At 48.5% G+C, this 57,671-nt stretch carries 39 protein-coding genes and 2 tRNA genes (2 of these 41 cut by a window edge); 22 read left to right on the top strand and 19 right to left on the bottom strand.

Annotated elements, in window-relative coordinates; genetic code table 11:
* Positions 1-233, bottom strand: partial view of a CTP synthase gene (locus AB9P05_RS03105; RefSeq protein ID WP_371907351.1) — the 5' portion only. It extends 1,402 nt beyond the left edge of the window; the window shows 233 of its 1,635 coding nt (coding positions 1-233); it begins with the start codon at positions 231-233; its stop codon lies beyond the left edge, outside the window.
* 506 nt (positions 234-739) lie between these two features.
* Here AB9P05_RS03105 and AB9P05_RS03100 point away from each other — a divergent pair.
* The 7 genes from AB9P05_RS03100 (at position 740) to AB9P05_RS03070 (ending at position 11,697) form a co-directional block, all read left to right on the top strand.
* Positions 740-6,214, top strand: coding sequence for a PKD domain-containing protein (locus AB9P05_RS03100; RefSeq protein WP_371907350.1), 5,475 nt, complete (start codon positions 740-742; stop codon positions 6,212-6,214).
* Positions 6,215-6,255: 41 nt separating this feature from the next.
* Positions 6,256-7,275 (top strand): type IX secretion system membrane protein PorP/SprF, encoded by a 1,020-nt coding sequence (locus AB9P05_RS03095; protein ID WP_371907349.1) that lies wholly within the window; start codon positions 6,256-6,258, stop codon positions 7,273-7,275.
* A gap of 134 nt (positions 7,276-7,409) precedes the next feature.
* A complete protein-coding gene (locus AB9P05_RS03090) occupies positions 7,410-7,925 on the top strand; it encodes a Sua5/YciO/YrdC/YwlC family protein (protein ID WP_371907348.1) in 516 nt (171 codons plus the stop codon).
* Positions 7,926-7,994: 69 nt separating this feature from the next.
* Entirely contained in the window at positions 7,995-9,419 is a 1,425-nt protein-coding gene (locus AB9P05_RS03085) for a CCA tRNA nucleotidyltransferase (protein WP_371907347.1), read from the top strand.
* Positions 9,420-9,516: 97 nt separating this feature from the next.
* Entirely contained in the window at positions 9,517-10,077 is a 561-nt protein-coding gene (locus AB9P05_RS03080; RefSeq protein WP_371907346.1) for an RNA polymerase sigma factor, read from the top strand.
* Positions 10,074-10,646 (top strand): hypothetical protein, encoded by a 573-nt coding sequence (locus AB9P05_RS03075; RefSeq protein WP_371907345.1) that lies wholly within the window; start codon positions 10,074-10,076, stop codon positions 10,644-10,646. Before AB9P05_RS03080 ends, AB9P05_RS03075 begins: the two co-directional genes overlap by 4 nt.
* Positions 10,621-11,697, top strand: a complete 1,077-nt coding sequence (locus tag AB9P05_RS03070) for a hypothetical protein (RefSeq protein ID WP_371907344.1) — start codon at positions 10,621-10,623, stop codon at positions 11,695-11,697. Before AB9P05_RS03075 ends, AB9P05_RS03070 begins: the two co-directional genes overlap by 26 nt.
* Before the next feature lie 57 nt (positions 11,698-11,754).
* Here AB9P05_RS03070 and AB9P05_RS03065 read toward each other — a convergent pair whose 3' ends face one another.
* Both AB9P05_RS03065 and AB9P05_RS03060 read right to left on the bottom strand, forming a co-directional pair.
* Positions 11,755-12,510: a YdcF family protein gene (locus AB9P05_RS03065; protein WP_371907343.1), complete on the bottom strand. Its 756-nt coding sequence runs from the start codon at positions 12,508-12,510 to the stop codon at positions 11,755-11,757.
* 84 nt (positions 12,511-12,594) lie between these two features.
* Positions 12,595-15,456, bottom strand: coding sequence for a prolyl oligopeptidase family serine peptidase (locus tag AB9P05_RS03060; RefSeq protein ID WP_371907342.1), 2,862 nt, complete (start codon positions 15,454-15,456; stop codon positions 12,595-12,597).
* 140 nt (positions 15,457-15,596) lie between these two features.
* Between AB9P05_RS03060 and AB9P05_RS03055 the strand changes: the two genes are divergently transcribed.
* The 7 genes from AB9P05_RS03055 to AB9P05_RS03025 all read left to right on the top strand — a co-directional run bounded on the left by AB9P05_RS03055 (position 15,597) and on the right by AB9P05_RS03025 (position 24,152).
* Positions 15,597-15,917, top strand: a complete 321-nt coding sequence (locus AB9P05_RS03055) for a hypothetical protein (protein WP_371907341.1) — start codon at positions 15,597-15,599, stop codon at positions 15,915-15,917.
* A gap of 46 nt (positions 15,918-15,963) precedes the next feature.
* The gene (locus AB9P05_RS03050) at positions 15,964-16,557 is read left to right on the top strand and encodes a CPBP family intramembrane glutamic endopeptidase (RefSeq protein WP_371907340.1); all 594 of its coding nucleotides are present in this window, start codon (positions 15,964-15,966) and stop codon (positions 16,555-16,557) included.
* Positions 16,558-16,628: 71 nt separating this feature from the next.
* A complete protein-coding gene (locus AB9P05_RS03045; protein ID WP_371907339.1) occupies positions 16,629-17,768 on the top strand; it encodes a cystathionine gamma-synthase in 1,140 nt (379 codons plus the stop codon).
* Positions 17,769-17,905: 137 nt separating this feature from the next.
* Positions 17,906-18,622: a Type 1 glutamine amidotransferase-like domain-containing protein gene (locus tag AB9P05_RS03040; RefSeq protein ID WP_371907338.1), complete on the top strand. Its 717-nt coding sequence runs from the start codon at positions 17,906-17,908 to the stop codon at positions 18,620-18,622.
* A gap of 75 nt (positions 18,623-18,697) precedes the next feature.
* Complete coding sequence (locus AB9P05_RS03035) at positions 18,698-19,720, top strand: alkaline phosphatase D family protein (protein ID WP_371907337.1); 1,023 nt, start codon at positions 18,698-18,700, stop codon at positions 19,718-19,720.
* A 287-nt stretch (positions 19,721-20,007) separates the two neighbouring features.
* Positions 20,008-23,172 carry a glycosyl hydrolase gene (locus AB9P05_RS03030; protein WP_371907336.1) on the top strand — a complete coding sequence of 1,055 codons (3,165 nt, stop codon included), beginning with the start codon at positions 20,008-20,010 and terminating at the stop codon, positions 23,170-23,172.
* A gap of 110 nt (positions 23,173-23,282) precedes the next feature.
* Positions 23,283-24,152, top strand: coding sequence for an SDR family oxidoreductase (locus AB9P05_RS03025; protein WP_371907335.1), 870 nt, complete (start codon positions 23,283-23,285; stop codon positions 24,150-24,152).
* Positions 24,153-24,225: 73 nt separating this feature from the next.
* On the opposite strand, the gene AB9P05_RS03020 is transcribed toward AB9P05_RS03025, so the two are convergent.
* The 3 genes from AB9P05_RS03020 to typA all read right to left on the bottom strand — a co-directional run bounded on the left by AB9P05_RS03020 (position 24,226) and on the right by typA (position 26,765).
* Entirely contained in the window at positions 24,226-24,432 is a 207-nt protein-coding gene (locus tag AB9P05_RS03020) for a hypothetical protein (RefSeq protein WP_371907334.1), read from the bottom strand.
* 60 nt (positions 24,433-24,492) lie between these two features.
* On the bottom strand, positions 24,493-24,690 hold the full coding sequence (locus tag AB9P05_RS03015; protein WP_371907333.1) for a hypothetical protein: 198 nt from the start codon (positions 24,688-24,690) through the stop codon (positions 24,493-24,495).
* Between the two features lie 284 nt (positions 24,691-24,974).
* Positions 24,975-26,765: a translational GTPase TypA gene (typA, locus tag AB9P05_RS03010; RefSeq protein ID WP_371907332.1), complete on the bottom strand. Its 1,791-nt coding sequence runs from the start codon at positions 26,763-26,765 to the stop codon at positions 24,975-24,977.
* Positions 26,766-26,934: 169 nt separating this feature from the next.
* Here typA and AB9P05_RS03005 point away from each other — a divergent pair, with 169 nt between their 5' ends.
* Positions 26,935-29,082, top strand: a complete 2,148-nt coding sequence (locus AB9P05_RS03005; RefSeq protein WP_371907331.1) for a tetratricopeptide repeat protein — start codon at positions 26,935-26,937, stop codon at positions 29,080-29,082.
* A 67-nt stretch (positions 29,083-29,149) separates the two neighbouring features.
* Positions 29,150-31,201: a methionine--tRNA ligase gene (gene metG, locus AB9P05_RS03000; RefSeq protein ID WP_371907330.1), complete on the top strand. Its 2,052-nt coding sequence runs from the start codon at positions 29,150-29,152 to the stop codon at positions 31,199-31,201.
* Positions 31,202-31,257: 56 nt separating this feature from the next.
* Here the strand turns inward: metG and pth are convergent, their stop codons facing one another.
* From pth to AB9P05_RS02980, 4 genes are all read right to left on the bottom strand, one after another.
* On the bottom strand, positions 31,258-31,818 hold the full coding sequence (pth, locus tag AB9P05_RS02995; protein ID WP_371907329.1) for an aminoacyl-tRNA hydrolase: 561 nt from the start codon (positions 31,816-31,818) through the stop codon (positions 31,258-31,260).
* A 72-nt stretch (positions 31,819-31,890) separates the two neighbouring features.
* Positions 31,891-32,475: a 50S ribosomal protein L25/general stress protein Ctc gene (locus AB9P05_RS02990; protein WP_371907328.1), complete on the bottom strand. Its 585-nt coding sequence runs from the start codon at positions 32,473-32,475 to the stop codon at positions 31,891-31,893.
* 21 nt (positions 32,476-32,496) lie between these two features.
* Complete coding sequence (locus AB9P05_RS02985) at positions 32,497-33,429, bottom strand: ribose-phosphate pyrophosphokinase (RefSeq protein ID WP_371907327.1); 933 nt, start codon at positions 33,427-33,429, stop codon at positions 32,497-32,499.
* 62 nt (positions 33,430-33,491) lie between these two features.
* A tRNA-Gln gene (locus AB9P05_RS02980) sits at positions 33,492-33,564 on the bottom strand.
* A 291-nt stretch (positions 33,565-33,855) separates the two neighbouring features.
* Here AB9P05_RS02980 and AB9P05_RS02975 point away from each other — a divergent pair.
* Entirely contained in the window at positions 33,856-35,478 is a 1,623-nt protein-coding gene (locus AB9P05_RS02975) for a tail fiber domain-containing protein (RefSeq protein WP_371907326.1), read from the top strand.
* Between the two features lie 165 nt (positions 35,479-35,643).
* Positions 35,644-36,999, top strand: a complete 1,356-nt coding sequence (locus AB9P05_RS02970) for a tail fiber domain-containing protein (RefSeq protein WP_371907325.1) — start codon at positions 35,644-35,646, stop codon at positions 36,997-36,999.
* Between the two features lie 331 nt (positions 37,000-37,330).
* Here AB9P05_RS02970 and AB9P05_RS02965 read toward each other — a convergent pair whose 3' ends face one another.
* Positions 37,331-38,704, bottom strand: coding sequence for a GAF domain-containing protein (locus AB9P05_RS02965; RefSeq protein WP_371907324.1), 1,374 nt, complete (start codon positions 38,702-38,704; stop codon positions 37,331-37,333).
* 146 nt (positions 38,705-38,850) lie between these two features.
* Between AB9P05_RS02965 and AB9P05_RS02960 the strand changes: the two genes are divergently transcribed.
* A tRNA-Leu gene (locus AB9P05_RS02960) sits at positions 38,851-38,932 on the top strand.
* 304 nt (positions 38,933-39,236) lie between these two features.
* Here AB9P05_RS02960 and AB9P05_RS02955 read toward each other — a convergent pair.
* From AB9P05_RS02955 to AB9P05_RS02940, 4 genes are all read right to left on the bottom strand, one after another.
* On the bottom strand, positions 39,237-40,058 hold the full coding sequence (locus AB9P05_RS02955; RefSeq protein WP_371907323.1) for a hypothetical protein: 822 nt from the start codon (positions 40,056-40,058) through the stop codon (positions 39,237-39,239).
* Between the two features lie 1,098 nt (positions 40,059-41,156).
* Positions 41,157-41,462, bottom strand: a complete 306-nt coding sequence (locus tag AB9P05_RS02950; RefSeq protein WP_371907322.1) for a hypothetical protein — start codon at positions 41,460-41,462, stop codon at positions 41,157-41,159.
* On the bottom strand, positions 41,462-42,529 hold the full coding sequence (locus tag AB9P05_RS02945) for a hypothetical protein (protein WP_371907321.1): 1,068 nt from the start codon (positions 42,527-42,529) through the stop codon (positions 41,462-41,464). The genes AB9P05_RS02950 and AB9P05_RS02945 overlap by 1 nt, the downstream gene beginning before the upstream one ends.
* Before the next feature lie 167 nt (positions 42,530-42,696).
* Entirely contained in the window at positions 42,697-43,797 is a 1,101-nt protein-coding gene (locus tag AB9P05_RS02940) for a hypothetical protein (protein WP_371907320.1), read from the bottom strand.
* A gap of 36 nt (positions 43,798-43,833) precedes the next feature.
* Between AB9P05_RS02940 and AB9P05_RS02935 the strand changes: the two genes are divergently transcribed.
* Positions 43,834-43,980 carry a transposase domain-containing protein gene (locus tag AB9P05_RS02935; RefSeq protein ID WP_371907319.1) on the top strand — a complete coding sequence of 49 codons (147 nt, stop codon included), beginning with the start codon at positions 43,834-43,836 and terminating at the stop codon, positions 43,978-43,980.
* Between the two features lie 31 nt (positions 43,981-44,011).
* Here AB9P05_RS02935 and AB9P05_RS02930 read toward each other — a convergent pair whose 3' ends face one another.
* The 4 genes from AB9P05_RS02930 to AB9P05_RS02915 all read right to left on the bottom strand — a co-directional run bounded on the left by AB9P05_RS02930 (position 44,012) and on the right by AB9P05_RS02915 (position 51,473).
* Entirely contained in the window at positions 44,012-44,776 is a 765-nt protein-coding gene (locus AB9P05_RS02930) for a PoNe immunity protein domain-containing protein (RefSeq protein WP_371907318.1), read from the bottom strand.
* 2 nt (positions 44,777-44,778) lie between these two features.
* Positions 44,779-45,153, bottom strand: coding sequence for a hypothetical protein (locus tag AB9P05_RS02925; protein ID WP_371907317.1), 375 nt, complete (start codon positions 45,151-45,153; stop codon positions 44,779-44,781).
* Positions 45,154-45,704: 551 nt separating this feature from the next.
* Entirely contained in the window at positions 45,705-46,337 is a 633-nt protein-coding gene (locus AB9P05_RS02920; protein WP_371907316.1) for a hypothetical protein, read from the bottom strand.
* 3 nt (positions 46,338-46,340) lie between these two features.
* On the bottom strand, positions 46,341-51,473 hold the full coding sequence (locus tag AB9P05_RS02915; RefSeq protein ID WP_371907315.1) for a hypothetical protein: 5,133 nt from the start codon (positions 51,471-51,473) through the stop codon (positions 46,341-46,343).
* 260 nt (positions 51,474-51,733) lie between these two features.
* On the opposite strand from AB9P05_RS02915, the gene AB9P05_RS02910 reads away from it, so the two are divergent.
* Together AB9P05_RS02910 and AB9P05_RS02905 are read left to right on the top strand one after the other, a co-directional pair.
* Positions 51,734-52,360: a helix-turn-helix domain-containing protein gene (locus AB9P05_RS02910; RefSeq protein WP_371907314.1), complete on the top strand. Its 627-nt coding sequence runs from the start codon at positions 51,734-51,736 to the stop codon at positions 52,358-52,360.
* A 1,093-nt stretch (positions 52,361-53,453) separates the two neighbouring features.
* Positions 53,454-57,671, top strand: the 5' portion of a protein-coding gene (locus AB9P05_RS02905; protein ID WP_371907313.1) for an SDR family NAD(P)-dependent oxidoreductase. It continues 2,325 nt past the right edge of the window; the window shows 4,218 of its 6,543 coding nt (coding positions 1-4,218); the start codon lies at positions 53,454-53,456; the stop codon falls past the right edge of the window.

Below are 57,671 nucleotides of genomic sequence, written 5' to 3'. Positions count from 1 at the left end.
TCATAGTGTCCGAGGTCCAGGTCAGTTTCGGCCCCGTCATCGGTTACATAACACTCGCCGTGCTCATAAGGGTTGAGCGTACCCGGGTCGATATTAATATAGGGGTCGAACTTCTGGATAGTGACTTTCAGCCCTCTGGCCTGGAGTAGCTTGCCCAGAGATGCAGAAATAATGCCTTTGCCTAATGATGATGTTACGCCGCCGGTAACAAAGATGAATTTGGTGTTGCCCATAAGGAGTTCTGAGTGTGAATCGCGCTTATGGGATACAAAGGTAAAGAAATAATAAAGAAATTCAGCCCTGTGGAGAGTGCCAATTACCTGGGACCGGTTACGCCTATATTATATAGTGTGAAGGGTGATAGGCTGCAAGTAATTTTCCCTAAAAATTACATGAACATTAAAATAATCCTATCGCCATTAGTGGATGTATGATTTACATTTAAACCTTCCACATTTATGCACAGGCAAGTATAAAGGTACTGATGAATAGGAATTAGCAACTAATTAGTTTTGATTTTCTGATAATTCTCCTGCCGTGTCCGTGCATTCGGACGACCATTTCTATTATACAATCAGATACTATCCCTGTAATAAGCATTCCACAATTCAATTTTTTAAGTAGGCCCCTTAGGCTAACATTGTATAATGATAAGTCTGGTAAATACTTGTATCTGATTATCAATCATAAAGATATGAATTTTTAAAGACTTCCTATCAACCTACAATAGAGCAGTAATATGAGGAAAGGGGTATTTTATCTGATTTATACCGTTTTTATCCTGCTTATACCGGGGGTGACAATGGCCCAGTTGGACTGTAATTCCGTCTTTAGCGTCGGTTTGCAGGGTTCTATCAACCATACAGCCACTACCTGTGCACCGGTATTAGGGGATATTGAGGTATTTTTTGGAGTGAAATCGACCGCATTGGCGGATCCTGCATTCGATCCGAATCGAATCGAGATAGAGATCCGGTGGAATGATGAGTTTAACACAGTTCAACGTTATCCTGCTGCTCCTCACCCCACACTCCCTAACTATTATGTGGTTCGGGAGCAGTTCGTTTATGCGGCCGGCTCCATGTGTACCTATACCCCTGAAGCCTATCCCGTTTATGATGGTGTCGCTTGTGACGGGGGGTCTATTCGCCAGGTGCAACCTCTGATCTCTTACGGACAGGATAATGAAATGGGCGGAGTAGTAGAACTGGCTCCGAACGTACACGAGGTGTGTGTGGGGAATCCTTTTACAGTGACATTTGCTGATGCTACCTTCATGAACTGTAACCGTTCAGTAGAGGCGGTGTCTCCTAACGAAGATACACGCTGGATACGTTTTCGTTATGGGTCTAACCTAACAGGCGATGCAAACCGTATTCCCAATATGTACGTGGATGGCGTGCAGGTGACTGATGCTACGGGTGCCCTGATCATGGGCGAGTATGCTGATCCTCGCGGTGTGATTACCATGCCTGCCCCGGTGACAGGTCCTAATGAAATTACACTGCCTATCTCTATGCCCGCCAGTGGTGCGGAAAATGTCGGCGACATATTTGTCATTACTATAGAGAACTGGAACGTATGTAACCCTTTCCCTAACGGGGAGGCTCCGGTAGAGGCCATAGGCATTGTGGAGATCGTGGATACTCCTCCTCTTGACAGAATATACGCTGCCCGCAGTAATGATGTAGAAGCCACTACCTTTTGTCCTGGTGAAGACGTACGTTTTATAGCTGCTAACCAGAGCAATCTGAGAAATCGCGGTTACTCATTCGACTGGGAAATATTTGATATGTCTTCCGGTTCAGAAGTATCCATCTGGACGCAGAACGATGATGATCCTAAGGAAACCCGTTTTGGCAGCTTCTCCACACCTGGCCCGAAAAGAATTCGCCTTACGCTGAGCAACCCCAGCATTGCGGTGGGTAGCTGCGTAATCGTAGATGAGGTGGATATCAACGTGATAGAAGCTGTACAGGCCCGGGTAGGTACGAATGATGCCGAAAATGGCTATCAGGTTAGTCCCGGCGTGCTTGAATTCTGCTATGATGGTACCACGCCTATATCTGTCGATTTCTCAGATCAATCTTCTAACCCCGGTGGAAACTCTTACACCAAGCGCTGGAGACTTACTGAGCGCAATTCCGCAGTAGACTCGCTGTCATGGACTGGTAGCGACCCTCCCACCATCCAGTTTGACAAGTATGGAAAGTACGCCATGCGTTTGCGTACTACCGATAACATTACCGGTTGCCAGACGAACGACTATGTAGATGTGTATATTTATCCTCACCCGGAAACCTCATTTACAGTACAGACCCCTGTCTGTACGGGTGATTCGGTAAAGATCATACCTGTCTCTACACTGCCGGCTAATGTAAATGGCGATGCGCTGAGCTTATTTGAATGGGACTTCAGTTACGATGGCGTTACCTTTACTCCGGATCCGGACCCTAAGTATACCACCACTTCCGAGCCGGATAGTGTGAAGTACCTCTTCCCCGGTCCGGGCAATTATGAGGTAGCCTATCGGGTAAGTAGTCAAAAGAGCTGCCCCACTGTGATTTCAAATACTGTAGTGGTAAATAAGCTGCCTACTGCGGGCATGAGCCTGATAGATAGCGCCGGGTGTCCAATAAAAAGGGTTACTTATGAAATAGATGTCACCCAGCCCAGTGGGGTTACTATCGATGAGTACTACCTGGTAACGGAAGATATTGAAAATGGGGACATAAAAGAAAGGCTTGTTGACCAGACTGCTGCCGATTTCCCCAGGTTTACATATGACTACTCTAACTTTAGCACCACTGATAAGCACTACTACCGTTCGTATCTGAAAGTAGTAAGTACAGAAGGCTGTGAGGACTACACAAGCCCTGTGGATATTATCGTCAACCCCGGTGCGTTAGGTGAGTTTACCAGTAACTATGATCTCAGCAGAGACTATTGCAGCGGGGAAACATTTGATTATCAGGCTACGTCCTCCACGCTTTCCCTAAACCCTGATCGCATTATCTGGTATGTAGAAGACGCTGCTGGTAATAACGTAACCACTCCTGTGGTTCAGACCGATCCTCTTGCCAGTGACTGGGGCCAGTTTAGCTATACCTTTCTTAATAATACAAACGTAAGGGAGAACTTTACAGTGATTATGATGCCTGAAAAGGCCGGTACCTGTATCTCGCCTGATCAGGAATTGGTAAAGATATATCCCGCTCCTCAATCCGGCTTTACTGCTACCCCAATTGTAAGTAGCTGTAACCTTGTGCGGGTGGAGTTTGAGGCAACCCAGAAGAGCATGGCTGATTATCGCTGGGACATAGATGGTATCATTTACCAGTCGGCCCTGTATCGTGAGCGGTTCTCTCTCGACTTTCCCAGGCCAACCAGTACCGACCCTGATAAAACTATTGATATCAAGCTGATCACAACGAATGCCAATGGATGCGAGAGTGTTGAAACTATTGATAACATAGTAATCAATAAGCAGTCTGCTCCTTTTACAGTAGACTACACATTTGACAACAGCACTGGCTGTGCCCCGGTCACCAGAACCATTACTAACACCACTTCCGGAGCTCCGGCAGGAACGGTATTCGAACTGGTAGTGAGCTATGGGCTGAACGTAGACCGTATCAATCTTCCAGCCGGTGACTTTGTCGATTTTGTTTTCGATGAGGAAGGCCAGCAGTACATATTCGAAATTGAGGCAATCACCCCGGAAGGGTGTGATTTTAGCTCTGCCCAGGAGAGCTTCCGCCCGGCAGTAAATGCGGTGGCAGAATTTGACCTGGCTAATGAGACCGGTTGTGCCCCGATGGAAGTGGTGGTGGAACCTAACTGGGCTAATGCAACCTCCATTCAGTGGACCTTCACGGATCTGTCTGATAACTCAGAATTCTTTACCACTACAGATGCGGGCTTCAGGAAAATCACCCTTCCTAACACCTCAACAGTGGTAAAAGCCTATGAGGTGAAACTGGAGGCCTTTACTGCCGAGGGGTGTTCCGATGTGAAGACACTACAGGTAGACGTAAGTCCTGAGCCGCGTGGCGACTTTAATATACTGACACCTATGCCGGCCTGTGACCCTTATCATATAGAGGTTGAAAACCTGGGTATCAAGAATAACCTTAACCCTCCGGGAACTGTGTACACCTGGTTCTTCGAAGGTGTGGATCAAAGTTCGGTAGCAGCCCCGGAGACCCTGGTATTTACTAATAGTTCTTACTTCTCTAATCGCGTGCGCAACCTTACTCTGCGTATAGAGACGCCTAACGGCTGTATCAAGGAAGTAACAAAGCAGGTGACTCTTGCTCCTCAGATACTGGCAAACTTTGAGCTGGTACCTGAAGAAAGCTGCTCTGATGTGAGTATTGCCATAACCGATTACACACTTGGTGCACAGACTAATGAGTGGTACATCCGTGAAGTGGGCAATCCCACTTGGCAGCCTCTTGACATCGCAGAGTTGGAGCGTGACGGGGTTTCGAATGACAGTAATGTAGATATGGAATTCCAGATACGTCTGGTTGCTTCATCGGCTAACGGTTGTACCAGTGAGGCAGTGAGAACCCTTACAGTATATCCTAAAGTGACAGCGGATTTCGATATAGAGGGAACCCCCGGCTGCTCGCCTGTGGATATGATCTTTAAAAATAGAGATATCCGCCCGAACGTAGACTATCTGTGGAAGTGGAACGATGGTACGGGAGTAGAAGAGGTAAATAATAACCCTGATGTACCACACCAGTTTGTGAATGCAGCAGCTACAGGTGAGAAAAAATATACAGTAACCCTTGAGGCTACTCACACGGTGACCGGCTGTAAAGCCATCATGAGTAAGGTGGTAACAGTATATCCTACTATTACCCTGAGAGTGGAGCCGGACGTGACCACGGGATGTGCTCCGCTGGATGTAAACTTCTTCCCCAATAACAGTACGGGGGTAAGTGGTAGCCATTTCTGGATGATTCGTAACAAGTCAGCAGGAGAAACCAACTATACCACGGTGTCTAATAATCAGACATTCTCCTACACCTTTAATAATACCACGACAGAAATGATCGTGTTTGAGGTGAGATATGAGGCGGAGAGCCAATATGGCTGCCAAAAGAGTAAGGTGTGGGATATATTCGTATACCCTGATATGAGCGCAGCCTTTGACGCCACGCCCGAAAGGCAGGTGCTGCCCGACGCTACGGTTACCGTTACTAATCAGAGCAGCGCGGGTGACTGGGATTATCTTTGGGAATGGGGAGATGGTGCAACCAGTACCGACACTGATCCGGTACCCCATACGTATGCTGGCTATGGTGTATACGAGATCAAACTTACACTGAAAAATGATGGGGGCTGTGTGTCTGAGTACTCTCGACAGGTTACTATCGAGCCTGTACTGCCAATAGTAGATTTTGTGGGGACACCCCGCAGCGGTTGTGCACCGCTTACGGTTGAGTTTACGAACCAGACCAAATTTGCCCGTGAGGATACTTACTTCTGGGAATTTGGTGATAATCTGGGTACGTCAACTGTCAAAAACCCAGTGTACACCTACACCCAACCTGGCATATACAGCGTAAGGCTTACCGCCAGCAATGATCTGGGAGTAGATGTAGAGGAAGTGAAAGAGTCCTATATAGAGGTATATGAAAATCCCCGCGCCTCATTTAATGTAAGGCCACGTACCGTATACCTGCCGGATATGCCTGTGTATACAGTAAACCTAAGCTATAAAGCAGACCAATACATTTGGGATTTTGGTGATGGCACTACTTATGAGGATTATGAACCGGTACACACCTATGCAACTCCCGGCGTGTACGATATCAAGCTGATTGCGATAGGAGCAGATGGCTGTACGGATACCTTGCTGATAGAAAAGGCTATTAATGCCGTAGAAGGCGGCGAGGTACGAATCCCCAATGCCTTTACACCTAACCTCGATGGCCCTATTGGTGGAGAGGTACCTGGTGGTGGTGCTGTAGTGAATGATGTGTTCCTGCCACTTATGGAAGGAGTGACCGAGTTTAACATGCAGATATTTAACCGCTGGGGAGAGTTGCTTTTTGAAAGTGAGGATAAGAATGTAGGCTGGGACGGCTACTACAAAGGGCAGCTCTGTGCACCGGATGTGTATGTGTATAAGTTGACCTTCAGGTATATCAACGGGGAACAGGTGACCCGTGTGGGTGATGTGACGCTGGTTCGATAGCACCGGCTTATGGATTGTAAAATGTGTGTATAGAGGTATTCATGAAAAGAGCGATTATAAGTTTTCTATTTCTGATGGTGGCAGTAGCCGGGAAGGTGGCAGCACAGGATCCGCAATTTTCCCAATACTATTCTGCTCCCCTGTACCTTAATCCGGCCTTTGCCGGTAGTACAGACCACCAACGCGCGGCGGCCATACACCGTACGCAGTGGCCGGCACTCCCCCAGGCCTTCACTACCTATGCCTTTTCATATGACTTAAACCTGAAGCCGGTAAATAGCGGCGTGGGGATACTTATTTCTACGGATAAGGCTGGTACGGCGGGCCTCCGAAGTACCCAGATCGGACTGCAATACGCTTACAAGATACAGATGCGTGACCGTTGGGTGCTTTCACCCGGCCTTAGTTTTGGTTACGGTCTTCGGGATATTAATATTGACAAACTGCTCTTTGGTGACCAGCTCGAGTTCGGGTCCAGAGATGACGTGCCTCCATCCCTTGATCCCACGGTGAAGAACATTGGGGGTACCAGCTTCTTCGACTTTGGTCTCGGCTTTTTGCTTTATAATAAAAATGTGTGGCTCGGTGCCTCTGCCTATCATGTAAATGAGCCTAACTATAGTATGCTGGGAAATACAAGTACCATACCCATGAAAGTGACCCTTCATGGTGGGTTTCGCTTTCACCTTAACCAGGGTGTGCGTAAAGCAGACCGTGTAGCCAGTCTTGCCCCTTCATTTCTCTATAAGTCGCAGGGTAAGTTCGATCAGCTGGATGTGGGCATGCAGTTCCAGTATTTCCCCATCATGGTAGGATTCTGGTATCGTGGTATTCCTATTCAGCAGAATGTGCGTGATAATGCTGATCAGGACGCTATAGCCTTTATTTTCGGGCTCATGTTTGACCAGCTTAATATCAACTACAGTTACGACATGACCGTATCCGAACTGGGCGCAGACATTGGGGGAGCGCATGAAGTATCCATCATATTCGAGTGGACCAGCCGCGATATGCGAAAAGTAAAGCGTAAGGAGAAGTTTATTCCCTGTCCTACTTTTTAACACAGTGTTGAAAAAATTAATAGCTGCCTTCTATACCAGGGCAGCTATTTTTGTTTTCCTGCCCCTTCTTTCTGTTTGCAGCAGAGCCTTTTAATAGTCATATTCGCCTTCTCAAAAAAACCAGGTGACACACGATGAGTCAACAGAACGTGACAGACGGCAGCTCCCTTAGGGCGCTTGTGCATAAAGATGAGTCGGACCCGATGGCCTGTATCGGGCTGGTGAGCGATCTCGAGGCACTGCAGAAAGCTACTGCGCTCATTGGCAGGCACGCCGAAGCTGTGATATTGATACATGATATCACACAGTTATATGATTACGTGGCGCGTATTCCTGAGATTGCCTGGGACCTGATGGAATTTGCTGAAAAACCTTTAACCCTGATAATGGGTGAGGGTAAAAACGTACCTGAGAACTTGCTGCGTGACGGGGGAGAGATCGCCATCACCCTGGTAAAAGAGCCTGTTCTGCTTAAGCATTTGAAGGGCAAGCGTCATGCCCATTTCTATCTGCCCCTTGACGATCAGGTGCAAAATGAGGAAATTTTGTCACCAATCGATAATGTTATAATTTTACAGCAGAAGTATTTAAGCTCCTCTCAGGCTAAAACCGCCCGCCTCGGTCTGGATGGGAGCATTAAATTTATATGAACGGCAGTTTTACTCTGCCGTTCAGTAAGTGTAACTTTCCCCTGCCGGGGATTTAACGGGCACATTCCTATGAATTTCAGCGAACACCTCGATCAACATCGTATTTTCAAGCTTGTGACGGAGGCTGCCGGAAACTTAGGATTAGAAACCTACTTAGTAGGGGGCTATGTTCGGGACCTTATTCTTAAGCGCTCTTCCAAAGATATAGATTTTGTATGTGTGGGAAGCGGTACTGCGCTGGCCAATGAAGTCGCCCGTCTTATCGGCCCACAGTGTAAAGTCACCTCTTTTAAAAACTTTGGCACAGCTATGCTGGTGCAGGATGGCTGGGACGTAGAGTTCGTGGGCGCCAGGCGTGAGTCATACAGGCGTGACAGCCGCAAACCTATAGTGGAAGACGGTACCCTTGAAGATGATCAGAAGCGGCGTGACTTTACTATAAACGCCCTTGCCATTAGCCTTAACAAGGCAAACTACGGTGAGCTTATAGATCCATTTGGCGGAGTGGACGACTTGAAAAAGAAGACCATCCGTACCCCCCTTGATCCCGAAACCACTTTCAGTGACGATCCCCTTCGGATGATGCGCGCTATTCGTTTTGCCTCGCAGCTTACGTTTGATATAGAGGTAGATACTTTTGACGCGATCGTAAAGAATGCCGAGCGGTTGGATATCATTTCCCAGGAGCGTATTACCGATGAGCTCAATAAGATTATTCTGTCTCCTGTCCCCAGCTACGGATTCAAGCTCCTCTTCTACAGTAAGCTGCTTCATCGGTTCTTTCCCGAGATGGTAGATCTCTACGGAGTGGACAAAATCAACGGCCGCTCACATAAGGATAATTTTTACCACACCCTTAAAGTGCTGGACAATACCGCAGAAATGTCTGATGACCTTTGGCTGCGCTGGGCGGCCATACTCCATGACATTGCTAAGCCAGCCACCAAGCGCTTTCATGAGAAAGTCGGTTGGACATTCCACGGTCATGAAGACCGTGGTGCCAAAATGACTCCTGGGATCTTTCGCCGTATGCGCTTGCCTATGAACGAAAAGATGCGCTTTGTGCGGAAGCTCGTTCGCCTTCATCTAAGGCCTATTGCCCTGGTAAAGGAAGACATCACCGACTCGGCTGTACGTAGATTACTATTTGAGGCAGGGGATGATATAGAAGCACTCATGACCCTCTGTCGTGCCGATATCACCTCCAAAAATGACGACAAGGTAAAACGGTACCTTAGGAATTTCGATAAGGTGGAGAAAAAAATGCGTGTGGTGGAGGAAAAAGATCACCTGCGTAATTTTCAACCTCCCATTACCGGAGAGCAGATCATGGAAATATTCAGCCTGAAGCCCTCCCGTACGGTAGGTGACCTTAAGGATGCTATTAAAGATGCTATTCTGGAAGGGCAGATTCCCAATAATTACGATGAAGCCTATAAGCTTCTTGTAAAGCTGGCTGCAAAGGAAGGACTACAGCCCACCCATTCCTCCTGATCCCTTTATTTTTTCAAAAAAAGTTTGTGTCAGATGCAACCCTGTTTCTGAGTCCTTGTCTTTAGTGTAGATTTAGGAATTGGCGAAAACCTGATCGTTGAACCACGCAGACATACATAAGGATCTGATCATCGCTTCCAGGGATGGAAGCAGAGCGGCACAATACGAATTGTACCGCCTGTATGCTGATGCCATGCTAAATGTGTGTCTGCGGATGGTTCCTCAGCGGGACGTGGCTGAGGATATACTGCAGGAAGCCTTTTTAAAAGCTTTTACTAAGCTTCATTCCTTCAAGTTCGAGTCCTCTTTTGGCTCATGGCTTAAACGCATCGTCATTAACGATGCCATCAATCACATGAGAAAAAAGAAAATGGATATAGACTACATGGAAGATATGCACGGTGTGGATGAAACACCCGAAGAAACCTATGAAGGAATCAGCGAAGAGGACATGTCTCTTAACGTGGAAGCAATTAAACACGCTATAGAGCAGTTGCCCGAAGGCTTTAGAGTGGTGTTTTCACTTTACGCTGTAGAAGGCTACGACCACTCGGAAATATCTGAGATACTTGGTATAACGATAAGTACAAGTAAAACACAGTATAGCCGGGCCAGGAATAAGATCAGGAAATTGCTTACAAATGAAATGTGCGGATGAAAGATAAGCTTAAAGATTTCATTAGCGAAAACAGGCAGGCTTTCGATACCGAACGTGCCTCTCCGGATCTTTGGAACCGGATCAACGCTGAACTTGACGAGCGTGATAAGCGCAAGAAGAAAATCTTTTTCCGTCCCTGGATGGGGGTAGCTGCTTCTATACTGATAGCTGTAGTGGCCTATTGGGCAGGAACATTCCATAATGATGGTACGTCAGAAAATGAACGTCTGGCGATAAACTCAGACAGGGGGGGCGCCTATGGGCAGACCGCTGATGATGAGTTTACCCAGGCCGTAAGCTACTACCGCGAGGAGATCACCGAACGTAAGCAGGTGCTCAAAAGCGCGGCTGTGTCAGATAGCATACAAAACGTAATGCTCTCCGACCTGCAGGAGCTCGACCATCAGTTTCAAGCGCTGCGTGAGCAACAAAAGAAGGTGACCTCCGAAAAGGTGACCAGCGCCATGATCCTCAATCTGCAAATGCAACTGCGTATTCTGAACCAGCAGTTGGATATTCTCAATCAACAAAAAGAGGTTAAAAATGATCCTGACATCAGACAACTATAATCCGGCGGGCCGTATTTTATTACTTACCCTCCTTCTGGCAGCTATGCCTCTCATAACCATGGCACAAATAGTAAAGGAAAAGCGTATAGCAAAATCCTATACTGTAACAAAGAATACAGAGGTGGCTTTTGACAACTCTTTTGGCTTACTGCACATAGAAACCTGGGACAGAAATCAGGTGGAAGTGGAGATAGAGATAGAGGTAGACATGAAAAACGAGAACCATGCGCAGAAGGCCATGGAGAAAATAGAGGTAAAAATAGACGATAGTAACCCTGCCAGCCGACTGGCCTTTACCACTGAGGTAAAAAGCCTGAATAATTCGAAAGGGGAGGGCTTCAGTATAGACTACCGTATTAAAATGCCTGCTAACCTGAAATTGGAAGTAGCGAATAAGTTTGGCGATTTGGTCATCGGTGACTATCAGGGAGAAATAAAGCTGAGAAGCGAATACGGAAACATGCGGGCAGGGTCTCTGAACGCGGATAGTGAGGTGATCGTGAAATTCGGTGACGGTGAAGTGACCTATATGAAGGAAGGCGAACTTACCGTAGGCTATTCTGACTTTGATGCAGATAAGGTAGGTAATATAAATGCAGACTTATCTTTCAGCGATGTGACCATCGGAGAAGCCGGAGAGGTGTCCCTTAAGATAAAATACGGTGAGTTATCTTTCGATAATATTAACGTACTAACCGGTAAAGGCAGCTTTACCTCTATTGAAATCGATGAGCTTTCCGACCGCCTCGAGATAGAAGGTAGCTATATCAGCGACTTGCGTGTGGACCTTGTCAGAAAAGGCTTCTCGCTCATAGAAGTTGACAACGCCTTTGGTGAAACGCAGTTGGGATTTGAACCTGGCGCCGGCGCGAGTATAGAGGCTGACTTCTCCTTTGGTGAACTTAAATATGATCGTGACCTGGGTATTAAGTTCTCCCACCTTGAGACAGATGATTTCAAGAAGAAAAGCTATCGCGGTACTTTTGGTGGTGGCAAGGGAAGAGTAAAGCTCAGCGGAAATTACGCTAGTGGTACGCTAAGGAGTGAGTAAGACATAAATGATGCGCAACAACAATAAACGCTGCCGTTTAATACCGGCAGCGTTTTTTTATATGTACCCTTTCACTTTGTAAGCCAGCATGCCAAGCCACTCACGGCTAAGAGTCTGCCACTTGTCAAGGCTGCTCTCTGAGGGGAAGAAATACTCAAAAGTATAGGGCTGATTAGATGCCCGGAAGTCCGTAGGAAAGATCACCGGATCCAGCCCTACTTGCCGGAAGCAGGCTTCAGCACGTCGCATATGAAAAGCCGAGGTGATGAGCATCGGCCGGCTGTCCGGGAACCGTTCAGTTATGATCCGGGCCGTATTGATAGCATTTTCATGTGTATTCCTGCTTTTATTTTCCATAACGATAACCGAGTCAGGTATTCCGGCATGTAATAACGCCTGCTTTATCAGCGGAGCCTCTTCTACCGAAATATGCAGTGTTTCATACGCACCCGATACGATGATTCGTCGTATGCGGCCTTCATGATAAAGCCGGATGGTATGCGCCAGACGATCTGCCCCCTCATTATAGTGTAGCCGGTCTGCTGGCAGACGGCTCATGTAAGTGAACCCTGTGAGTAATACCCCCGTATCACAGGGTTGCACTTCGGAAAATCTCACCGGCTCCCGCTCCCACCATAGCAGCAACTCGTTTACCACCACCCCATTGGTTAAGAAATAAAACAGCGCCAGTGTGGCCACCAGAAATCCCCTCCGCATCCGTTTAGGCCCAAACAGCGTAAGCAAAAGGAGGTAAAACAGCCACATGACGGGCATTACCAGAAGGTACAGGGTTTTAGATAGGAAGAAAAACATAATGCTTATCCAAAAAAGAACCATAGCAGCACGACCGTGATCAGGAAGGCTGCTATGGCTATGATATCCTTGTGCAGAAAGGGGTTATTCCCCTTCATTACTGATCAGTTCAAATCCCTGGTCGATGCTCTGGCGTATAGCCGGTACACCTTCCACCATCCACTCAGGAGCAGGCTCCCCTTTCAGGTAGTGGTCAAAGAACTGCTTCATTCGCTTAGAAAGGTCTTTGCGGTTTTTACGCTGCATCAGGTTATGCTCTTCGCCCTTATAGTTCAGCATCCATACCGGCTTACCTAGTCTGCGCAGTGCCATAAAGTACTCGATGCCCTGGTACCACGGCACAGCACCGTCACCATCGTTATGCATCATCAGCAGAGGCGTATTTACCTGGGGTGCGTGGAACAGCGGACTATTATCCAGGTATAGCAGCGGTTTTTCCCATAGCGTACCACCAATACGGCTTTGTGTGCGCTCGTACTGGAACATACGGCTCAGCCCTGATCCCCAGCGGATACCTCCGTAGGCACTCGTCATATTAGAAACCGGGGCACCGGCCATAGCAGCTGCATACAGGTCCGTCTGCGTGATAAGATAAGCCGTCTGGTATCCACCCCAACTCTGGCCCTGCAGCGCAATAGCGTCCTTATCCACAAAGCCCTTTTCCATCATGGCATACGTACCGCTCACTATCGCATTATACGCACTCTGTCCCGGGTAGCCATCCGTGTAGGGGATGTCCGGCATGAATACAATATAACCATTACTGGTATAGAAGCTGGCTCTGACCGTACTCGGGCTTGGAGTAGGGGCCACATGACGGTTAAGCCTGTCCGAAACCCGCTCGTAGAAGTATACGATCATAGGGTACTTTTTATTCGGGTCAAAGTTTTCAGGCTTATACAACAAGCCCTCCAGTTGCTGACCGTCAAAGCTTGTCCAGTCCACCAGTTCTACCGTACCCCACAGGTATTCACCCTGCTGAGGGTTTACCTCACTTACTCGCTCCAGGTTATCAAACGAGGTAGTGGTGTAGTATAGGTCAGGGTAGTCCTGAAAGCTCTCACGGGTGATCATGAGGTGATCATCATCTTCAGCCTTTACCCTGAAGCCGAAGCTATAGTCATCCATAAGGAGCTGCTCCAGCTTTTCATTACGCAGATTAAGACGGTAAAAGCCTTCCCCACGGGTTCTTTCATTAAATGCCGTTAGGATCACCGGCTGCTTTGGGTCAATGTATTCGTTTTCCCTGTCCAGGTCCAGATACCGTACCCTTATTTTTTCATCACGCAGATTGGTCAGGTTCTCAGGTTCATCGCCACCATCAGGATCCAGACGCCAGATATCGAAACGATCATAGATCAGCATTTCCTTATCATCCTTTGTCCATCCGGCTACACCATATGGGTACGGGTAGTCAGGTACGTCATGCAGTTCGTCAAAATAGCTTACTTTTTCGTTGTCTGTGAGCCTGCGGGTTGTGCCTTTATCATTGTTATGAGCAAACCACGCACTATCCTTTACATCATACCAATAGATATATTTGGCTGCGGGCGACAGTGAAACAGTAGCGCGTAGATTCTGGCCTATCAGCTCCCGGCGTCCCGTTTCCAGGTCTACTTTATAAATATCCTTATAGGTAGGAAAGCCTTCCCAGCTCATAAGCTGACGGTAGGCCCGGTCATCTATAGCCAGAGCGTAACGTCCCTCTCCGTCCCGGGATACGTTCAGGTCCTCCAGCTCCTCGTCGTGCAGCAGTATGGTTTCCCCATCATCTGTTTTGTACAGGCTTGTAAAGCTCTGCTTTTTTGTCCGGTCCAGATTTACCGCCTGCTGAGGCTGCAGGTAGTCATCCTGGTAGTTCCATACCTGTACATCTACAATCTCCTCTTGCAGAAGGCTGGTGTCCTGAAGCACAGGGCGGGGAGCCACACCAAAGAATAATCTCTCGCCATTTTCACTGAAATATACACGGCTATGTTCTGAAACGATCCAGTTTTCAGGCATGAAGCCAGCCGTACTATCGGCCACAAGCTTTACAGAGTCCTTGCCTGCTTCCCAGTAGTGCAGCGTATAGTTACGGATGCGGGCCTCAGTAGTGTCTGTATCTGCCATGAAAGCGCCGCGCCGGCCTGCTTTATCCAGTGTAAGGCTCTTATATTTTCCTTTACTCCGGTAAATAGGCGTAGGAGCGTCCTCTCCCATGGTCCACACATATACGCCGGGGAGCATCGTGCTGTCAGCATTACCGGTAGTAGTGAACATAAGGCGGTTGCCTTCTTCATCGAAAAGGTAATCCGTCACGAACTCAATGGTATCCCTGCTTCCATCAACGCCACTCTCCAGGCTTTGGAGCACCACATGGTAGCCGTTTTCGGTACTTACTTTTTTGCTTTTCTTTTTCTTTTCCGGCTCCTGCCGGGTAGTGTCAGATTCCTCAGCCGTTTCTGTCGTATCCTTTTCTTCTGGCAGCGCTTCTTCCAGCTGGTAAGCCAGCCATCCGCTGCCCTTTTCAGGAGTTTTATATCCACGCACGCGAGGGATTTTCACCAACTGGTCATTAGCTATGGTATAAATAGCCAGTGTGTCCTTTGGTAATTTATCATCCTTGACCTTCCGGCGCCGCATATTTTTTACCGTGTCCATGTGTGGCACGATAGAGAAAATGACAAACCGGTCATCTTCCGTGATCGTCACCTGCTTGCCGCGTGGTACCTCTTGCAGGAGGCTGTTGCTTTGCCCGGGTTTTTTGATCATCAGCGTGCCATCTCCCTCTTGAGGCTGCCGCAGATAAGTGACTACTTCACCATTATTGCTGATGAGCGGTTCTCGTACTGTATTCCAGCTATCGTATACGTCGTGTGTCAGGGGTTTTTTATCACTCTCACCCTGGGCCAGCACTTGCTGAAAAACCAGTGTGGAAAGGATAATTATAAAGTATTTCTTCATTTTATCACTTTTCAATTACAGTCTCGTAAAATGTATTAGATATGCTGCTTTTTCAAGATTTTTTATGTAAAGTAGTACATATTGTTTGTTAAAGGAGTTACATGGCTGACAGACTGACCATCCACTAACTATTAGCTTTATTGAAACGCGTGAGGAATGCCCTGGAAGACGATCACGTTATCGGACTGCTTAACCAGATAACCAAGGAAAACCGCCTTCTTACCTGGAAGATAAGGAGCATGTACGGAAACGGACTGGACGAACCAGTCAGGGAGATATCCATTTGTCATGTACCTACTAACCGTATCATCGGGCGAATTGCGTATAAAGGCTTTAGTGGCAGGGTAGTAAATTATCTCTACAGGGGTATGAAAGAATCTGTACCAGAACACATAGTCGATATGCTTCTGGATGTGATCATTACTGAAAACCAGCGTGCTGCCCTGATGCCAACTACCTGAAACCCATATTCAAAATCCCCTTTTTTTAAAGATAAAAACCTGTCGCATGACACGGACATCCGTGCGTTTGCTGGCGCTGCTCACCATTCTTGTATTTGGTGGAGGAGGGCTGGCCATTATCTGTTTTTTTGATCCCCGCCCTTTATTCCAGGTGTTCTTCAACCCCTCCGTAGAGGGAGTGCCATCCCTAAGTATACTAATGCAAGGGTTGGGCGGTGGGCTATATGGCTTTGTGAGTGCCTTTATCCTCTGGCGGATAGTCTGTATGGATTTCCTCAAGCCCACCCGCCATTTTTTCAGCCGCCTTATCGGCAGTCTGGATCTTACCACCTTCGATATAGTGTTTATTTCGGTGTGTGCCGGTGCAGGGGAGGAGCTGTTCTTCAGGGGAGCTTTGCAGCCCTGGATCGGCATCTGGCTCACCAGCCTCATTTTCGTAGCCATACACGGGTATCTTTCTCCTCGCAATAAACCACTGAGCGTATACGGTGCATGCATGGTATTCGTAATAGCCGGTATAGGATATATGATGAGGTTTTCCGGTCTTTTTTCCGCCATTGTTGCCCATACCGTAATAGATATCTATTTATTCTATAAGCTAAGTAAAGACACAAGACCCCGGCCGGATGAGAACGAATAGGCACACTAAGTACTTATAGGTGTTACGTGACTTTTAAAACCCCTAACTTGCAACTGAACAAAGCAGTTTTTATGAAATTCGGAACCAAAGCCATACATGCAGGCGTAGAGCCCGACCCCACCACCGGTGCTATTATGACGCCAATTTATCAGACCTCTACCTATGTACAGGCAAGCCCTGGTGATCATAAGGGGTATGAGTATAGCCGCACCCAGAATCCCACGCGTGCGGCCCTGGAGAGCAGCCTTGCCGCCCTGGAAAATGCTAAGTTCGGCCTTTGTTTTTCCTCCGGACTCGGCGCTATCGACGCTGTGATCAAGATGTTCAGGCCCGGTGATGAGATCATCAGTACCAACGACCTTTACGGAGGAACTTATCGCCTGTTTACTAAAATATTTGAACAGTACGGCATCAAATTCACCTTTGTGCCAATGAGCGAGGCAGCCTCTGTTGAGCAGCATATCACAGATAAAACACGCCTTATCTGGGTGGAAACACCCACCAACCCCGTGATGAACATCATCGATATAGAGGCAGTAGCCAAGATAGCCAAAAAGCATAATGTACTTCTGGGGGTGGATAACACCTTCTCTACTCCTTACCTGCAGACACCAATGGATCTTGGGGCAGACCTCGTCATGCACTCGGTAACAAAGTATCTCGGTGGGCATAGCGATGTAGTAATGGGTGCATTGGTCACAAGCAGCGAAGAACTTGCTAAGAAACTGGCCTTTATTCAGAATAGCTGTGGTGCCGTACCAGGTCCTCAGGACTGCTTTCTGGTGCTGCGTGGCTTGAAAACCCTGCACATACGTATGCAGCGCCACTGTGAAAATGGCCGTAAGGTGGCTGAATACCTGAAAACTAATCCTGCTGTAGATAAATTGTACTGGCCTGGTTTTGAAACCCACGTTAACCATGAGGTAGCGGCCCGTCAGATGAGAGATTTTGGAGGTATGATTTCATTTAATCTCAAAACTGACACCCGGGAAGCAGCCTTTAAGATACTTGAGAAAGTCAGGCTATTCTCCCTTGCCGAGTCTCTTGGTGGGGTAGAGTCACTTTGCGGACACCCCGCAAGTATGACACACGCCGCTATTCCGCTTAATGAGCGTCAGAAAACAGGTGTTTCCGATTCCCTTATTCGCCTTAGTGTAGGAATTGAGGATGTGGAAGACCTCATTGCCGATCTGAAGCAGGCCCTTTCATAAACCCCAAAACAAGACTATTACTCAGCCACCTGTTTATCTCATAAAGCAGGTGGCTTTTTCATATAACTGCTTTCCCCTGCGGGATCCCTCACTGGCATTTTCTTTCATTTCTCTTATCTTTCAAAAAATACCAGTGTATGCAACAGATCGTAGCTATGGGAGGCGGAGGGTTTTCTATGGAACCTGATAATCTCCTTTTAGACCGTTTTATCTTTTCCTTAGTACCCCATTCTCACCCGAAGGTATTGTTGCTCCCAACCGCCAGTGGTGATTCCGCCGATATGATAGACCTATTTCACGACTGTATTGGGAGGCAGTTACAGGCCCGTACCGCAGTACTACGGCTCACAAAGGAGCGGTACGACAACCTGGAGGATATAATGCTCTCTGCAGATATTATATATGTGACGGGCGGACATACCACCTATATGCTGGATGCCTGGAAATTATATGGAGTGGACAGGCTGCTCAGGCAAGCCTGGGAAAGGGGGACCATGCTGGCCGGAGTGAGTAGCGGTAGCGCCTGCTGGTTTCAGGAAGCCCTTACAGACAGCAATCCCGAGGGGCTGTCACCAGAGCCTTGTCTGTCACTTTTGGAAGGCAGCCACTGCGCCCACTACGAAAATACCGGGAGAAGGCCCGCATTCCACAGCGCCATTGATAAAGGGAAAATAATGCCGGGCTACGGGGTTGAAAATTTTGTAGGCATGTACTTTAAAGGCACAGTCCTGCAGGGAGCCTATGCCTCACGCGAAGGGTACAATGCCTATAAAGTAGGTCCCGGCGGGCACGGAATTGAGGAAAGCACCATACCCTGTACCTACCTGGGCGACCTTCTGCATAAAAATTCATGATTTCCTGATATAGCAGTTTCACCCCATAGTGAAATTTTAGTTTTATTGCGGCTGATTAATTCAAAGTAAAGCCTCATGATGCTGCGTTTAACACTCCTCACCTTATTCTTCTTTCCTTTTGTCACCTCCTGCTCACCCGATATTAGCCCCGCTTCGGATAACATCCAGCCCCTTCAGCGAATCACATTTGGTTCCTGCAGCCATCAGGAGAATGAGGAGCAAATGTGGGACGAGATCAATGCCACAAACCCCGATCTTTATATCTGGCTAGGGGATAATATCTACGGTGATACCCGCGATATGGGAGTAATGCGCGAAAAATACGAGAAGCAAAAGAGCTACCCCGGCTACCGTGAGCTTACCAGTAATACCCCCGTAGTTGGTACCTGGGACGATCATGACTATGGTATTAACAATGGAGGCAAAGGCTATTCCATGAAGGAGGAAAGCCAGCAACTGGCCTTGGATTTTCTCAACGTACCTGCTGATGCGCCTGAACGTAACCGCGAGGGATTGTATAGCTCCCATACCTTCGGGCCGGAAGGTAAAAGAGTACAGGTGATCCTGTTAGATGTCAGGTATTTCCGTGATACCGTTTATGTGAAAGATGGTATAAGCCAGCCAAACCTCGATGGTACCATACTGGGTGAAGCACAGTGGGACTGGCTCGAGGAGGAACTGGATAACAGCAAGGCAGATTTGATCCTAATCGGCAGCGGTATACAGTTTATCCCCACAGAGCATCGCTTCGAGAAGTGGGCAAACTTTCCTAACGAACGCACGCGCTTGCTGAATCTGCTGGCTGATAGTGATAATAAGAACGTAATACTACTTAGCGGCGACAGGCACATTGCCGAAGTGAGCCGCATACAGCCCGGCGATATGGATGCCCCCGTATATGAAGTGACCAGTAGTGGCCTTACACACACGTGGAGAGAAGCCTCTGAAGAAGCAAACCAATACAGGGTAGGGGACCTGATTATCGCCCGTAATTTTGGTTTAATGGAAGTGGACTGGTCAGGATCAGATCCTTCCGTTACCGTAAAGATACTGGGAAAAGAGCGTGAGGAATTAGGTAGCTACCAAATAGAATTCTAAGCCCGGGAGAGAGATTCGTTCTAAGAAGCGTAACAAAAAAGTCTTCGTCTCATTGAGGCGGAGACTTTTTTGTTACTAAAGTAGCTGTAGAGATCATTTTAGGCCGGTGCAATACCGTATAAGTTCAGTTGGCAGGCAATTAGTTTAAAAGGTACCACCCATCCCTCAAAGTATCCGTTTAAATCTTGTCAATGGCGTATTTGGAAAATGATGTGTTGATTAGTAGGGTATAGAGTGAAGCCCCGTGCCGGGGGTGATCGATTTACCCAAATAATTAGTAGACACATATGACGAAAACCATACCCCGCTTATTGTTTCTTTTGATACTGGTGGTACTGGCCTTACCGTGGGAGGCAGATGCCCAGCGACGCAGATCGAAACAGGCCACATCAGATTTTAACGAAAAGTTATATGATGCCCTTGAGTGGCGCAATATAGGACCTTACAGGGGGGGGCGATCCGCAGCCGTAACCGGCGTGCCAGGCAAGCCTAACTTGTATTACTTTGGCTCCACCGGAGGAGGCGTATGGCGTACCCGTGACGGAGGTTCATCCTGGGAGAATATTTCCGATGGCTATTTTGGTGGCTCCATTGGCGCCGTATCTGTAGCTGAAAGTGATCCTAATACAATCTACGTAGGCGGTGGAGAAGTGACTGTCCGCGGTAATGTATCCCATGGCAGTGGTATGTGGAAGTCTGTGGATGCCGGCAAGACCTGGGAGCAGATCGGCCTGGAAAAAAGCCGCCATATTCCCCGCGTAAGAATCCACCCTGACAATCCCGACCTTGTTTACGCTGCGGTACTGGGGGACCTCTATAAAAGCTCTGAGCAGCGCGGCGTCTATCGCAGTAAAGATGGCGGTGAGACATGGGAAAGAGTCCTGTTTGCCAATGCTGATGCAGGGGCAGTAGACCTTATCATGGACCCTGGTAACCCCCGCGTGCTTTATGCATCCACCTGGAATGTTCGCCGTACACCATACTCCCTTAGTAGTGGGGGCGAAGGCTCCGCTCTCTGGAAGAGTACCGATGGTGGAGATACCTGGACAAACCTTAGTGAGAAAAAAGGTATGCCCAAAGGCACCCTTGGTATAATAGGGGTGACCGTTTCCCCACTAAACAGCGAAAGAGTATGGGCCATAATTGAAGCTAACGAAGGTGGTGTATTCCGCAGCGATGACGGAGGCGAAACCTGGGCCCGTACCAATGATGACCGTGCCCTTCGCCAGCGTGCATGGTACTACAGCCGTATCTATGCAGATACCCAGGATGAAGATGTTGTCTATGTCATGAACGTCGCCTACCATCGCTCCGACGATGGCGGCCGTACGTTTAAATCGTTCTATTCGCCTCACAGTGACCATCATGACCTGTGGATAGCGCCTGAAGATAATCAGCGCATGATCATAGGTGATGATGGTGGTGCACAAACAAGCTACGACGGGGGGGCTAATTGGTCCACCTACATGAATCAGCCCACAGCCCAGTTCTACCGCGTCACTACAGACAACCATTTCCCCTACCGTATTCTCGGCGCTCAGCAGGATAATAGTACCGTGCGTATCGCCCATAGAACAGACGCCGGCAACATCGGAATGCGTGATTGGGAGCCCAGTGCAGGAGGCGAGAGTGCTCACCTGGCAGTAGACCCTGAAAATGATGAGATTGTATACGGTGGTAGCTATGGCGGCCTGCTCACACGGCTGGACCATTCCACCGGACAGATGCGCGTGATCAACGTATGGCCCGATGATCCCATGGGACACGGCGCAGAAGGGATGAAGTATCGCTTTCAGTGGAACTTCCCGCTTTTCTTCTCCCCTCATAATAAAGACAAGCTGTATGCCGGATCAAACCACCTCCATGTTACTACCGACGAAGGCCAGTCGTGGAAGGTTATTAGCCCCGACCTTACTCGTAACGACAGTTCCAAGCTCGGTCCCTCAGGAGGCCCTATCACAAAGGATAATACAGGTGTAGAATACTACGCAACTATATTCGCCGCCGTAGAAAGCCCTTACGAAGAGGGACTTATCTGGACAGGTAGTGACGATGGGCTTATCCATGTAACCCGTGACGGCGGTGAAAACTGGGAAAATGTTACCCCATCAGACATGCCGAAGTGGCTTATGATCAATAGCATTGATCCTGATCCATTTACCAAAGGGGGAGCCTACGTAGCCGGAACACTTTATAAAGAAGGTGACTTCCGCCCATACCTGTACAAGACAAAAGACTATGGTAAAACATGGACTAAGATTGTAAACGGCATAAAGAGTGAGCACTTCACCCGCGTGGTTCGTGCTGATCCCGGTAAGCAGGGCTTGCTATATGCCGGTACCGAAAACGGCATGTATATTTCCTTTGACGATGGAGCCAGTTGGAAACCATTCCAGCTTAACCTGCCTATGGTGCCTATTACTGATCTCGCCCTTAAGGACAATAACCTTATCGCTGCCACACAGGGCCGTAGCTTCTGGATAATTGATGATGTGACTCCCTTACATCAGCTCAATAACGAAGTGGCAGGAATGGACATGTACCTCTATAAGCCTATGGATAGCTGGCGTATGGATGGCGGCGGCGGTGGATGGGGCGGAGGTCCCTCCAAAACAGAAGGTGAAAACCACCCTGGCGGAGTCCTTGTACATTACTACATGGATGAGGAGCCTGATTCAGCCAATGCCGTAACCCTTAAGTTTCTAGACAGCAGCGGTAAGCTTGTCCGCAGCTACAGCACCGATGCCAAGGAAAAGCAGGAAATGCTGGATGTGAAGAAAGGGGCCAACCGTTTTGTGTGGGATATGAAATACGGTCCCGCAAAAGGCTTTGATGGTATGATCCTCTGGTGGGCATCACTCGGTGGGCCTACCGTACTACCCGGGGAGTACACCGTACGCCTTGTGCACGGGGCGGATTCTCTGCAGCAGTCTTTTACGCTGAAAAAAGACCCCCGCAGCGAGGCTTCGCAACAGGATCTGCAGGCCCAGTTTGACTTCCTCATGAAGCTGAGAGACAAAGTAACTGAAACCCACGAAGCCATTGCTGACATGCGGGAAGTAAAAGGCCAGATCAGCTCCCTGTTGAACCGTCTTGAAGGACAGGAAAATATGCAGGCAGTTATCGATAGTGGCAAGGCAATTAATGAGCGTCTGACCGAAATTGAGAAAACCTTATATCAGACGAAAAACCGTAGTAACCAGGATCCGCTGAACTATCCTATCAGGTTGAGCAATAAGCTGGCCCACCTTAACTCACTTACCAGCATAGGTGATTACCGGCCTACAGACCAGACCATGGAGTTCTATGATGAAGTGTCAGGTAAGATAGATGCTGAACTGGCTGACTTCAGGGAAATTCTCAGAGAAGATATTCCGGAGTTCAATCAGATGGTAAGAGATAATGAAGTGGATGCTATTATCGTAGACCAGGAGGAGACCTCCAGGCCATAGTAGCCACGTAAATTGATATGTAAAAGGCAGAAGCACCGCTTCTGCCTTTTTTTATATGCCTTTATTTTTCATTTTGCCTGTCTCGATCCGCATACAAACTTTTTAGCCAAATGAAACACACAGAAGGAATGCTCAGGGACGATGCCCTGAAAGGAAAAACCATTATTGTAACCGGCGGTGGTACCGGTCTGGGCCGTAGCATGACGACCTATTTTTTAAAACTTGGTGCTAATGTGGTGATCACCAGTCGTAAACTGGATGTGCTCAAGCAGACCGCCTCGGAACTGGAACAGGAAACAGGCGGCAAAGTATTGCCCGTAAGCTGTGATGTAAGAGAGTATGAAAGTATCGAAAAGGTGCTGGCCGAAACCGAAGAGCATTTTGGGGGGTTTGATACCGTGGTTAATAATGCCGCAGGTAATTTTATCAGCCCTACAGAAAGGCTTTCCCACCGTGCTTTTGACATAGTGGTAGACATCGTCCTCAGAGGTACGTATAATGTGACCCTTGCAGCCGGTAAGAAATGGATAGAAAAGCAACAGCCAGGTAACTTCCTCAACATAGTCACTACCTATGCCTGGACAGGTTCAGGGTTTGTTGTACCCTCTGCCTGTGCTAAAGCAGGCGTACTGGCCCTGACCCGGTCCCTGGCCGTGGAGTGGGCAAAATATAAAATACGCTCAAATGCCATCGCCCCAGGCCCCTTTCCTACAGAAGGTGCTTGGAGCCGTTTACTTCCCGGTGACCTCGTAAAAAAGTTTGATCCCAAAAACTTTGTTCCTCTTGGTCGGGTGGGGGAGCACCAGGAGCTGGCTAACCTGGCGGCCTACCTCGTGAGTGATTATAGTGCCTATGTTAACGGAGAAGTCATGACCATTGATGGCGGCGAATGGCTCAAAGGCGCAGGAGAGTTCAGTCACCTGGATGAAATTCCTTCCCAAATGTGGGACCAGCTTGAGGAAATGCGTAAGAAGAAATAAGGCAAAACCTGCCGAAAAAGAAAGGCTGCCTGTTCATAGCAGGCAGCCTTTTCTTTTTATAAAAGTTGTTGTATTAGCCAACTACACACTCTTCATCGTAAGTAAACTCGCAAGCCAGGTCGCAGGTGATGCAGATACAGGGGCTACTTGTCGCGGCGCCTGAGCAAAGAGCTGTATCGTCAGGGCAGTTTCCTTTCGTTTCTTTTGCACCACCCACAATGGCTGTTTTAGTTACAAAGCTTGATACATAGAGTTGGTTTAGGCTTAGCTTCTTTTTCATTTTGCTTAGTAATTTTGGTTAAAAAAAAGAGGCCTTCGCAGAAGACCTCCAGTATACGTGCTATGCGATAGGCTCACATAAGGCAGGATCACATGTGTTGTTTGTGCAGCCGTAAGTAATATCACAGCAAGGCCCCGTTGCATAGCACTGGGTTTCCGGCTGCGTAAATGGCTGCGGTTTCGCACCGCCTTTCAGGCTTTGTTTGTTGATTACAAAGCTGGAAATGGTCAGAGCGTTTAGTTCGAGTTTCTTCTTCATTGTTAATTAATCAAAATATTAAAAATACGTACAGCTTTACTGATAAACTGTTCACTTTGCTAAAGTACAAATGTAACCTCGAGCGATCACCTGCCACAACAGAAAAGTAAGGCAGGCATGAGTATGCTCCCTGATTCATAGGTAATAATAGCATTAATATAGGTAAACCTACGGGCACAAACAATCACTTATAAACAGAGCTTTGAGTTGCTCACTGGGCATAAAAAAACCGGCCATCGTGGAGATGGCCGGTTTTTTTGATTTATTCGATAAGGTGCTTATCCTTACTTTTTACCCCAAAGGTGAGGTTCGGTAACGATCTTACGCAGGCGTATGCTCTTAGGCGTTACCTCTACGTACTCATCCTTATTTATGTATTCCAGTGCTTCTTCCAGTGAAAAACGGCGCGGAGGGGCTATTCTGGAGCTGTCGTCCGAGCCTGCAGCACGCATGTTCGTTAGTTTTTTACCTTTTTGCAGATTCACTACCAGGTCATTGTCACGGCTGTGCTCTCCTACTACCTGGCCGGCATACAAGTCCTGTCCGGGCTCTACAAAGAAGATTCCCCTGTCCTGCAGCTTGTCCAGTGTATAGGCGGTAGCCTGTCCCGCTTCCATACTAATGAGTGAGCCATTCATACGTCCGGGGATATTGCCTTTCATCGGCTGATACTCCTTAAACCGGTGGTTCATAACCGCTTCACCTGAAGTAGCCGTGAGCACATTATTTCTAAGGCCGATCAGACCTCTGGAAGGAATGTCAAACTCCAGGTGCTGCAGGTGTCCTTTTGGCTGCATTACCTTAAGCTCACCTTTACGTAAAGTGGCCAGTTCGATTACCTTTCCACTAAATTCCTCCGGTACATCCACTACCAGGTGCTCGATGGGCTCTTGTTTCACCCCATCTATCTCTTTATAAATAACCTGGGGCTGACCTACCTGTAGCTCGTAGCCCTCGCGGCGCATTGTTTCAATAAGTACAGACAAGTGCAGGATACCTCTTCCGTATACCAGAAAGCTGTCCTCCTGGTCCGTAGGCTCCACCTTTAGGGCCAGGTTCTTTTCCAGCTCCTTTTCCAGTCTGTCGCGCAGGTGGCGGCTGGTAACGAACTTACCCTCCTTTCCGAAGAAAGGCGAATTATTGATGGTAAACATCATGTTGATGGTAGGTTCGTCTATCGCAATACGAGGTAGCGGCTCAGGGTTCTCAAGATCCGCTAGGGTGTCACCAATCTCAAAGCCCTCTATGCCTACAATAGCACACAGGTCTCCCGAACGTACAGTTTCTACCCTGCGACGGCCAAGTCCTTCAAATACCTGAAGTTCCTTTATTTTAACTTTCTGGGTACTGCCATCGGCTTTACAAAGCGCCATTTGGGTCCCTTCACGCAGGTCCCCACGGTATACACGTCCGATAGCGATACGGCCAAGGTAATTACTATAATCCAGACTGGTAATCTGGAATTGCGGAGTACCTTCTTTATATGGAGCGGCAGGGATAGATTCAATGATGGTATCCAGCAGTGGCGTGATATTGTCCGTTGGCTGGTTCCAGTCTCTACTCATCCAGCCATTCTTTCCGGATCCGTATACTGTTTCAAACTCAAGCTGCTCTTCGGTGGCATCAAGGTTAAACATAAGGTCGAATACCTCCTCATGCACCTCGTCCGGGCGGCAGTTTTCTTTATCCACCTTATTGACTACCACGATAGGCGTAAGACCAAGGCCAAGAGCCTTACCCAGTACGAAACGGGTCTGAGGCATAACACCTTCAAAAGCATCGACCAGCAGCAAAACGCCATCGGCCATTTTCAGCACCCTCTCTACCTCACCACCAAAATCCGCGTGACCCGGTGTATCGATGATGTTGATTTTAATGTCCTTGTACTGAACAGATACGTTTTTGGAAAGGATGGTAATGCCCCTCTCTCTTTCCAGTTCGTTATTATCAAGGATCAGTTCGCCCGATTCCTGATTGTCACGAAATAATTTTGCTGCATGGATAATCTTATCCACCAGAGTGGTTTTCCCGTGGTCGACGTGGGCGATAATCGCCACGTTCCTTATTCCTTCCATAATGCTTTTCTAAATGACCCGCAAAAATAGTGATTATGTTTGGGAAAACACTCAAATACTTATTAAGATTCTCTTTGATTATTTTATCAGAAAATGTATTATTTTCGGGATCAAATTAATTCTCTTTGTTGTTAAGGCTCACTAGACTTAACCTGAGCAATAAGATAAATTGAAAAAGGAACTGAATAAATATATAAAAGTCCTCTTTCTGGCCACGTTGGCTATTTTTTTAAGTTCGCAAGCTTATTCTTTTTCCAGTCAGGTAGACAGTCTGTTAAATACTATACCTGCAGCTAATCCGAACCAGCAAGTAGAGATTCTCCTTCAGACAGCTAAAAAAAGGCTGACTACTAACCCTATGCAGTCACTTCAATTCGCAAAAAAGGCGAAAGAAATAAGTGAAGAGGAAGGGAATAAAATGGGCCTTTCCCGATCCATCCGGTATATGGGAGGTGCCAAGTTCTATATGGGAGACTATTTTGAGGCCGCTTCACTCTATAGCGAAGCCAGAGAAATAGCCAGAGAAGAGGGGCTTCTTGCAGAGGAAACAGCAGCAATTAATAATCTTGGCCTGCTGCTCAGTGAGACAGGCAGCTATGACCTCGCCCTTAATTACCTCTTTCAGGCACTATCCCTTACCCCTGAAGATGACCTCGAGACCCGCAGCGTCACCCTTAATAATATTGGTCAGTTGTATGAGAAAATTAAGGATCATACCCGGGCCATGGAGTATATGAGGCGTTCCCTTGAGCTTAAAAAGCAGATCAATGACCCGGACATGCTGGCCTTTAGTTACAATCATTTAGGTAACTACTTCCTCAATAGCAGGCAACTGGACTCCGCCCGTTACTATTTCGTACTCGGTTCAGGTAGTTCCATAAAAGGTAATAATCAGCACCAGCGTGCCGTAAGCCTCCAAGGATTCGGTGATGTATACCTGTTGGAACGAAAATATGAGCAGGCCACCGAAGAATACATGGAGGCCCTCGAGATTCAGAAACGGATTAATGATAGAGCCGGGCTAAGCCTTACCTATCATTCCATAGCCGAAAGCTTTCTGGATCAGGGGAAAATTGAAAAGGCCAAAGTCTACCTTGATTCCAGTTTTGCTATTTCAGACAAGATCCGCAACCAGCAGCAAGCCCTGTATAACCTCATTCTGCTTGCAGAAATTTATGAAAAGCAAGGTAATCTGGAGAAGACCATCCAGCTGCAGAAAAAGGTTTTATCTTTGAAGGACAGCCTTTTCAATGATGAAATTGCCCGTAATGTAAGAAGTACCCAGGTTCGGTTCGATGTAGAGCAGACCCGCCGTGAGCTGGAAGGTAAAGAACTTGAGCTGGCCCTCAATCGCAGGATGCTGCTATACCTTGGCCTGTTTTCCGTATTGCTGCTTGCCCTCGTCTTCCTGCTCATGCATGGTTTCCGTATTCAGAAAAAGCAGAATGCCAAAATTGCCGAGCAGCATGACCTCATCGTCACCAAAACCAAAGAACTCTCTTCCCGTAACCAGGAGCTGGAGAGCGCCAGAAAGATTATCCAGAACCAGAACTCTGAACTTCTGGCCCTGAATGAAGGCCTTGAAAAGCAGGTAATAGACCGTACCGCTGCATTACACGAGACCAACCAAGAGCTTACCCATGCGGTAATGGAACTGGATAACTTTATATACAAAACCTCTCATGATATAAGAGGCCCTCTCGCCAGGCTAAAAGGGCTTACCAATCTTGCACTGCTCGATGTGAAAGATGATAAGAGCAGAGAGTATTTTCAGATGCTGGATTCCACTGCCGAAAGCATGGATAATATCCTGAAAAGACTACTCACAATTAATATGATCAAGAATATCGCTCCCAAGAACGAATTGGTTAGGTTGCGTGAATTGATAAACGAGATAGTCACCCAGGTAAAAGACCTGCATCCGTTCAATTTTATTGAGGTACTGAACGAAGTGGGGCAGGGACTGGAAATAAGAACGGACCCTAATCTTATCCGGCTCATACTTTTTAACCTCCTGGAAAATGCCATTAAATTTCACGATGACCGTGAGGGAGCTTACGTAAAAATCTCGGTGATGAGCGATCCACGCCGGTTTCTTATTCTCGTCGAGGATAATGGCACCGGTATCAGTGAACAGTATGGAGCCAAGGTGTTCGATATGTTCGTTTCAGCCAGCAAGAGCAGTGGCGATGCAGGCCTGGGCCTTTTCCTTACGAAACTTAGTGCAGAGCGGTTGAATGGTCATGTCACCCTCGATAATAACCCAAATTACACCCGGTTCACAGTAGAATTACCTAATCGGGTGGAACACTACTGATCATCATCCCTTGCCGTGGTCTGGCTGTATATTATTTCTATCTTTGCGCAGATAAACCAATAGTTGCATGTCCGACCAATCCTTTAAGCGGTACACCATTACCGCTGCTTTGCCCTATGCGAACGGCCCTCTGCACATAGGCCATCTGGCCGGTGCTTACCTGCCCGCTGATATTTATGTGCGATATCTCAGGCTGCAGAAGAAAGACGTAGTATTTGTATGTGGTAGTGATGAGCACGGCGCTGCCATTACTTTAAGAGCCAAAAAAGAAGGTGTAAGCCCGCGTGAAATTGTAGACCGGTATCATAATCAGATACAGGATACTTTTCAGCGTTTCGGTATGGCTTTCGATATCTACCATCGAACCTCATCCCCGCTTCATCACGAAACCTCCTCCCAGTTCTTTAAGACCCTATATGACAAAGGCCAGTTCGAAGAGCAGGTATCCGAGCAGTATTATGATCAGGAGTACGACCAGTTTCTGGCCGACCGGTATATATACGGTACCTGCCCTAACTGCGGGTATGAAGAAGCTTATGGCGACCAATGTGAAAAATGCGGTACCTCCCTCAGCCCCTCAGATCTTATAAACCCTAAATCTACACTCAGTGGCAATACCCCCATTCTCAGGGAAACCCGCCATTGGTACCTGCCCCTTAACAAGTTTCAGCCCTGGCTGGAAGAGTGGCTGCTGAAAGGAAAAAAAGGAAAGTGGAAGACCAACGTATACGGCCAGTGCAGTAGCTGGCTCAAGGCCGGCCTTCAGCCTCGGGCTATGACCCGTGATCTTGATTGGGGCGTAGATGTGCCCCTGCCCGATACCGAAGGCAAAAAGCTGTATGTATGGATGGATGCCCCTATCGGGTACATTTCAGCCACCAGACAATGGGCAGAGGAAAATGGTAAAGACTGGAAAACCTATTGGCAGGCATCAGATACCGCCCTCATCCACTTTATCGGCAAGGATAATATCGTATTTCATTGCATTATCTTCCCCTCCATACTCAAGGCCCATGGCGCCTACATTTTGCCTGAAAATGTGCCTGCAAATGAGTTTTTGAATCTGGAAGGCAAAAAGATCAGTACCTCCCGTAACTGGGCCATATGGGTGCACGAATACCTGGATGACTTTCCCGGCAAGGAAGACATACTCCGTTATGCCCTGTGTGCGAATATGCCCGAGACCAAAGACAACGACTTTAGCTGGAAAGACTTCCAGATGAAGAATAACAGCGAGTTGGTAGCCATATTGGGTAATTTCGTGAACCGCACCCTGGTACTTACCCAAAAGTATTATGATAAGGTAGCTCCCAAACGCGGCCAACTACAGCCTATCGATCAGGAGCTGATAAAAGAGCTGGCAGAAATACCCGGCCGAGTCTCTGCCTCACTGGATGCCTATCGCTTCCGTGAAGCACAGGCAGGCATGATGGACCTGGCCCGTGCAGGTAACAAGTACCTGGCAGATACAGAGCCCTGGAAAATGATCAAGACAGATCCTGAACGGGTCAAAACCATCATGAACCTTGCCCTGCAGGTGACCGCGAACCTAGCCATACTCATGGTGCCATTCCTGCCTCATAGTAGCGGAAAGCTATATAGCATGCTCCAGCTTGATAAACTGGACTGGGATAAAGCCGGTGACCATAGCCTGATCGCGGAAGGACATACAATTGGCACTCCCGAGCTACTCTTCACCAAGGTAGAAGACGAAACCATAGAAGCACAACTGAATAAACTCATGAACAACGCAGAAACTCCACAGGCTCAAGCACAAGTAACGCCTGCCAAAGAAGAAATCGTATTCGACGATTTCATGAAAATGGATATCCGGGTTGGCACCGTAATCGAAGCTGAGAAGCTCAAGAAAAGCAAAAAGCTACTTAAGCTGACCATAGATACAGGGATAGATAAGCGTACCGTACTCAGTGGTATTGCCGAGCACTTCACGGCTGAGGAGGTTACCGGTAAGCAAGTATGCGTACTCATAAACCTGGCCCCTCGTAAGATGATGGGCATAGAAAGCCAGGGAATGGTATTGATGGCCGAAGATGCCGATGGCAGTCTGCGCTTCATTTCACCCGGCGAAGCCACGGCTAATGGCGCAATGGTAAGCTGATGCCACAATAAACTCATTACAAAAAGAGGGACACCCCACCGTGTCCCTCTTTTCGTTTAGTCATTATACTGGCTCATTGTTCTGTCTATACCTGTCGTGGTGAAGCCATAGACCATGTCACAGGCTTTATCCAGCGCAAAAGGCAGCTCATCAAACTGCTCACGGCTAAACCGGCCCAGTACATAGTCCACCTGCTGACCCTTACCAAAATCATCCCCGATACCGAATTTCAGGCGCGGGTATTTTTGTGATCCCAGGCACTTCTCAATGTCTTTGAGGCCGTTATGCCCCGCGCTCGATCCTTTGGCCCGTAATCTCAGTTTGCCAAAAGGCAGCGCAATATCATCCGTAATGACCATCAGGCGTTCCGCCGGTACCTTCAGCTCATTCATCCAGTAGCTCACCGCCTTTCCGCTCAGGTTCATATAAGTCGTAGGCTTAATCAGGTGGATAGACCTTCCTTTATGTTTTATCTCCGTGACAAACGCATGTCTGCTGTGTTCAAAGGTAGCCTCATGTTTCGCGGCAAGTTTATCCAGGGTAATGAAGCCGATGTTATGCCGGGTGTCTTCGTACTCGGGGCCTATGTTCCCCAGTCCTGCTATCAGGTATTTCATGATCCTTATGTTACAAAAAAAATCCTGCCGGATTTAAGGGCAGGATTTAATCTTTTATTAAACCGGAAAGGATTAAGCGTCTTCGCCCTCCTCATCAGTTTTCTTACCACGCAGAGCACGAGGAATGATCACAGTAGCAATAGAAACACTATTGTTGTTCTGGATCTCGTAGTTCTCCTGCTTGATCTCTCCAACCTTTACAGACTTACCAAGGTCAAGCTTGCTTACATCTACCTCAATGTGCTCAGGCATATCTTTAGGAAGAGCCTTCACACGCAGGTGACGAACTTTAAGCTGCATTTTACCACCTTTAACGATACCAGGAGCGTTACCTTTAAGTTTCACAGGGATGTTCATCTTTACAGGACGATCCTCTTTCAGCTTAAGGAAGTCAACGTGCAGAATAGACTCACTTACAGGGTGGAACTGGTTGTCCTGCATAATGCAGTCATACTCCTTACCCTCTACGTTCAGTTTTACAAAGCGTGCCTCCGGAGTGTAGATAAGGTCACGGAAAAGGATAGCGGGGCTGTAGAAGTGCTCCTGCTCGCCATCACCGTATACCACGCAGGGTACCATGCCTTCTTCTCTAAGTCGCTTTGATTCCGACTTACCGAGATTTGCTCTTTTATACCCTATAATCTCAATAGTTTTCATAATATGAATTTGTTAAAATGATTACTTAACGAAAAGAGAACTGATAGACTCCTCGTCGTGAACCTTACGGATTGCTTTCGCAAAAAGTTCAGCCACAGTTAGTATCCTTATTTTATCTGACTCCCCTTTAAGAGGGATCGTATCAGTCACCACCAGTTCTTCTAGTGCCGAGCCGTTGATGTTTTCATAGGCTTTGCCGGACAGCACAGGGTGCGTACACACTGCCCTTACCGTTCTTGCACCTTTTTCTTTCAATATAAGGCTTGCCTTAGTGATAGTGCCCGCTGTATCGATGATGTCGTCAATGAGGACCACATCCCTGTCAGTCACATCCCCTATCACCTGCATGCTGGCAATTTCATTAGGGCGTTTACGATGCTTATCGCATACAACCATATCCACCTCCAGGTACTTGGCATACGCTCTGGCGCGGCCCGTTCCTCCCACGTCAGGAGAGGCAATGATCAGGTTATTGTCTTTACTTAGACTTCGCAGGTAAGGCAGGAATATAGCATTACCATCCAGGTGATCAACCGGGATATCGAAAAAGCCCTGTATCTGGCCTGCATGCAGATCGCAGGTCATCACGCGGCTCGCTCCGGCTGCATTCAGCACATTGGCCATAAGCTTACCCGCTATGGCCACCCTGGGTTTATCCTTCCGGTCCTGACGGGCATATCCGAAATAAGGTATGACGACTACTATTGAACGAGCACTGGCCCGGCGGGCAGCATCGATCATAAGCAGAAGCTCCAGAATATTATCGGCAGGGGGGAAGGTAGACTGGATAAGGAAAACATCAGCTCCACGGACACTCTCATTATAATGAATGCCTATTTCTCCATCGCTGAACCGTTGGGCAGTTATCTCACCTAGGGGTTTGCCATAATAGTGAGCAATTTTTTCGGCCAGATACTTCGAACTCGTACCGGAAAACAGCTTGACAGAGGACATGTGGAGCGCGCTTTGATTGTTAGTTTAAACAAGTAATCCCGGTAAAAACCGGGATTACTTAGTTGCCCGACTAGGGCTCGAACCTAGACTCTTCTGAACCAAAATCAGACGTGTTGCCAGTTACACCATCGGGCAGTCTCAAACTATCTTGCGTTTGGGATCACAAATGTAGAGGCTTTTTTATTTTTTTCAAACCCAACCCATAAATTTTTATCCAAAATTCTCAGCCAGGTTTTAAGACATCATACAGTGAAAATAGGCTTTTTTTCTTTAAATTATAATACCGGAAAAGCTAAACCACATCTATGACATTTCTCTATCTCCTTCCCGCAGTGTTCCCGCTGCAGCATTTTCCCCTGTGGCAGCTTTTCCCCTTGTGCCGCATTCTATTTTTTCAATCATACAATCAACCAAACCATCATTTTTATGAAAAAACGTTTATTAACACTCGCCACAGGGCTGGGAGTCCTCCTTAGCTTTGCAAGTTCCCCAGGCTATGCCCAGTGGACCTTTAGCGGTACCAATATCTACAACACCAATTCAGGAAATGTAGGTATAGGAACAACTACCCCCGCTACAGACCTTGAGATAGTGGACCGCAGCCCCATACTTCGTATCCGTTCCAATAGCGCCCCCAGCCCCGCTATTCTTGAGACCAATGCCAGCGGCGTATCCGGCTTTTTCGAATCCATTATTGACCCCTGGGTAGGCGTAAGGATACGCGTAGATGAAAACAGGCCCTTCGATATCCTTACCAACGACATAAGCCGGGTCACCGTAACCGGTACTGGCAACGTTGGTATAGGTACACGAAATCCCCTCAACAAGCTACAGGTACAAGGGGGCAATGTGAGCCAGGTAAGCAGCGGTAGCCTTGGCGATCCTAATAGTAAATGGAGTGCACTTGGTGCCCCGCCTTCAGCTTTTCCCACAGGAGGAGATTATTTCGGCCTCTTCCATAACTGGGAGCAGCAAAACTTTGTCACAGGCCTGCTGGACAATGGCACCAAGAAAGACGGCCTTATAGCCTGGCAGGACCAGACCTCCAGCAGCACGACCTCCGGCACACGGCTCAGGATCGGTTTCATCAAAGGCTTTGGTACCGGCACCTCCAATCCGGCTACCTTTTCCGAAAAAATGACCATCCTGGCTAATGGAAATGTCGGCATCAACCTCACCAACCCTTTCAGTCCGCTGGATGTAGACGGCGATATCAGATCCAGGACAGGCTTACGCGTAGGGTCAGTAGAAGAGTTTACAGATGGCGGAGCAAACACCTTTGCCAGTAATGCAACCATCCGTCCTACCGGCACCTTTCAGGACCTCGGAACCAGTACGGACAGGTGGGATTTTGTTTACTGCGTAACCTTAAACGAATCCTCAGACAAGCGACTGAAAAAAGACATAAAAAAAAGTGAATACGGCCTTGACCATATTATGCAGATAAGGCCGGTAAGCTATAAGCTCAGGGATAAAGGAAACTCAGCAAAAGTAGAGCTCGGCTTTATTGCACAGGAGTTATATAAGATAATACCAGAGGTAGTAAGCAATCCGGCTACCGAAGTACACATGGACGAAAACGGCAATGAGGTAGTCGGTAATCCCGATGGCATGATGGGCATAAGCTATACCCGCATGATCCCCGTACTCGTACAGGCCATACAGGACCTTAAGGCCGAAAATGATGAGCTCAGGGCAATAGTTGAGAATAGCCGCAGTGCCAGTGAGGCCGATACTGAGGGGGAGGAGAATAACCGCTCCGGTATAGCCGACCCTGCAGGCGCGCTCGTACCTAGATTATTGCAAAACAGGCCCAACCCCTTTAATACAGAAACCGTCATTGAATACGAATTGCCACAAAACGTAAACTCCGCCATACTTTATATATATGACATGAATGGCCGCCAAATCAGGAAAGTGGATCTGAGAGATAGAGGAAAGGGTGAATTTACCCTCGATGGTTCTGTTCTCAGAGCGGGCATGTACTTATATAGCCTCATTGCAGATGGCAAAGAAGTCGATACGAAGCGAATGATTTTAACTGACTGATAGTGAGTTAGTAGTGTTGATGTGATGTGTGTTTCCAATCAACAGTTTTATTAATGAAAAGGCCTCCATCGCGGGGCTTTTTTTGATTAAATTAACTGAGTATCAAGGGTTACCCAGCTCCCTGCCCTCTATTAATGGTATATATCTAAACCAAACCACTTTTTTATGAAACGACACATACGGAATCTATCTCTCAGCCTGCTTATTTGTTTACTTTCCTTTTCAGTACATGCACAGTGGAGTACATCAGGAAGCACAGTGTATTATAATGGCCGGGTAGGCGTAGGAACCAGCAGCATGGTAGGTTCGGCAGATCTGACAGTTAAAAGCCAGAATACCTCCGGCTACGGAGGTATGGCCGTGCAGGTGCTTGGCAGTAGTGAGAGACCTTTTTACAGTTATGCCACCAGCCTTGGCATACGTGCCTGGCACTATTTTGACGAGACAGACGATGCCTGGAAGCTATACGCCAGCGGAGTCCGCATGACAGTAAAAAACACAGGTAATGTGGGTATTGGCACCACCAACCCTTCAGAAAGACTCGAGGTCAACGGAAACATTGCCTTAAGCGGCAGTACGCCGACATTACAACCCGTCAGTGTGACAGGCACCAACGGGAAAAACATCAATGTCGTAGGCGGTGAAGGCGATGGAGGCGGTAGCGTCTACATTACCGGCGGTAATGATAATGGCTTCAATGCCGGCGGCATGGTTTACATACAGGGCGGCACCGGTAATGCTATTAATGGCTATGTAGTGATCGATGGCGGCCACAATGCTTCCAGCGGAACCTCCAGCGATATAGTGCTCGGGTACAATTATGGCCGTGTAGGGGTAGGAGTCTTTTATCCTACTTATAAGCTGGAGTTGCCTAATATTTCCAGTACAGAAGGTCGTGCGCGAGCCAATGCCTGGATGACCTACAGCAGCCGCAGGTTCAAAGAAAATATAAGAGCTGTAGAGTCCCCCATGAAAAAACTTATGGATATGAAAGGCGTGCAGTTTGACTGGAAAGAAAAAAATGGTGGCCGTGCAGACTATGGCTTTGTAGCAGAGGATCTGGCAAAGGTCCTGCCCGAGGCAATAGACTGGAATGATGAAAAGACTGAAGCCATCGGTGTAAATTACAATGCAGTCACGCCCGTATTAGTAGAAGCACTGAAGCAACTGCAGCAGGAGGTAGATCAACTCAGGAATGAACTCACCAAAGCAAGGCAAGGCCACGAAGCCAGCCCCTACGGAGATAATCCCGAAAATGTAATCCCCGAATTGATGCAAAACCAGCCAAACCCCTTCCAAAACCAGACCCTTATCCGCTTCAGGCTTCCGGAAAGTGTCAGTCAGGCAGACCTGCACATTTACGATATGCAGGGCAAAGAGGTCAAGACCATTTCACTCAACCAACGTGGTGAGGGCGAAGCCGTATTAGAAGGGTACGAGCTCCAGCCGGGCATGTACCTCTATAGCCTCATTGCCGATGGCAAAGAGATAGACACCAAGCGGATGATCCTAACCCGGTAAGTTCACCCTTCCACTTCAGAAATAGCAAAAAGGCCGCCCTTCAGGTGCGGCCTTTTTGCTATTTCATTCACCAAATTCCCTTCCCCGGATAATTAGCACCAATAAAGGTGCGCAGCAAAAAATTCCTACTCCGCTAGCCAGCGGAGAGGTGTCCGCAGAGCGAAAGAACCGTATGGACTCAAAATCAGGTGAAGATAACAGGATGAAGAGTACAGCGAATAAAGCCTTGCGGACGGAGGAGTACCCCCGGCTGGCAGCCAGCCTTGATTAAGAGTAGCTGACTCTAATGCCCTGTTACCTCTTCAAAAGAAAGCCCCATCCACACCTCAAATCACCCTGCCGATTCACTGCTCCCCTCCAATTCCGCAATCCTGTCCAGGTATTCACGCTCCTTGCGTTGCATCTCTTCCTGCGTAGCTTGAAGCTCCTCCATGTTTTGCCTCATTTCCTCTTCCTGAGACCTCATTTCCTCTGCCTGTGACTGTACATTTAGCAGTAGTGCGCGCGTACGTTCGTTCAGCTTTTCAGATGAAATAAAGGCCGCCAGGTTTTCACCCAACTGCATCAGAAAGTCAATATGATGCTGTTCAAATTCGCTAAAGCCGGCCAGTTCCAGCAGGCCTTCCACCCGCTCATTCACCATCATCGGTACGATCAGGATGCTCTTGGGTGTGGCCTCCCCCAGCCCCGAGGTGATGTTTATGTAGTTTTTTGGTGTTTCAGTCAGGTGGATGTAGTCCTGCTCCAGGTAAGCCTGCCCAAGCAGGCCCTGACCCGGGGCAAATTCCTTTTCCATAAACTTCTTTCGGCCGTAGGCGTAGCAGGACAGTAGCTTTATACGTGGTTCCGAGCCGTCCTCCTCATAATTAACCGTGAACAGGCCACCCTGATTCATCCCCATATACTTCACGATCTCCGAGATAAGCCGGTCGCCCGCTGTCTGCAGATCACTGGCATCCCTCCAGATACCCGATAGAAGGGCCAGCCCCTCCGAAGCCCAGCTACGCTGCTTTTCCACCTCACGAGCCTCCTGCAGTGCCGTAAGGTTCTTTTTCATGTCATCTTCACTTTCTTCAAGCTCCCGGTTGCGCCGGTTCATATCACCTATCAGCGTATTAATACGGTCCTCAGAGCGTTTATTGATTATAGACATCAGTACCACCAGCGACAGCCCTATAGCCAGACCCAGTACCATACTCAACGGGTTCAGATATCCCTCCCTCAGTACAGTTATATCCAGATCAGTTTCCAGTGTATCTATTACCTGCTGTATCCCCAGTACACAGGATGCAGCTATAACAGTACTCAGTATAAGAGGTATACGCTCGCGCAGGTCAAACAGTACCAGAGGAAGAAAAGTAAAGGAAACCATGATCATCATAATACTTGGCTCAGCCTTTTCCCCTTGCGGGATAAGATAAGCATGGTACACCGTAGCCAGTATCACCGGCAAAATGCTAAGCAGAAAGCGGCTGCCCACAGGAAGGCCCACGGCATTCATAGCCATAGCAGCAGCACAAACCACCCCACCCGCTACCGGTATCCACGTAAGACCAGGGAAGTGAATAAGGGAAATCCCTACGAAGGGAAGCGCTACTATCCCAATGATAAGAAGAGCGATCCCATTAGACAGGCGAATTTTATTATTGAGATAATCCGGAAGCCCCTCGTTAGTTCCGATATTGGTGATTCTTGTCAGGTTCATGTTATAAAGCGTTTTAGAGCAGGTTTAAGCGTTTTGGCCCATAGCCAACTCCAAGACTACGGATTAATTTTTGATCTCTAAAGTTTCTATTTCCGTCTGGCGGTTGCTTATATGAAGGGTTTTAAAGATATTTGCCACCTGCTTATGCCAAAGTGGCGGAATTGGTAGACGCGCACGACTCAAAATCGTGTTCCTTCGGGAGTGTGGGTTCGATTCCCACCTTTGGTACTATCGGGAATAGACGTTTAAGGACGCTATTCCCGATTTTTTTTATCCTCGTCGCTTTCCTGTCCCTTCTCTTTTCTCCATTTGAGGTGTTTTTAAGGCAAATATTACAATAGATGGTTTTGTGTCTGGTTTCTGCAATAGGGAACCCAGTCATTGTACACGCTCAAGGCAGTCGGTCGCCCATCACTGAAGGCAGAGTGTGCAGCGTAGCTATTCCTATACACCGCGGAGCCCCAGCCGGCGCTGTAATGTTAAACCTGTAGCCAGCGCATTTTCCAGCCATCACCCCTTCACCAGGCTCATATCAACCCCCTCGGGCGGTTGTCTTTATCCTTTCATCCGGACCCTGCCTTTGTGGCCTCCTGCCGGCGGCGGCGTAGCCTTTCGGCACACAGTCTCCACATCTCCCTCCTAAGGCCCGCTTCGAAGCCCCATCTGAGCCTACCCATGGTGCCCCGTTAAAGCCCGGATAACCATGAGTCCCGTAGCCACCCGGCTCCCCCGTCCATCGCGCGTTATGCACAGAAGCCGGTGAACGCAGTCCAACCTCATCACCCCCTGCCACTATTTCCTCCTTATATACCGTCACATTTCCCGCCGCGTCCGCCGCTTCCACAAGTACGTAACCCCCATTTATCAGATCCACATCAGCACCCAATACATAAGCATACATCTTGTTGGCTATCAACTCATCACATTCGCCCTTTTCCCATACTGCCCCCCTTCCATCCATCACCGTTACCGTCACAGAACAAATGCCAAAGTCATCAGACGCATACACCTCCAGCGCCTCACCCGCCAGTCCTGTAAACCCCTCTGCTACCACCTTTTCCACCACCGGAGCATGCATATAGTCCCTCACCGCCAGGTTTTGCCAGGAAATAAAGCCCCCCGCTGCCGCCTCATACTTCGCAAAGAGCCCCGCATCCTCCTTCACCCGCTTGCTATACGCCGTGGCCTCCCTGAACCGTCTGTGATGCGCCTTTTGCTTTTCACTCAGAGGTTTCGATGATTTTACCGGTCGGGCAGACACAATCGTCCTACCCGCCCGCTGCCGGTACACAATTGCACCGCGTACCATGCCTCGGGCGCCTTCTATCCACGGGTTATTCTCTATGATTGCCATTCTTAGGGAGCGTTCATTTTTCAGTATATATCCCTCAAAATTAGGGCGCTATTCAATACCCCCTTAAGTCAGGTAAGATTATCAGCATATCCCATAAGTACACAGCCAAGCCCCGGGCACCGGAAAGTATAATATATTTTATATCAGCCCTTTTTCTACCCTGTGCCCATCCTGTGGGTATCCCGTGGGTATCCTTTAAGCAAAAGCACCTGACCTATAGGCACGCCTGTTTATAACTATTTCAGGAAACAGTCAGCAGCGCCCTTCATCTCCCCTCTAAACCTCCCTATATGATCCCCCCATGTGCCTTCCAGGATAAAATGTGAAATACCAATCATCTCCAGAGTCCCCCTGTTCACACACTCAATTTCCACAAGCTAGCCGGCACCACTACCACCTTCACACTAGCACACCCCTCAGGCTCATGTCAAAATCCCTGCATAGCAAAATGAAAGCGTTAGCTCCTGATTAAAGGGTTGCAGCAAATGCCTGTTTTTAAGCCGATAGCCACTTTGCATAAGGAGTCCGGGGCTATATTCTCGCCAGATTGTAGAGAATAGAATAGGGAAGCCTTTAACTAGTAAAAGGCTTGCTTTTTATCATAAGTCCTCATCTTAGTATGCCTGAGAGTATAAATGCACTTACAGGTGTGATAGACCGGCTGAGGGCTTAATGAGCAAATCGTTCGGGGTTCCGGTCCAATACAAAAAGGATTAAAACTTGATTCGTTTTTTCGGCTATTAATTGATCCCAAACCTTCGTGAGCTACTTGAACGCAAGCCCGGTTCCACCACAATAAAGATTGAAACAGGTTTTATTTCTAGGTTTGAAGCTTGTCAAACACCTCGCGGCTTATCTTAAAATTCTCATCTTAACCGATGGTCTTAATTTTGGGGAGTATTACACAGAACTTCTATGGCACGGCCAGTCTTGACTGAACCCAACCTGACTTTAGCAACTCCTCTAACAACTGTAAGGCCTACAACTGTGAAAGCCTTTGACACATTTTGTGAAATATTCCCTGGAGGTCAAGCATTTCCTGCCAGTTAGTGACAAACTCGTAGAGATCATCTACTGCTTAGAGTATGTTTTCATAAGCTATGGAGTTCTCAAAATAAATTCTCGTATCCAATCCATTCCATTTATGTCTTGACTTACTTCTTGAGGACTTTTCCCCCCCAATGCTGGAATTCCTTTAACTAGCCACTTTTTAAAATTTGTAATTTCTCCTTTAAACATGTAGGATGACAGACTTGCTAAAGCCCTATTAATATCTTCATCAAAAGGTGAAACTTTTTCAAGCTCATTCAGAAAATCAAGATGTTTAGGTAACTCATTCTCTACTACATCCTTTTGGAATTTTTCCCAATAATCCTGCCGGAAGAATAGCCATAGTTCACTCATTAATTTACTATTTTAATCAGCTCTTTGCCTTTTATAAACCCATTTGCTGTTCCTGAATTAAATATCACAATGTTCACAAAGTATAAGTTGTCACTCACTCCTCTTGCAGATGGAGCAATGATGCCTTTATATCTCCTCTGGCTCCATGATCCTAATATATGAGAAAACTCGTACGATTCATTTGTAATTTGATCTAAGCTAATACCAAGCTGTTTCCTTACTTTTGGATTTGTAAGATCAAGCAAGCCTTCTGCATCAATATTTCTATATAAAAAGGTGGTAGTATTTCCTTCAATTTCTTTTCCCCAATGGGTTAGTTCCTGTGTATTACCTTCTTTTGAGGAACTGAAATAAAGGGCATCTTCCCCAGGCTGACTATATCTGTGAGATTTACCCCTAGGAATATAGTGCGTATGTAAGGGATCCAGACCATTATCCACTATTCTATATAAATCACCACTGTAAATAACTGGTTTTGGAGCATCTATTTTAGATAGTCTATAGATAAGCTCCTCTCCATTGTTGACAGAACCCCTTAGAATTCTGTTCCAATTATCGTAACCTCCAAAATCTTCAATGTCATCCAAATACCTGGAGACATCATTCAACTCATCAATTTCAGCCTTCAACGGCGAATTAGCATCGTCCAGCACCCTCCAGGCATCAGCCAGTTCCGGATTGTCCTTAAAATGACGAAGCAAATCCGTTCCTTCAATGCCTCTCTCCAGCCTGGCAAGTGTAGCCTGATCAAATCCTCTATTGGCAAGTTGCTTTTTGAGTAACTGAAAGTCCAGCTTATCAGTAAATGTTGCCCACTTGCTACTACCCTGAGCTTTTAACTCATCCATATACCGCAGGATGGCTTTCACCCTGGCTGATTTGGATAGCAGAGTTACGCCTTCGAGGGCTATGGTGGCTACAGGAATCACCAAGCGTCCCTGCTCATAATAGGCAGCAGGTGTCTGAGAGGTGAGTGTGGTAAGGTAGTCATTGATCTGATTTTCAACCTGGAAATACAGGCTAAGCATGTCTTCCCAACTGGTGACAAACTCATGCAAATCGTCCACAGCCTCGCAGCTTCTCGCAAGCCTGTTGGTTGAATCACTCGTTATCGAACCCTTCTTTCATATCCTTCATCCTGTCTTATAGTTAGTTACTTTACTACTTGATGACACACTTTATGAAACAGTCTGAGGTAGAGAGTCTTTCGATACTCCCTGCAAGAACGGTTGGCTCATTTGCTTATCTCAGCCAGTCTCAAAAACATATCATACAATTCTCCAACGTTCCGGATGGCCTGCTGAATGTCAGGCCGTTCCATCGCTTCGTCCAAGGCCAGCTTTCCTATCTCCATGACGGCGAGCATACGTAAGAGAGCCGGCGCCCCGCGCGTTAGCAGTATTTTAGAAGCAGCGCCAAGGCCCAATAGGTTAGAGCCGGTGCTGATTACTTCCATCAGGTGTTCACGGTTGCTTTGGGTGCCATGATAGTAGACGAAGAGGGCGGGAACCAGTAGTACTTCTTCCTGGCTGCCGGTATGCAGCTTCACCAGGTCAAGGGGGTTTACATCGGTTATACCAGGCTGCTCTTTCGAGCATTGGACGCTGGTGCCGAAGTTACGCCTGCCCAGGCAGGCGTACAGGCCAAGGTGGTTCCGGCTGTTAAACCGGCTGCCTTCTACCAGTACATAGGCGAGGCCTCTGTGGGCAGGGTTTACTTCATATATCTCCGCAGGCACTTCACCTAAGCGGATAAAGTGCTCAGTCTGCCCGGGACCAAAGCGATTGGTTAGCTCCCAAAGGATGTTGACGAAGGTGCTGAGGTCTTCCCCATCCAGGCCGGCATAAAGGTCATGGACCAGGCCGGGGTGGTCATGCAGGGTCTGGTATAACGCCTGCTTGTCACTATAGGCCTTAAGGATGTTAATGACGGCTATCTCTTCATTGGTGCCGTTTACATAGAGGCCATCGTCCATTATGCAGCCTGATAAAGAGATTAATGCCTGATACAGGCTTTCATCCGGTAATTCGGAGGCGACGAAAGGGGGAATGGTTTCGTAGATGACATCAAGCTTGTCACAGTCGCCATCCGCATTGGTTATTGCTTGCTTGTAGATGTCCAGATAATATGGATGAGCGATAGAGGGAATGTGAAACCCTATCCTGTGGAGCAGCTTTTCAAAATCTTCAAAAGTGTAAGCCCACAGGCGAATGGCGGTGCCTTCTTTATCGGCGTAGGGTATGTCGAGGTAAAAGCCGGTGTGGGTCTGGCGTTCGGGGTCAACGGAAAGGCCTGTTTTGAGGTAAATGTCATCCGGATAGGCCAGGTCAAGCACGCCATTATCGGACAGCTCGACGTACAGGCGGCCATAATGTACAATCTGTTCGGCACATGCAAGCTCAATGACATTAACCCGCTGGAATGGCTCACTGAGACCCTCAGAAAACCACCAGATTACAAAGTCAACCGCATGAATTACTACCTATTAAACATTAGGATAAAATACAATACGCCCTAGGCCGAAGGGATGCACGGTATGCACCGAAAGTCTAGTGATTTGCTCGGTAATAATCTGCCAAGTCCTTGGGATAGTACTGCTGATCTCTGTAGGTGCTATCATCTAATCCCTTGATGCAAGTAACTGCTGCTGCTTCAAAACACCAATAGCCACTGTAGGTATCATGTTTGCCTTTATGGTTGTCATACCAGCCGGCATTCTTATGCTCTTTGTACCAGTCTTTTTCTAAGAACGCCTTAATAAGAGATTCAGCTTTGGCTTTATCTTCGGTTTCCGTGGCTTCTCGCAGTTTGCCAAAGAGCTTCCAGCCATGTTTATAGCTCTCTTCCTTTAACTTAGGGCGGTTCGGAATTTTCGCTGATGTGATAAACTCAAATAGCTTATCCTTTACCTGATCTTGATCAATAACATTCACCAACTTTTCAAATTGCACTATGGAAACATCCAACAAGTAGCCTAAAGAAAACATCCACAGCATTGTATCATAATTTCCTAAAGAATATTGATCTAAGATTTCCCTTTTCTTACCTATAAATTTACAGTTGCCTGGCCAATAGGTAGAAATTAGGTCGGTAGCTTCAAAATACTCTTTCAATAATTGATCCGGTGACATTCCTGATGAATACTTGGCACTAATCCTTCGAATCAGGCTATTAATCATTGATAGTCTAGCCGGTAAAACTCTATCAGGCTTCACACTACCACTAGCAATTTTTTCTTCAGTTTGTCTATCTAAATTCTCAAGCTTACTTAAAAAAGTAACAAAATAGCTTTTATCCTTAATTTGATCTCTCATAATCATGGGGTAAAATCTCCAGCAGTTCCTCGAATTACATATCCATATTCATCAATTAGCCGGTAAGTTACTGAACCATCAGGAGCCACTTTGGCTAAAATCTTTTTGTAACCAAATAGCTCAATATCTCTCGCTAACTCATCACCAACGGCATTAACAAGTCTATTATCTGAAAAAATCCATTCATCACTCATTTGCCTGGCCAAACCAGTGGCAGCATCTGCCGAATTCAAAGATGCTGAACCCGTATATTTTCCTTCTACTATAAAATACTCTCCATTCTTTCTGTAAACCCCATCAATCCCATTATGACTAGGAGCGTCTATATCTGTAATTCTTGGCTGTAATGATTCATAGCCTTTACCATTCAAATCCAAATCCGCTCCTATTTCTCCAAAATTACCCTTTCTGGCATTGGATGCATTGGCAATATCATCGGCATACTGATCAATGATACTGCATTGTTTCAGGTTGTCAATATTCCGTCTTGCCGCTTGTGAGAAACCTTATTCGTTCAGTTTCTTCCACGCCTCAACCAAGTCTGGATGACCTACAAACACATCTTTTTTTACCCACATTTTTCCAGATGGCTGATCCTTTTCGAAATTGATTAATCTCTAATTTTTGTATTAGTGATTTAGATACCGAAATAAGATTGAGCAAATCACTCGAAAGATAAAAGCAGAAACTTTCAGAGAATTTATTAGCGCAACTTTCAATGCATTCTTTATTAGAAAAATCAATACGTTCAGACTTATCGTCTTTTAAATGATGTAATTCAAGCCAGTCAGCTTCTTCAGCATCTACTGTTGCCTAACTTGACCGATAGATAAAACGTCAAGATTAGAAACGTATACTCGTTCAGCCTGTACTGTCGGTAGAAACAAGCCAAGAAATACAAGAATGAAATATAGATTTGTGCAGAATCTCATTTGATAAAGAGTTTTTCAAAAACCTTAAGATGAGCCTGCGCTTGTTCTTTTTTAGCCGCTTGTTTTTTTATCAACTCATAAAACTCATCTCTTTTCTCTTGAAATTTGGGATGACCGGCAAGTTTCAATATCAAAATGGCCTTAGGGAGTAAAATAGCACCTTGTATAAATGGCACTATTTCTTTTGGCTCTTTGTCCGCCAATAGATTGGCAACTTCTTCTATGGTGTTATATTGGTCGAAGAAAGCCAAAGCTGCGGCAATCAGCTTTTGAAGTTCTCCTGATATTTTGGCAAAGGTGCTATCGTTATTAATCTCTTGATCTAACAGCTTGTAGTCAATACCTTCAATATTTACCAAACTGTTTTTAATTGTGTAATTACTAGAGTTTTTAACCCTTTCTGCTCGGTATAAAGGTATAAGCTCTTTTTCTACTTCTTCAAAAATTATATTTCCCATTGATCCAAAAATGTATGCCCCATGTGGAAAATATTCTCGTGTAGCTAAATGAATTTGTAGCTCCCTATTTGATTCTTTTTTTTGAAAAATTGCATGTCCATCTAAAATGCGAAAGCCTTCTGGTTTAACACTGTTAATATGATTTAAAAAATCCTTTTTTAAATATACCATAGATTAAAGCTTATCAATTCCAGAAATTACATCTCCACTATCTGAGTCATACACCTTGTACCACTTGATTTCTCCATCAAAATTCAGCTCATCAGTTTGTTCTAATATTTCTCCAGATCCAAACTCTGACTGTTTACTAACATTTCTCACCCCATAACTAGACTTTGATAAAGCATTACTTTGAGGTGTAGTAAAATTGGTCGATGACTTCAATTTATTTTCGATCACAATAATGTCTTCTATGTCTCCAAAATCGTCATACTTCACAAAAACCTGATCCGCTACAAAATATTTATCTCCATCATATTTCAGCTGAACTTGGGAGAACATATCGTAATCATCCAGATTCTTTCCAAAGTCTGTTGAAACTTTGTTTTTCAATGAACCATACCACTGAGAAGTCCTGTTTTTAAGGGCATTCAGTACTGTTTCAGCTTCAAATTTTTTTCCTAAAGCAGTAACATCCTTAAAAAATTCTCGCTGGCTCCACTTCTGCCACCTAGCATCTCCTGTCTTACTAATCTCCCAGGCATAAGAAGGGTCATCTTTCAACTGCTTCCAGACATTGGTTACATCGTCCGGACTTTCTTTAAACAGTGTCTTTAATTCATCTGCCCATTTCGGGTTCAGCAAATCATCATCCAACCGCTTGAGTAGGTCATCACTGTAACCAGATATATTCTCTAAAAACTTGGTATTCGTCCTTAAATCAACATGTTTCCCGACAGCCTTCCAAGCGTTGACCAACCCCGGTTCGGCTTCAAATTTAGCCAAAAGGCTGGCATCTGAAAGGGTTTCGTCCAGTTTAGACAAGGTCGTGCCATCGAGGTTCAGACCTTGGATTTTGGCTATCAGCTCCTGGCTACGAATGCTGTTCAGGTGGGGGTAGCCAGCAAAAAGGGCCTCAGGAATCATGGATTCCCCTCTCACTTTCTTCGCCTCTTCAGCCTGTTCGATGACCTCATCCAGCTTGTCCGCGGCCTGGGTTTCTCCCTGTGCGCGCAGGGCCTTGCTGGCCTTACGGCCATTCGTCACTAAATCAGTCAGCACATCCGCACTGAAAACGGTCAGGTCTACAGTGATACTGATCCAGTAGTAATTATCCACAAACCACTCACCCCCTTCATCTCGAATGGCCTGCCGGACATCAGACCGCTCCATCGCTTCGTCCAGGGCCAGCTTTCCTATCTCCATGACGGCGAGCATGCGTAAGAGAGCCGGCGCTCCGCGGGTGAGCAGTATTTTAGAAGCGGCGCCAAGGCCTAACAGGTTAGAGCCGGTGCTGATCACGTCCATCAGGTGCTCCCGGTTGCTTTGGGTGCCATGGTAGTACACGAACAGGGCGGGGACCAGTAGTACCTCTTCCTGGCTGCCGGTATGCAGCTTCACCAGGTCGAGGGGGTTTACATCGGTTATGCCGGGCTGCTCTTTCGAGCATTGGACGCTGGTACCGAAGTTACGCCTGCCCAGGCAGGCGTACAAGCCGAGGTGGTTCTGGCTGTTAAACCGGCTGCCTTCTACCAGTACATAGGCGAGGCCTCTGTGGGCAGGGTTTACTTCATATATCTCCGCAGGCACTTCACCTAAGCGGATAAAGTGCTCAGTCTGCCCCGGACCAAAGCGATTGGTTAGCTCCCAAAGGATGTTGACGAAGGTGCTGAGGTCTTCGCCATCCAGGCCGGCATAAAGGTCATGGACCAGGCCGGGGTGGTCATACAGGGTCTGGTAGAGGGACTGCTTGTCACTATAGGCTTTCAGAATGTTTATGACAGCTATCTCTTCATTGGTGCCGTTTACATAGAGGCCATCGTCCATTATGCAGCCTGATAAAGAGATTAATGCCTGGTACAGACTTTCATCCGGTAATTCGGAGGCGACGAAAGGGGGAATGGTTTCGTAGATGACATCAAGCTTGTCACAGTCGCCATCCGCATTGGTTATCGCTTGCTTGTAGATGTCCAGATAATATGGATGAGCGATAGAGGGAATGTGAAACCCTATCCTATGGAGCAGCTTTTCAAATTCCTGAAAGGTGTAAGCCCACAGGCGAATGGCGGTGCCTTCTTTATCTGCGTAGGGTATGTCGAGGTAAAAGCCGGTGTGGGTATGGCGTTCGGGGTCAACGGAAAGACCTGTTTTGAGGTAAATGTCATCCGGATGGACCAGGTCCAGCACGCCATTATCGGACAGCTCGACGTACAGGCGGAGCTGTTCTCCCTCGTAGTCGGCAAGTTGTACGACATCGCTCCACGAGTGACCGGTGTAAAAATCAAGCTTTTTATAAGGGGTGGCGTTTCCTTTATTCTCTCTGATAAAGTCAAGCAGGGCGTTGATACGGGCGTAGTCACTCATCGCCACCTCCTCATCCCCGGTGAGCAGGCCCCATACGGGTCGGGGGTTGTGGATGAGGTCCCACTGGTGTTTGTGCAGCTCGGTACCGAAAAAGGTGTAGTCCATCAGGTTGTCTGTGGCCCACTCCTCCAGTGCGGGAGTCTCCACGAAGGTGTGCTGGAGCCGGAAGGCGCCGTGGCCGAGCTCGTGGGCGATGGTCTTGTCGAAGTGGTCGGGGTTACCGATGCGGGAGGTGAAGATGAAGCCGAACTGGCGCTTGTAGGGCATAAAGCCGGCCCTGGCGTTGTGCGTTCCGTCTTCGTCTATGGCGCTTTTGGGGGTGTGGACCAGGAAGAGGTAGTAGGTGCCTTCTGCTGTCTTATGCGCCTGCTCATAGCGCCTGATGAGCTTTCTCATCTCAGGGGTGTAGTTGGAGAGCATGCCGGTATTCCCGTCGTCCAGGGCGCCGTCTCCATCGGTGTCGTAGTCGGCGGTAAAGGCTTTCTCGTAAGTGACGGTCCAGTTGACTACGGCGGGGCCATAGGTGGCTTTCAGGGCTTTTAAGATGTCTGTCCCACTGTCGGGCTTCATGTAGCCGGCCCCGTTGACGGGCACTACCTTCAGGGTGAAGTGCTCGGGGGCGTAGCTTACCGTATTGAGTTTCCCACTGAGGCTCTCAGTGCTGTCTTCAGCATTGGTGCGTATGGCCTGCAGGTAGCCTTCTTCTTTATCGCCCTGGCCGGTGAGTAGCAGGGTGTAGTGCTCATCATCGGTCTTTTCGAGGATGGGTACGGGCTGGCCTGTTTCTGTGTAGAGCTTAAGATTAGTTGTATCACCCTGTAGGGTGACTCTGTCGGTCTGCCCGGTGGCCAGGGCCTTCCAGGCGATGGGATAGGTATCTGTTCCTTCACTAAGGGGAAGGCTTTCGTAGTGCTCAGCGTAGGCGTCATGCAGTTGGGTATCGAAGCCGTAGTGCTGGTGCTCGTAGGCTGTGAAGTAGACGGGCTGGCTGATGCGGTCACCAGTGGCGAGTACAGTAGTCTCTGCCTCCGGCTCGATGATGGGGCCTATGCGGCCTTCCTCATCGATCACGATGGTGCGGCCCTGGCTGTCGGTAACGGCCACACTCTGGCCGGCGGGCTGCTGGATCTCGAGGGTCTCACCGCTGGCGAGGGTGACAACGTAGGTGCGTGAGTCGGTGGTCGCTTCGTTATTGCCTTCGGCCGGTTCTTTCAGGGTGACGGCTTCAAGGTAGCCGGAGACGGTGATGGTGGTATCGGCCAGTTGCTGCCGGTCTTCCCAAAATTCTTCTATGCCTTCCCGCCACTCATCGAGGGGCTTGCTGAGGGCATGGACGAGCCCGTCGGTCATCCGGTAGTCGGTATTGATGGCGATGCGGTCGAACTGTACAGGAAGGGTAAGGCCCATCCAGGGGACGTAGATGGTGCCTCTTCCGCTGAACACACCGTCGCCACCGCGGACTTCCTGCAGGCGCATGGTGAACTTGCCTACAGCGATCTGGTCACCGACAAGGGCATTGGGCAGGGGCTCCCGGTTGGTGATTTCGGGCAGGGGGCCTTCATCATCATAGCAGGCCTGCTCAGGTGGGGTCTGGGTGGTAAAGGCGGTGACCGGGCTCCATTGGCTGGCGATGCCGTTGCGCACCACGCCGGCCTTTACTTCGTAGGGGGTGCCGGGAGCCAGCTCCCGGGCGATGAAGACCGTGTCGGTGATATCGACGCTGTGCCAGGGCCAGTCGGGCTGGTGGGTAGGGCGGTACTGCAGCCGGTAGGTGGTGGCCTGGCGACGCCGGTTGTCTCTGTGGTAGCCGGCAAAGGAGAACCTGGCGTGGACGTGGCTGAGGGCCTCGGCGCTGAGGTCGCTGAGGGGAGGCAGGTCGGCTACGGGGGTGCCAGGTACGAAGGCGCAGACCCGGCTGTAGCCCTGGTTTTTGAAAACCTCTTCCGGGGAACCGGTTAGTACAAAGCCGGATTGGTCATTTAACTGCGCCCTAACCCGCCAGGCATAGGTAAGGCCTTCCTGCAGGGGCGGTAGCTCGAGGCCGTAGGGGAGGCTGGTCTGGCGGGTGACGGTCTGGTAGAGAGGAGGCAGGCTGCGCATCGCCTCTTCGGGTGGCAGGCCACCGCGCACTTCTACCAGGGTGAATTCGTAGGCGATGCCGCTAAGGCCGCTACCCCGGTGCATGGGGGTCCACTGGAAGAGCAAAGGCTGGCCGGGTGGGCAGGTGACCTGGCTATTGCAGGCGGGCAGGTTGAGCAGGGGCGGATCGGCCAGGACGAGCCAGGCGGTGGCAGTAGCAGGAGCAGAAAGGGGGACATCGGGCCGGCGGAAGTCGTAGGCCTGTACCGTGAAGCGGTAGAAGCCTTCGGGGAGCTGGCCGCCGCTTTGGAGGAAGCGACTGCGGTCATAGCCGCTGAAGTCTAATGCGTCGGCAGAGAGGCCACCAGCCAGCTCGGGGGCGGAGAGCAGGCGGGGCATGCCGCCCTGCAGGGTGATGACATTGCCCTGGTAGCCCTGTCGGGTGCTGAGCCGTATGCCGGGGCCTTCGATGCTCCAGCGGAGCTGCACCGGGTAGCTGGGCTCACTAAGGTCGCGCAGCAGGAGCTGCACCTGCAGGCTGCCGGGCTGGCCGTAGTGGCTCAGGTAGACGCTGTTGGGCGGAAAGATTTGCAGGCTGGCCTGCACGGCGGACTGGGCAGCGGCCTGCCCAAATACCCCCCACAGGCAGAGCATACACACCCATACCTTCACCCACAGCCGTAAAAACGGCCTCCCTTTCATCATAGCTCCCATGGTACTGTCACCGGATAATTTTGCACAATAGAACCAGTACGCAAATAGGAGACAACCCTACACTAATGCACAACGATATAAGCGGATTACTTACCTGGCTGGGGGAATTTACTTCAGCAGTATATAGCACACTTCACAAGAGAGGTGTTAAGGCACAAGAGCCATTCACAAAACATGCATATAGTTTTAAAATTTCCCTTACTCATGCGACATTGCCTTTACACTCTTTAACCGAACCTTAAAGACCGAACATGAAAACGTTACACTACCCCAGCCTTTTCAAATACGCCCGACAGAGCATGGGCCTGAACCAGAGGGAGATGGCCGAGCGCCTTCTCGTACACCAAAGCACCATAAGTAAGATAGAAAGCGGCAGGCATTGCCCCCACAGAGGTACCATGATGGGCCTTGCGCGCCTGACCGGCCTCTCCATGCACCTGCTCACCCAAAGGGCAGCACACCATACCCGGCAGCAGGAATCAAACAAAACCACCCCGGCCAACCGCCCCGCCATCAGGTTTAAACCCGCAGACCTGCAGGTCGCCCGCTTTCGCCAAAGCGAGCTGCGTAACAAGCTGAAGGCCACCCTCTACCTGAAAGAAAAAGCCCTGCAAAGGCTACAGGCCCAGCGCTATATGCATGACCTGGCAGAGACAAATGCCCTGCAAATACTCAGTGAAGCACAGGAGATTACCAGTCACCTCCAACAGAATAATGCTCCCCCCGCCCTGCTGGCTACAGCCCGTAAAACACAACACGAGGCCGCCAGCCACCTGGCCCTGCTCCGCAAAAAAGCCATCCGCATACCCCCAGGCTACAAACTACTGCTTATGGAGGCAGAAGTGAGGCAGCTAAAAGCGAGAATAGAGGTTCTTTGAAAAGATAATGGCTAGTGGATAATTAGTGTCCATTATCCATACCCAAATAGCACCAGTCCCCGTCGTATGACGGGGCCCCCATCGGTGAGAGATGCTGTTGGGATCGCTAAAACCTAACCCATCATCCCCACACTAAACCCGCGGGGTTGTCCCATCCGCCCTCCGGTGGTCCAGACATTTTGCATTACCCGCACAGCTGTCCATAGCCGCAAGCTAAATCACCCCTGCCTGTAGAGGCGCGATTCATCGCGCCTTGTTCCGTCTGGCAAGAAATCAGGGAAGGGTCACAAAACCCAAAAAATGCTCATCAGCCGCCCGTCTGCAAGCCCGGCCTACAAGCTAAGCACCACAATTCCCGTCCTGATTTAAGAGGTCTGACTTTCGGAGAAATTTTAAAAAATGCTGTGGTTTTTTTGAACCGCCCCCATCAATCTGCCGACTGATGGGGAATGGCTAATATCTATTTTTTAGCTACTTACATCTACCGCCTAAACCTTCCTATATGATCTCCTCATTGTGCCTTCCCCATCAAAAGTTGAAAATGCCAGTCATGTACGTCCTGTAGAGACGCCATTCATCGCGTCTCCTTACCTCCCGAAACAAATAAAGAACAGGCACCTAACCACAGAAAGGTCGCCTCAAATTTACCGCCCCATTTCCACATGGCAGCCCCAAAATTCCTTTTCCCTATAAGCCCAGCCACCTTCTTACCCTATGGCAAAAGTTATGCGATTATTGAATAAATGGAATGGTGTTATAACGTTAAATACAATGAATCCTATTTTCGGTTGACGCAGGCTTTTGTAATCTATTCCCTGCCAGTAGGTTGTGAAATCGTGTAGTGACATATACGAGTAAAGCAGTATTTTTATTTATTAATTAGATTAAACTTTCTTTCACCATCTAAATAAAAATATTTGTTTTTTGAATTTTGAAATAATTGGTTTATAGGTGTTTACCCTCATTTTTTAGCCCGCCAGTGATAGTATTACCTGATTATTAAGTTTATGGTTTTTCATCATCTAACAGCTTTGCTATGAGGTAAGAAAAGTGTTTCTTTGCAGCCGAAAAACTAAACACCCCCTGCTTGCTCATGAAGATTGATAATTTTCATTTCTGTCTGGAAAGGCAGTGTAATGAAAAATCAAATACGACAGCTTTTGTCTTTCTGGAAGATGGAGAAAATGAAAAAATATCTATCACGTTTGATGGATTAGGCGCTAAGGCTAAGATTTTCTCGGGTTACTTCCGCAAAAACTTCATTGCAGACGACCGGGTCATCCTGCTCCTGCCTAATGACCTCACCTTCATTTACGCTGTAATGGGCGCGCTATATGCGGGTGTCATTTCCATTCCCCTGCACCCCATCAATAATGCCCGTACCCTCAGCAAATGCCTTCACGTCGTAGAAGATGCAGGTACCACCCGTATCCTTACTAATAAGAAGATACACCGGGCCATCATGCGTAAGTATGGCAATGAGTTAGGCCATATTGACTTTATATTTATTGAAGATATCGGAGAGGAAAATGCCGCTCACCATGAGCTGGTGGCCTATGACCCCCAAAAGGTAGCTTTCCTGCAATATACCTCCGGCTCCACCAGTAATCCCAAGGGCGTGCGCGTGACCCACCGCAGCCTGCTCGCCAACCTGCAGGCCATCCGCGACAGCTTCAGCATTACCCAGGATGAGGTCATCCTGAGTTGGCTGCCCTTCTTCCATGACATGGGCATCATCGCCATTGTGTTCCAGACCATATTCAATGGCAACAAATGCGTGCTCTTTCCCCCCATGGCCTTTGTGCAGAACCCACTGCGCTGGGTGCGGGCCATAGATAAGTACCGCGCTACCATGTCCGGCGCCCCCAACTTTGCCTATGCCCTTTGTGCCGAGCGTATACAGGCCAGGGATGAAGCACTCGACCTCAGTTGCTGGAAACAGGCCTTTTGCGGAGCCGAACCCGTAAAGGTAGATACCTACCAGGCCTTTTGTCAGGCCTTTAAAGATCATGGCTTTCAGCCCGGCGCTTTCTATCCCGGTTACGGGATGGCCGAAGCCACCCTGCTCATCAGTGGCGGCGAGAGGGGTGCCGTGCCCCGTATCATCCATGCAGACCAGGAATTGCTAAAGCGTAATCAGGTAGCAGATGTCGAGGGTGGCGTGCCCGTTATCAGTTGCGGCGTAAGCGTGGCCGGACACGAAATACGTATCATAAACCGCGATACCCTCACCGAATGCGCCGAAAATGAGATTGGAGAGATATGGTTTCGCGGTCCCAGTATGGCAGACGGATACTGGAACCGTGACTCGGAGAATACTTTTAACGCAGGGATTAAAGGCGAGGAGCAAGGCTTCCTGCGCACCGGTGACCTCGGTTTCCTCAACGGCGGCGAACTCTTTGTCACCGGCCGCTGCAAAGAACTCATCATTATCAACGGCCTTAACTACTTCCCCAAGGACATTGAGGAGCTCGTAGAAAGCAGGGAGACCCGGCTACGTGAAAACTGCACCGCTGCTTTTGAAATCACCATTGACGGTGAAAAGCAACTGGCCTTTATGGCCGAAGTGCGCAAAGAAGCCATCGACACCGATTTTGAAGAGCTTACCGTAAGCCTGCGAACCATCATTTCGCAGGAAATAGGCCTCAATGCCGGCTACATCGGTATCCTTTCCACAGGGCATCTGCCCAAAACCACCAGCGGCAAGATACAGCGTAACCTGTATGCCCAACTCATTGCTCAGGAAGATCATGACCTCAAGTTTCTCTACGAATGGAAGACCAGTATTCAACCTGCGGATGAAAACATCACAGTGGCCGATAAGGCAACTTATCACTCCTTTACCGGCTGGCTAAAGGCTCGTGTAGCCGCTGTGCTCAGGGTGCCTGAAAACCAGGTAAAAACTGATGAGGTACTTAATCGCTATGGCATGACCTCCATCACCGCCGTAGGCCTTTCAGGAGAGATAAGCGAGTACCTCGGCCGCAGCGTATCGCCCACCCTGTTTTACAATCACCCCACCATAGACGCCATCGCGCGGTACCTGCTCGGCTATGAAGAAAAAGCTATAGAGGCTACCACCCGGATGGCCATTGATAAGGAAGATATAGCCATAGTCGGCATTGGGCTTAACTTCCCCGCCAGCAGCACCCCCAAAGCCTTCTGGGAAATGCTCTGCAAGGGCGAAAGCGGCATCCGGCCTATGCCCGAAGCCAGAAAAGCCCTGCACGATACCTGCCGAAATGCCGGATACCTGGATAGAGTGGACGGTTTTGATGCGCCTTTCTTCAATATTTCTGCCCGCGAGGCCGGGCAGATGGATCCCCAGCAGCGACTGCTCCTGCAGACTGCCTACCATGCCCTGGAAGATGCGCGCCTTAGTCTGGGAAAAGTAAAAGACAGCCGCACCGGCGTATTTGTCGGTATTGGCAATAACGACTACAACCGTGGCTTTGACAAGGCTAACCTGAATGCCTACACGGGTACCGGCAGCGCTTTTAGTATCGCTGCTAATCGCCTGTCCTACCTGTTCGACCTTAAAGGCCCCAGCCTGTCCGTAGATACCGCCTGCTCCTCCTCACTCGTAGCCGCCCACCTGGGCGTAAACAGCCTGCAGAACAGGGAGAGCGATATGGCCATGGTAGCAGGAGTAAACCTGCTGCTGGACAACTCGCTAGATACCGTCTTTACCGAAGCCGGTATGCTCTCCCCCGATCATCAGTGTAAGACCTTTGACGCAGAGGCCAACGGCTACGTTCGTGGAGAAGGCTGCGGCGTCGTACTGCTGAAGCGCCTCAGCGATGCACAGCGGGATGGCAACCACATTTATGCCCTCATTAAAGGCAGTGCCATTAACCAGGACGGTACTACCAATGGCATTACCGCCCCCAATGGCCTCTCACAGCAGGCCGTGATCCGGGAGGCAGCCGCCCGTGCCGGTGTAGACCCTGGCGACCTGAGCTACATAGAAACCCACGGTACCGGCACTAGCCTGGGCGACCCGATAGAAGTAAATGCCCTTAGCTCCTTAAGAAAAGATAGCGCGCGCCCCTGTCACCTGGGTGCAGTCAAGGCCAATATCGGCCACCTCGAGTTCGCCGCAGGCGTAGCCGGGCTCATCAAGACCACCCTCTGCCTGCAGCACAAAAAACTACCCGGCAACCGCAACCTCCATACCCTTAATCCACTGATGGAGATAGACAGCGAAAAGCTGTTGCTGAATAGAGAAACCATTGATTGGAAGCCTGCACAAGGGCCGCGCCGTGCAGGCGTCAGCTCCTTTGGCTTTGGCGGAACCAATGCACACATCATCCTCGAAGAAGCCCCTGCCGCAAAAGCAATGCAGGAGAAGGAAGACGACGGTAAAGCTGTTTCTCTACTCACCCTCTCAGCCCGTTCTGCCGGGTCACTTGAGGCCATGAAAACCGCCTACGCTACTTTGCTGGCGAACGAAAATGCACCCCTGGCCGCAATTTGCCAGGCAGCTAACCTGAGCCGCAGCCAATTTACCCACCGCTGGGCCGGTAGTGGCTACAATGCAGCCGAACTGGTAGAAAAGCTAGAGGCACCCGCCACAGGAAATATTGCAGGAGAGTCAAAAACTGCCTTCCTGTACACCGGTCAGGGCAGTCAGTACCTCGGTATGGGACAACTCCTGTATCAGCAATACCCCGTATACCAGGAAGTCGTAGACCATTGCGCCAACTACCTGCAGAAAGAGCATGCGTATAACCTCATAGGCATACTAACCACGGCCAGCGATCAGGAGGTCAATAATACCCACCATGCGCAGATAACCCTATTTGTGCTGGAGTATGCCCTCAGCCGTTTGCTCCTCTCATTTGGCGTGCGCCCCCATGTACTTATGGGCCACAGTATCGGCGAGTATGCCGCAGCCTGTATCGCCGGCGTTTTCAGCCTCGAAGATGCCCTGAACCTCGTATACCACCGGGGCAAGTTTATGGACGAAGCCCCCGGCCACGGCGTAATGTACAGTGTGGCCGCTACGTTGGAAGAGGTAAAGGCAGAGCTTATCGGAGAACCTGCCATCTCCGTAGCCGCCCATAATGGTACCCGCCAGGTCGTGCTATCCGGTGAGCAGGAAGCCCTGCAAAAGCTGGCCGCAAAGCTGGAGACACTGGGTACGAAAGTGACCCAACTAAAGGTCAGCCATGCCTTCCACTCCCACCTGATGGAGCCTGCTGCTGAGAGATTCCATGCCGTGGCCCAAAAGCTAAGCTATCACAAGCCTCTTTACCCTATCGTATCTACCGTAACAGGCCGCCAGGTACAGGACGAAATGCAATCTCCC

It is taken from the genome of Roseivirga sp. BDSF3-8 (assembly GCF_041449215.1).
GTDB lineage: Bacteria > Bacteroidota > Bacteroidia > Cytophagales > Cyclobacteriaceae > JBGNFV01.
The sequence above is the reverse complement of the archived record's forward strand: the minus strand, read 5'-3'. Positions and strand labels throughout refer to the sequence as shown.

Excerpts from the sequence above, each read along its gene's own strand:
- AB9P05_RS03100 (WP_371907350.1), top strand. The coding sequence starts at position 740 with ATGAGGAAAGGGGTATTTTATCTGATTTATACCGTTTTTATCCTGCTT.
- AB9P05_RS03095 (WP_371907349.1), top strand. The coding sequence starts at position 6,256 with ATGAAAAGAGCGATTATAAGTTTTCTATTTCTGATGGTGGCAGTAGCC.
- AB9P05_RS03090 (WP_371907348.1), top strand. The coding sequence starts at position 7,410 with ATGAGTCAACAGAACGTGACAGACGGCAGCTCCCTTAGGGCGCTTGTG.
- AB9P05_RS03085 (WP_371907347.1), top strand. The coding sequence starts at position 7,995 with ATGAATTTCAGCGAACACCTCGATCAACATCGTATTTTCAAGCTTGTG.
- AB9P05_RS03075 (WP_371907345.1), top strand. The coding sequence starts at position 10,074 with ATGAAAGATAAGCTTAAAGATTTCATTAGCGAAAACAGGCAGGCTTTC.
- AB9P05_RS03070 (WP_371907344.1), top strand. The coding sequence starts at position 10,621 with ATGATCCTGACATCAGACAACTATAATCCGGCGGGCCGTATTTTATTA.
- AB9P05_RS03065 (WP_371907343.1), bottom strand. The coding sequence starts at position 12,510 with ATGTTTTTCTTCCTATCTAAAACCCTGTACCTTCTGGTAATGCCCGTC.
- AB9P05_RS03060 (WP_371907342.1), bottom strand. The coding sequence starts at position 15,456 with ATGAAGAAATACTTTATAATTATCCTTTCCACACTGGTTTTTCAGCAA.
- AB9P05_RS03050 (WP_371907340.1), top strand. The coding sequence starts at position 15,964 with ATGACACGGACATCCGTGCGTTTGCTGGCGCTGCTCACCATTCTTGTA.
- AB9P05_RS03045 (WP_371907339.1), top strand. The coding sequence starts at position 16,629 with ATGAAATTCGGAACCAAAGCCATACATGCAGGCGTAGAGCCCGACCCC.
- AB9P05_RS03040 (WP_371907338.1), top strand. The coding sequence starts at position 17,906 with ATGCAACAGATCGTAGCTATGGGAGGCGGAGGGTTTTCTATGGAACCT.
- AB9P05_RS03035 (WP_371907337.1), top strand. The coding sequence starts at position 18,698 with ATGATGCTGCGTTTAACACTCCTCACCTTATTCTTCTTTCCTTTTGTC.
- AB9P05_RS03030 (WP_371907336.1), top strand. The coding sequence starts at position 20,008 with ATGACGAAAACCATACCCCGCTTATTGTTTCTTTTGATACTGGTGGTA.
- AB9P05_RS03025 (WP_371907335.1), top strand. The coding sequence starts at position 23,283 with ATGAAACACACAGAAGGAATGCTCAGGGACGATGCCCTGAAAGGAAAA.
- AB9P05_RS03020 (WP_371907334.1), bottom strand. The coding sequence starts at position 24,432 with ATGAAAAAGAAGCTAAGCCTAAACCAACTCTATGTATCAAGCTTTGTA.
- AB9P05_RS03015 (WP_371907333.1), bottom strand. The coding sequence starts at position 24,690 with ATGAAGAAGAAACTCGAACTAAACGCTCTGACCATTTCCAGCTTTGTA.
- typA (WP_371907332.1), bottom strand. The coding sequence starts at position 26,765 with ATGGAAGGAATAAGGAACGTGGCGATTATCGCCCACGTCGACCACGGG.
- metG (WP_371907330.1), top strand. The coding sequence starts at position 29,150 with ATGTCCGACCAATCCTTTAAGCGGTACACCATTACCGCTGCTTTGCCC.
- pth (WP_371907329.1), bottom strand. The coding sequence starts at position 31,818 with ATGAAATACCTGATAGCAGGACTGGGGAACATAGGCCCCGAGTACGAA.
- AB9P05_RS02990 (WP_371907328.1), bottom strand. The coding sequence starts at position 32,475 with ATGAAAACTATTGAGATTATAGGGTATAAAAGAGCAAATCTCGGTAAG.
- AB9P05_RS02985 (WP_371907327.1), bottom strand. The coding sequence starts at position 33,429 with ATGTCCTCTGTCAAGCTGTTTTCCGGTACGAGTTCGAAGTATCTGGCC.
- AB9P05_RS02975 (WP_371907326.1), top strand. The coding sequence starts at position 33,856 with ATGAAAAAACGTTTATTAACACTCGCCACAGGGCTGGGAGTCCTCCTT.
- AB9P05_RS02970 (WP_371907325.1), top strand. The coding sequence starts at position 35,644 with ATGAAACGACACATACGGAATCTATCTCTCAGCCTGCTTATTTGTTTA.
- AB9P05_RS02965 (WP_371907324.1), bottom strand. The coding sequence starts at position 38,704 with ATGAACCTGACAAGAATCACCAATATCGGAACTAACGAGGGGCTTCCG.
- AB9P05_RS02955 (WP_371907323.1), bottom strand. The coding sequence starts at position 40,058 with ATGGCAATCATAGAGAATAACCCGTGGATAGAAGGCGCCCGAGGCATG.
- AB9P05_RS02950 (WP_371907322.1), bottom strand. The coding sequence starts at position 41,462 with ATGAGTGAACTATGGCTATTCTTCCGGCAGGATTATTGGGAAAAATTC.
- AB9P05_RS02935 (WP_371907319.1), top strand. The coding sequence starts at position 43,834 with ATGTACAATCTGTTCGGCACATGCAAGCTCAATGACATTAACCCGCTG.
- AB9P05_RS02930 (WP_371907318.1), bottom strand. The coding sequence starts at position 44,776 with ATGAGAGATCAAATTAAGGATAAAAGCTATTTTGTTACTTTTTTAAGT.
- AB9P05_RS02920 (WP_371907316.1), bottom strand. The coding sequence starts at position 46,337 with ATGGTATATTTAAAAAAGGATTTTTTAAATCATATTAACAGTGTTAAA.
- AB9P05_RS02915 (WP_371907315.1), bottom strand. The coding sequence starts at position 51,473 with ATGATGAAAGGGAGGCCGTTTTTACGGCTGTGGGTGAAGGTATGGGTG.
- AB9P05_RS02910 (WP_371907314.1), top strand. The coding sequence starts at position 51,734 with ATGAAAACGTTACACTACCCCAGCCTTTTCAAATACGCCCGACAGAGC.